Raw genomic sequence first — 57,671 nt, forward strand, 5'->3', positions numbered from 1 at the left:
CTTAACATTAGATACTGCTCAAAAACACATTGACGCCGGTGCTAAAAAAGTAGTAATGAGCGCACCAGCAAAAGACGATACCCCGACTTTTGTTATGGGTGTTAACCATAAATTGCTAAGAGCTGATCAAACTATCGTATCAAATGCATCATGTACTACTAACTGTTTAGCGCCTATTGCTAAGGTGTTAAATGACAAATTTGGTATCGAAGAAGGTTTAATGAGCACTATCCACGCGGTAACTGCTACTCAGAAAACTGTTGACGGCCCATCTGCGAAAGATTGGAGAGGTGGTCGTGGTGCTTACCAGAATATCATCCCTTCATCAACAGGTGCTGCTAAAGCAGTTGGTTTGGTGTTGCCTGAGTTAAAAGGTAAATTAACCGGTATGTCATTCCGCGTTCCGGTTGCTGACGTTTCTGTAGTTGACTTAGTTGTTCGTTTGAAAACTCCTGCTACTTACGAGGATATCAAAAAAGCAATGAAAGATGCTTCTGAAGGTGACCTTAAAGGTATCCTAGGTTATACTGAAGACGAAGTTGTATCTGAAGACTTTAAAGGTGATGCACGCACATCAATATTTGATGCTAAAGCAGGTATCGCATTAAACAACAACTTTGTTAAGGTTGTATCTTGGTATGACAACGAGTGGGGTTATTCAAACAAATTGATTGACCTTGTTCAAGAGATTGGCAAATTATAATAGCCGAACGTTAATATTTGAAAGCCCCCGAGTAATCGGGGGCTTTCCTGTTTATAACCCTCTTTCCGCCGAAGGCGAAGAGAGGGTCGCGCTCGAAGAGTTGCGGGGTGAGTCCACCGGCGCGCCTTCATTGACAGGCGAAGACTCACCCGGTCATCGCTTCGCTTGACCGCCCTCTCTTTCGCAAGCGATGAAGAGGGCTAACACCAGGTTTAAGACGCAATGGAAAATTAGTATCTTAGTCATAACATTAACTGACAACCATGCTTAAGAACATCCTGCTTATCGCTCTGCTGGCTATCGCTATTACCGGCAAGGCCCAAATCAAATACCCAACTCCCGAAGAAAGCGACTACATAGCCAAAGACTTCACCTTTGAAAGCGGCGAGAAGCTACCCGAGTTGCGCGTTCATTGCATTACTGTAGGCAAACAGCATAAAGACGCCATGGGCCAAACCGACAACGCGATACTCATTATGCATGGCACAACCGGCGACTCGAAAGGTCTGATAGGCATAGAGCGATTCTCTAATACCCTGTTTGCACCAGGCGCTGTGTTAGATGCTACCAGGTACTACATCGTCTTTGTGGATGGCATAGGCCACGGCAAGTCAAGCAAGCCTAGTGACGGCTTGCATATGAAGTTCCCCAAGTATACCTATAACGATATGGTGAAGGCGCAATACCTGTTGGTAACACAGCATTTGGGCATCAACCACCTGCGTTTGGTAATGGGCACCTCGATGGGGGCGATGCATACCTGGGTTTGGGGTTATACCTATCCCGACTTTATGGACGCATTGATGCCCCTGGCCAGCAACCCTGTAGAGATTGCAGGGCGCAACCGTATGATGCGCAAGCTGGCCATTGATATGATTGAGAATGACCCGGCCTGGATGGGTGGCGAATACAAAACACAACCCAAAGAAGGCCTGCTAGGTGCCACCGCGTCTTTACTGTTTATGGGCAGCAGCTCACTACAAATGCAGAAAGCAGCGCCAACCCGCGATGAGGAAGACGCCTTACTGGCTAAAACCGAGGACCGCTATTACCATCTGTTAGATGCTAATGATGTGATCTACGCGTTTGATGCGTCGCGCTACTATAACCCGGAGCCACACCTGGAGCAGATCAAAGCGCCATTGTTTGCCATTAATTCGGCCGATGATGTGATCAATCCGCCGGAGTTGGGTTTGATAGATAAAGACATTAAACGGGTTGCTAAAGGCAGGTATATTCTGCTGCCTATAACCGATAAGACATCGGGCCATGGCACGCACTCTAACCCAACCATATGGGGCGATTATTTAAAGGAGTTGATGGTAATATCGGAGAAGAAATAGCGCTGTTTGTGACGCGTGTTTTGTTTCACGTGAGTATGCAACATTGAAACAGATGAAACAGAATTTTTATGTAACTAACAGATATGCAGTTTGTTGTGAAAATTAAGTGAAACAGCATGAAACAGCAATCCTGACTTTTAAGTGTTTTTTTGTTTCACGCTGAAACTTTATTACACCACGTCATCCTGAGCGCAGCGTAGGGATGTCTATACACGCGACCCGGAGATCGTCACGCTCGTACCTCGCTCACGATGACGCGTGGGGAAAGCCCGAAACAACCACATAAAACAAATAAAAAGCAGTTAAAACTTTTTAAAGCACATTCAATACACTTAAGTTTTTTTAATTACTGCGGATAAGCAATTTGATGCAGTTGGTGACAACATTAACAACGACTTTCCACCACGTCATCCTGAGCGTAGTGTAAGGATCTCTATACGACCGGTCCGGAGATTGCCACACTCGTTCGTACCTCGTTCGCAACGACGTGGCAATTGCACGCGTTCGAGCTTTTCTCCTTGCGATTGCCGCGCTTCGCTCGCAATGACAATTTATATAAAACAAGAAAGCCACTGCATCGCGCAGTGGCTTTCTTGTAATTAACTGATCTTATTATTATGTGTGTGTAGTATTATGCTTCCTGGATAGAGTCATTCACGTCATTAGCTGCGCTTTTTACTTTTGATTTAGCACGGTCTACATGATTTTGTGCTTCGTCGGCAATGTCATTGCCTTTTGAGCGGATCTCGTCAGAAATACCGTCACGGTAATTATACAGATCATCGGCAGCGCTGCTAAATCTTGATCTTGCTTTTTCGTAAGCGTTATTGCCGTAATCTTTTATCTGGTCAGACACTGAACGTGCTCCGTCTTTTGCTCTTCCGGCAAGGTCATCAGCATAGCCCGCTATACTGCCCCTGGTTTCTTCTCCGCTGTTAGGCGCAAATAATAATCCTAATATCGCACCTGCTGCAGCGCCTACTAAAACGGCTGCTAAAACTTTTGATTGATCTTTCATGTTTTTATTTTTTATGTAGCTGACGGAGTTAATACAACAACAGTGCCAAGCAACCTATTGACCAAAAAAATAAAGCAGATCAAATAAACCTGTAAAAAATACAATACAAACTGCCCAACAAGCAGCACAATAACAATACCTGCCTTTGCGTCAACGTTATAAATTGTATTTTTACGATATCCAAATCATCAATATGAAAAAAATTATCCTGCTTACAGGTTTTATCATAGCATCGGCTGCTGTTAAATCATTTGCGCAAACCAGTATCCCGGCAAAAGAAGCTGCCAAACACATCAACGAAAAAGTTACGGTATGTGATACTGTTTATGGCGGTAAGTTTTTAGAAAGCGCTAATATCACCCTGATAGACATGGGCGGCAATCATCCCAATGAATTGATTACGCTGTTAATTAAAGGCGATGACCGCAAAAAGTTTAAAGATGCGCCCGAAGTTAGTTTAAAACATAAACTGGTGTGTGTAACCGGACAAGTTATAGACTATAAAGGCAAGCCCGAGATTGTGGTCACTGACCCTGCGCAGATAAAGGTTCAATAGTTTATTTGTAATTGGTCATTAGTGCTTCAATGCGGTAAATTTACTAGTGACTAATGACCAGTGACTGTTTAAATCACGCCACAATAGCCAACTGGTTGCTAATGGTACTTTCAGAATCTTTTACTATTTCGCGAATCTTTGCATCCAGTTCATTGACGGTATGTTCCAGGATATCGAAGTAGTCGAGGTCGGCATTTTTTTGCTCCAATTTAAGCAGGGCCATGATACCCAGTAAAGAAGCAACCGGCCGCCTTAACTCATGCGATTGGATAATGGCTATCCGCGTAAGTGCCGCATTTTGAATATTGATCTGATCTTCCTGGATTTTTCGGTCGGTGATATCGGCAGAGTTTAAGGCTACGCTGACAACTTGGTTGGCGCTATTTTTTATCGGCACAAATTCTAACTCTTTCCAAATAGGTTGTTCTGTATCCGGGCGCATGTGCCATTCAAACTTTAAGGCCTCACCATTAAAAGCTTTGTGGAAATATTTAGCAAAGTCTTCTTTAACATCTTCATCGAAGTACTCTAAAATAGAAACTCCGTTTTGCAGGCTTTTATCGTAAACCTTCTGCACAAACAGGTCAGACGCGCGGTTATAAGCAATAATGTTCCGGTCCTTATCTATCAGGATATGACAATCCTTTGTGCTATCAAAAATGGCATTTAATTTTAGTTCTGATTCAGCAATCAATGCTTTTTGTTTTTCAGTTTCGGCCTGATGCTGTTCTTTAGCGCGTAAAGCATAGTTAAGCTCCAGTAAATTCATTACCTGTTTTGATAAAATCCGTAATGTATTTTGTTGTGTCTCGGTTATATCACGTGGTTTAAAATCAACTATGCAAAGTGCACCTATAGCGTGCCCATCGTTAGTTACTAAGCTGCAACCTGCATAAAAACGGATAAAAGGTTCGGCAATAACCAACGGATTACTGATAAAGCGCTCATCTAAAAGCGTGTCAGTAATAATATTGATGTCGTTTTGTTGAATAGTATAATTGCAAAATGACAGCTCGCGTGCGGTGCAGTCAATATCTACCCCCTTGCTGGCTTTAAACCATTGGGTGTCTTCGTCAAGCAGCGTAATTAAAGCCACCGGTGTTTCGCAGATCTGGGCTGCCAGTGTTACAATATCATTCAGATCCTTTGTGATTGCGGCATTTGGCTGCATAAATCTTTTTACAGCATTAATACGGTAAAGTTCGTTACTCATATTATTCGCGATTAGGGAGTTAGAATGCGTTTGCAACAATGCTATAAATACGTTTGAAGATATTGTTAAGTTTTTAAATTATACCTTATAATAAGTGTTGTTTGTGTAACTTTTATGGTACAAATTTAATCTATTAGTTATTATTTAATCTTTAGTAAATAAGGCGCAAGCATTTGTCGACGACAATTATTTGTATCTTAGAATTAGTTTATCAAACCTATATGAAAAACAAATACCTCATTCTGTTAGGCGCTTTTGCAGTAATGTCTGCATCGTGCACAAGGTTATATTCGCCGGCTATGTATCACCAGGACATAGCTTATATGCCCAAACCCACCTCGTTCGACAAACAAACTGTCGCCACTTATGCATCGGCTGGTTTAAATGCTTACACCAACAGCAGTTTAAATGATGTGGTGGTTAGCGGGCAGGCAAACTTGAGCCAGGGCTTTGTATTTAACAATTTTAATTTCGCCTACGGCGGATTTGCAGAATTTGGCGATTTCCAGAACGGGTCCTCCGATAAAAGCCAGGCCAGTTACTTCGAAGATAAATATTTTGGCGCTGTGGGTGGCCGTGCCTCAATTAATGCTTTTGTGCATAAAGACCGCACCGACTTTAGATTTATTGGCGTTGAAGCCGCCTACAGCCATGAGTTTGGCGACTATGCCCCTTACCGGCAAATGCTGCAAAAATTGGGTGGCTATTATGTCGACCCAAGGGTTGACCTGTTTACCCTGGGCCTAACAACCGAAGTTATATTTCATGGCCGAGACGATGCCAGCATTCAGCACGGTATCCGTGGTTTTTTAGGCACCACATTTGGCCATAATGATTTGGACGATACTTACTATAGAGATGAAGACGCCACCACCCGCATGTTTCGCCATATTTTCCCCAAGGCCAGTTACTTTGTTAATTACAAAGATTACTTTGGTACAATAGAGGTAGGCAGTGCGTTTATGTTAAGGCTGGGGTATAAGTTCTAAAACTTTTTTTGTCATCCTGAGCGATAGCGAAGGATCTTATACGTTTTGTTAGTCGCTTTTATAGGATCCTTCGCTATGCTCAGGATGACAAACTTTATTATTCAGTATAAACACTTTTTACCCGCTCCCTCAAATTATACCCTGACGCCATGACTTCGCCATAAGCTCCCGCAGTACGCACCGCAATCAAATCGCCGCGGAACGATTCTGGCAGCTCGACATCTTTGCGGAAACAGTCGGTGCTTTCGCAGATAGGGCCTACTACGTCATATTTCAGATCGTGTGCGGCTTCGGCACGGGTAACGTTCTCAATTTCGTGATAAGCCTGGTACAGCATGGGGCGAATCAGCTCGGTCATACCGGCATCCAGTACTAAAAAATTCTTTTTCTGTCCGTTTTTAACGTACAGTACTTTTGATATCAGCGAAGCACATTGCGCAACCAGCGCGCGGCCCAGTTCAAAATGTACTTCCTGATCGGCACGTACATTCAGGAAGTCTTTGAATACCTTGAAATAACTTTCAAAATCGCTGATGGTATTGGTGTCCGGATGATGATAATCAACCCCTAAGCCACCACCGGCGTTCAGCACTTTAACGGTAAAGTTATGGTCCTCAAACCAGGTCGCTATTTCGTTTATGCGTACACATAGGCTTTTGTAAACTTCCATGTCGGTTATTTGCGAGCCGATGTGAAAGTGTACACCCAAAAATTGGATGTTTTTGCAGGCGCGTAAAGCGGTAACCACATCATCTAACTGCCAGGTGTTAACGCCAAATTTGTTCTCGTCTAAACCGGTAGTAATAAAATGATGGGTATGTGCATCGACATTTGGGTTAATGCGGATAGCAACTTTGGCAATTTTGCCTTTAGCCAGCGCCAGTTCATTAATGATCTCCAACTCCTGTACAGACTCTACATTAAAGCAGAAAATATCAGCGTCCAAGGCCAAATTAATTTCTTTATCTGATTTACCCACGCCGGCAAATACCACCTGCTTGTTGTTAAAGCCATGGTTGATAGCTGCTTTCACTTCGCCGCCGCTCACGCAATCGGCGCCAAAACCAAATTGCTGGATCATGTCCAGCACCTTTGGATTAAAGTTGGCCTTTAAAGCATAATGCACATGGAAGCCGTACCTGGCCGAAGCATTATGGCAAGCCTGCAAAGTTTGACGAAGCACCTCTAAATTGTAATAGTAGAAGGGTGTTTCGGCGTTTTTAAAACGGGTAATTGTATCTTGGGTAAACATTGTGGTAAAGTCCTATTTATGTTGTCATTGCGAGCGTAGCGTGGCAATCGCGAATATTGCATCCTTGCGATTGCCACGCTACGCTCGCAATGACAATCGCTTTTATTAAAACAGCCTGCTATGCAGGCTTCTCAGCGCCTCAACCTTATCTTCGGTTTTAACCAGTACAGACAAGTTGTGATTGCTGCCTCCGTAAGAAATCATACGCAATGGCAGGTGTTTCAAGGCCTCCAATACGCGTGAGCCAAAGCCATGCTTGTCGGCGGCAAAATCGCCTACTACACAAATAATGGTTTGGTCCCGGTCTATCTCTACATCGCCAAAGGCTCTCAGCTCGCCCAGGATCTCGTCCAGGTGGGTGGTGTCGTCAATAGTTAATGATACAGCCACTTCCGAGGTGGTGATCATATCTATTGATGTTTTATATCGCTCAAAAACCTCGAACACGCGGCGCAAAAAGCCATAAGCCAATAACATACGGCTTGAGTTGATCTTGATAGCCGTAATGCCATCTTTAGCGGCTATAGATTTGATCTGGTTCTTTTCGCTGTCGTTAGTAATTAAAGTACCCCTGGCTTGCGGGTCCATCGTATTTAGCAGACGCACCGGTATTTTATATTTCTGTGCCGGAAACACGCTTTGCGGATGCAAAATTTTTGCACCAAAGTAGGCCAGCTCGGCTGCTTCGTCGAATGATAACTGGGCGATAGGTTTGGTGCCGCTAACAATGCGCGGATCATTATTGTGCATACCGTCAATGTCGGTCCAGATCTGCACTTCTTCGCTGCGGATACCCGCACCAATTAGCGAAGCAGTATAATCGCTACCACCGCGACGCAGGTTGTCTATCTCGCCAAAAGCATTGCGGCAAATATACCCCTGGGTGATGAATAGTTTATTATCAGGCGCTGTATTCAATAGTGGTGTCAGATGGGTAGTTATATGATCTACATCGGGTTCATTATCCTCGTCGGTTTTCATAAACTCTAACGCAGGTAACAGCACCGACGGCACACCGATCTCTTTTAAATAAACGTGGTATAAGGTGGTCGACAGCAGTTCGCCCTGCGCTAATACAATTTTATCCTCTAAAGGCGTAAACAGATCATTAGCAAGATTGCTCAGTAAACTAAAGTGATAGTCAATTACCTCTTTACCTTGCGCTAAAAATTCAGGTTTGGCAAAAAGTTCTTTGATAAAGGTTTCGTACTTATCCTTTAAGGCAGAAATTAAAAGCGCAGCCTTGGGCTTATCACCGGCTAAATAGGCCTGTCCAATTTCAACTAAACTGTTTGTTGTGCCCGATACGGCAGACAGCACAACAATTTGCCTTTCGGAAGCATCAACAATATCCAGGAGCTTTTTCATGCGCCCGGGGCTACCTACTGATGTTCCGCCAAATTTTAAAACTTTCATTTTTATTTATCTTAAACACATTTGCTGCCACTATTTGCATAGTGGTTTAGCGGCGCTAAAAATAGGATTTTAAGGCCTATTAATAGTATACTAATTGATAAAAATGAAATGCTGAAAAGACTGATTTTACTGTTCGTTGTTCTTTTTTGGTCGATTTATCATCGAAAAAATGCTATAATACTGACTTACTCGTCAGATTTTGATAATAGTAGGACCGATTGTTTGGAGCGAAAAAGATTATTGCCTTACTTTACATCAGGTTATTTTAATAGGGGTATTAAATAGCTATAACGAGCCGCTTGTTTCATGCAAGCGGCTTAATTTTTTTATAGCCCCCCGCTATTTGATATATTCTTTAGCTATCAGCTCAAATAACTCCTCGTTATCTGTACTCTCATCAAAACATTCTGTTAATAGCTGCTCAATGTGGTCATAATTAAGACGATGTGCTACCGTTTTTAATAATTGATAAGTAGCCATGTTGATATGTTCCAGGATCTGGATATACATGATCAGGTCCATATCGTTCAAAATGGCTATCTCATGTTTTTCGCTTAAACAAAACTCATCTTTAATAATAGCCTTAATGGGGTTGCAGTTTTTGTCGGACGGTTGTTCGCCAATGATCTCGTAAATTTCCTCCATCCGTTTGATCTGCTTCTTTACATCCTCCCAAAATTCGTTCAAACCATGTTGTAGTGCCTTAAATGAAGCCATGTCAATAAGGTTGAGCATTTTGTCGTCAAGATATTTTTTGGCAAAATATAGCCTGTTAAGGTTATGGACAAACACTTTGTAAGGCAGATGACCATCATTTAATTCGGTTGTATTTTTCATTGTGGTGGTTATAGTCGATGTTAAAAAAACTATACGTCAGTAAAACAATTAAAAAGCGTAATGTTTGCCATAATGAGTTCAGATAAGGTAGCTTTGTCTCAACATTAAGTATATGAAATATAAATTAGGCGATTTTGTAAGGTTTGTTGACGAGAAGATGGAGGGTTTTATCACCCGCATTATCGATGAGCAAATGATAGGTGTAACCGGCGAGGACGATTTTGAAATACCGGTACCGGCCAGCAAAGTTACCCTGGTGCATGGCTATAAACCCGCCGGCACAGAAGCGCAAACCGCAGCCGACGAGCCGCAAGCCCCGCAAGGCGAGTTTAAAACCAAAGGCGTTTACCTCGGCGTTGTGGCCGATGCCAAAGCAAACTCGGTAGTTCATTTTAATTTGATAAACGATACTTCGTTCCAATTGCTGGCGACGCTGACGACAGATAAACAAGTTTTTAAAGGCGAATATGCCGGTATCATCGCGCCAAATTCGGCAGTTAAAATGTATTCGGGCCAGCTGGCCGATCTGCAGTTATGGCCAAAGTTTTTGATCAATGTATTGTATTACACTACTCAAAATATAGAGGCACCTGCGCCCTTAAGTTTTATTGAAAAATTTAAGGCTAAAGATTTTGCAGGCAGTAAGAAAAATATACCGGTATTGAATCAGGCTGGATGGTTGATACAATTGGATGAGCCGGAGTTTGTCATCGATCCGCAGAAATTAAAGGAAAGCTTCTTTAAACCTGCCGAAGAAAAAGTGGTAATTGACAAACCCATGCGCGAGGTTGACCTGCATATAGAAAAACTCCGTGACGACTACCAGTTTTTAAGCAGCGACGAGATCTTGAAGGTCCAGATGACGTACTTCAACAAAGCTTTGGATGCTGCTATTGTGCACCAATTGTCGGATATTGTTTTTATCCACGGAGCGGGCAATGGCATTCTTCGCCATGAAATCCATAAGACGCTGAGCAAACACGTCAAAGTACAAACCTTTATGGATGCGCTGAAAGAAAAATTTGGCTATGGCGCAACGAGGGTTGTGCTGAAGTAAACCTGCCATTCTGCGATAAGGATAGTTAAGGACGGTTGCTTATAATTAATGCGCTACTTTGCATTTACCAATTAACCTGATTAGGTTTTAAATTTTACCGCATGAAAAAAGTAGCCATTACCATCCTGGGCATGTTATGCCTTAATATTTACTGTGCTAAGAGCCAATCGTTACGCGTAAATTGGGGTGATGTAGTATCGACATCAAAGTCAACACCTACACTGCAGGTAGTGGGCAACCCTATGTTACGCCGCGGCGCTGCTATGCACGATGCTTCGTTCAGCGCATTAAGAGATTTGAATGCCGACTATGTGCGGTACGTACCCTGGTTTCCATACCCAAAACTGGCGGTTGCCGAACTGGAACCACCTACTGCAGATAAAACTTTATGGGATTTTAGCCTGATCGACCCCATGACTATTGATTTCCTGGAGAACACCAAAGGGCATTCGGTTATACTAAACTTTAGCACCATACCCCAATGGATGTTTAAAACCGATAACCGGGTTACATATCCTGATGATGCAAACGCGGTAGGCTGGGGCTATGGCGGCGGAACGCAATTGCGCGATACTACGATGAAGGAGCTGACCGGTTATTACACCAGATTAATCAGCTGGTACACCAAAGGCGGCTTTACTGATGAGTTAGGCAAATTTCATAAATCGGGCTATCATTACAATATTCCTTATTGGGAGGTATTAAATGAGCCCGACCTTGAACACCAGATGTCGCCACAAAATTATACTAAAATCTATGATGCTATGGTTACGGCTATCAGGTCGGTGCTGCCAAATGTGAAATTTGTGGGGATGGCGCTGGCTAATGAAAGCCCGCAATGGTTTGAATATTTTTTGGACCCTGCGCACCACAATGCCGGTATCCCGCTGGATATGATATCTTACCATTGCTATGCTAATGCCAACAGCGGACAAAAATTTGATGCTTACGAATATTCTGTTTTTGACAAGGCTGAAAGCTTTATTAACTCGGTTAATTATATAGAAAGTATCCGTAAGCGACTATCGCCAAATACTAAAACAGATGTTGATGAACTTGGCACCTTTGTAAGCGATGCCATGCGCAACCAACCCATTGAACCAGCTTATTGGAACCTGTCGGCAAGTGTGTATGCGTATTTCTTTATCGAGCTGAGTAAAAGAGGTATCGATATTATCGGCGAATCTCAGCTGGTGGGTTTCCCTACGCAGTTTCCGGATGTGAGCATGATCAATTACCTCAACAATAAACCTAACGCGCGCTTTTGGGTTTTGAAACTGATCAAGGATAACATCAAAGCAGGCAGCAAAATAATCAGGACAGATATTGATGGCAACGATGGTGACAACATCCTGGCCCAAAGCTTTGAAGATAAGGGTGTGAAAAACGTACTGATCCTCAACAAAAGAAATAAAAGCATCACTCTAAAATTACCTGCCGAATTTAAAGGTGCAAAAGTAAGCACAATAGACGGCGACTCTGGCGATAACGCGGCGATAACCTCTGCCGTTGATGGCGATAACGTCGGGCTAAAACCCTTTGCAGTTAAACTGATCGAGCTAAAGTAAATATGAACCAGGTAGCGTTTAAAATGAAACTAAAACCGGGTGCTAAGGACGAATACCGGCGCAGGCATGCCCTGATCTGGCCCGAGATTCGCCGGTTACTGGCAGATGGTGGCATCCACGAGTATCATATTTTTTATGACCAGGAAACCGATATCCTCTTTGCCGTACATAATGTCGACCAACAAAGCGCCATTTTTCAAAAAGACGAAAATTTAGAACGTTGGTGGGCCTACATGGCCGATCTGATGGATGTTAACCCGGACAATTCCCCCGTTGCCATCCCGTTAGAGCAAGTCTTTCAGTTGTGAATTTATTAATGCGTTGCCAATTCAGACTTATAGTAGCTCGTTTCGGCAAATTGCTCAAATAACAAGTCAAGTACCTGTTGGGTATTATCTGGGTAGTTTACTTTGATCACTTTTCCGTTTTCCAGCCAGTCCAGAATTTTTTCGTCGTGTTTGGGTTTTAAGCTTTTAATTACCGGAACGCCCATTTCGCGCAGTAACTCTGCGTTCAGCTGTTGCTCGTACTGGTTTTTCATCGGTATCACCATCAATTTCTTTTTCAGGAAAAGTGCCTCGGCCGGGGTTTCAAAACCGCCGCCGCAAAGCACACCAGCACTTTGCGCCATGCTTTTAACAAAAGCCTTATTCTCTATTGGTTGTATGGTGACGTTCTTTTGGGTAAAAGCCTTACGGTTATGTTTCGAGAAAACATCCCAGGTAATATCCTTAAACTCGGCCAGGCGTTTAACCAGGCGCTTGTCATCATAAGCAGGCAAATAAACCGTGTAATGGCCTTTATTGCTGATCTCCTGTTCGCGCACTTGTTGGCGAATGACAGGTGTAAATATATTTTTATCTAAAGCTTTAAAGTGAAAGCCGTACGACGCCGTAACCGGCGCATAGTTTTTCAAAATCAACCTGCCGATGGTGTCAGTTTCTTCAGGTTTTGGTGCTTTGTCATGCAGTACTGCTGCCTGGTGGCTCAGCCCGATACAAGGCTTGTTTTTTAAATAACAGGCCCAGGCAGATACCGGCTCAAAATCATTAATCACCAGGTCGTATTTTTCTATAGGCAGGTTTTTAATCTCTTTAATGAACTTTCTAAAACGTGATTTCAGGAACGATGCCCACAGATCAACCCCACCGGCTTTACCAAAAATAAAACCAAAGCCATGCATCTTATACTTAATCTCGAAAGGTAGGTTCAGGTCGCCCTGGGTACCGCTAACCAATACATCAACATCGCCCATTTTTTTTAACAGCGGCACAATATCCATTGATCGGCTCAGGTGTCCGTTGCCGGTTCCTTGTATGGCGTATAAAATTTTCATGGGCTTATTTATAAATGGTTTTAATTACAAATGGTTTTAAATAAATAAAGAGAGCTTGACGTAGCTCTCTTTACTATTAACTGATCTTATTAGTTCAATGAAAAAAGAACGATTGGTTAGTACATCATCTGAATAATGTTGCAAAAGTAAGGCCGGAATGTTAAGCGTTGATTAACTTAGTGTTAGTTGTGTACCTAATTAACTTTACCTGTATTAACGGTAAAATAACTTACTTTAGCCTGTAATACCGTTAACCCATGCCCGCAGCAAAACCCCACAACCTCGACTGGATAAACAGCTTAAGGCTCATTGCCTTGCTGGCTGTCATCGTGCTGCACGTATCTGCTATTCCGCTGGGGCAATATGGTCACATCCCGCTAAATACCTGGCTCACGGCCGATTTTTACAATGCCATGGTGCGCTTTGCGGTGCCGGTGTTTGTGATGATAACCGGCGCGCTAACCTTGCACCGCGAATATGAGTTGGGCGCCTTCCTCAAAAAGCGATTGAGCAGGGTAGTGGCCCCGTTTATATTCTGGAGCCTGGTTTATGTGTGGTACTCCTGGTATATTGAGGTATTGGTTTTTACCGGTAATACCTGGACGGATATTAAACTCATCCTGCATCAACTAAAATACAGCGCATCGTACCATTTGTGGTATGTGTATATGTTGATCGGATTGTATTTCCTGATCCCGGTTATCAGCATTTTTGTGCGTAACGCGACTAAACGGCAATTAGAATATTTTTTGGCAATGTGGTTCATTGCTATGCTCATTACAGAACCTGGCTTGTCGCGTTTTAACCCGCAGGTTGATATTCATTATTTTAGCGGCTACGCCGGATATTTGGTACTGGGGCATTACCTTACTTTTAACGTTGACTACAGCAGGAAGCTGGTAGTATGGATGTGGATTTTGTTTTTTAGTCTGTTGGCTTTTATCACCGCCGGTACTTACCTGTTATATCAATACACTACACTGGGCACTACTTTGTATGAACCACTTGGGCCAATTATTGTATTGCTGGCCACGAGTGTATTTTTGTTAGGGCGATTTACCAAATTGCAGTTGCCACTAATCCTCCTCAAATTCAAAAACTTCGCCTGCGCGTACAATTACGGCATTTACCTGAGCCACGCCTTAATCCTTTATTTTCTGGACGATCCTTTCGGCATCAACTTTAAATTAGGGGTGCCCGTGCTGGGTATTCCTGTAACGGCTATTATTTGTTTCCTGATATCGCTATTATTGGTATGGCTATTGAGTAAACTGCCCTGGGTTGGCAAATGGCTGGCAGGGTTGTAAACTGTCGCCTGTTATCCAACATCATTGAATACAAAAACAAACAAATGAAACTAAAACTACTCTTCGTCTTTACCTTAATATTGACTACCCGGCTGGCCTTTGCGCAAGAGTGGAGCTTTAAAACAGAAAGCAGCGGCATAAAAGTTTATGTCGACAATAAATCGGGCATGAAGGTTAAGCCCATTAAAGTAGAATGTACATTCGACGCTATGCCCGTGCAATTGGCAGCGGTTTTAATGGATATCAAAAATTATCCGGATTGGGTTTATAAAATGAAATCGGCCACCATTATTAAACAAACATCGCCGACAGACCTGTCTTACTACGCCGAGATTGACATGCCCTGGCCCACTACAGATCGCGACTTTGCCGCGCATATTTACGCGGTTGAGGACCCGGCAACTAAAGTGATCACCGTTAACGCCCCATCAGTAGCCGACCTGGTGCCTGAAAAAAAGGAGCTGGTCCGCGTAAAAAAATCAAACGGTAAATGGGTGCTTACACCTGATGGGAAAGATAAAACCAAAGTAACTTATTACCTCACGCTCGAGCCGGATGGCGGTGCACCGGCCTGGATCATCAATCTGTTTGTATCCTCAGGCCCCATGCAGAGTTTTAAGATGCTGAAGAGCCAGGTGGAGAAGGCGGCATACAAGAATGCAGTGTTGCAGTTTAGGTAGGCACTTTTGTCATTGCGAGCGTAGCGCGGCAATCGCAAGGAGAAAAGCCGAACGCGTGCGATTGCTTTGTCGTTCCTCCGCGCAATGACAAATAATCTTTAGCAACATCTTCATTACGCAATCGATGCCGTAGTTTACACTTGGATATTCCGGGTGGATATGGTTAGCTTAGCAGTAAATAAACCATTGCTTTTATACCATGAAGAAGTTTTATATAGCCTGTCTGGGCTTATTTATTTCGCTTAGTTCTTTTGCACAAACCACTATTACCCAATACTTATCGGGTACTGATAAAGATCATACCGTACAGTGGGATTTTTTTTGTACCGAAGGCCGTAACAGCGGCAAATGGACAAAAATAGCCGTGCCATCGTGCTGGGAACTGCAGGGCTTTGGCGCATACAACTACGGTAGCGACAGAAATAAGGCGCATGAAGAAGGGCAATATAAGCACGAGTTTTCGGTAGGCGCGTGGACCGGCAAACGCGTTTTTATTGTTTTTGAAGGATCAATGACCGATACCAAAGTCATGATTAATGGTAAACAGGCTGGTCCGATCCATCAAGGCAGTTTTTACCGGTTTAAATATGATATCACCGATCTGGTAAAATTCAATGCACAAAATCTGTTAGAGGTTACGGTAGATAAAATGTCTGCAGAAGCTTCTGTAAATGCAGCCGAACGTAATCGCAGCGATTTCTGGGTTTTTGGCGGCATCTATCGTCCGGTTTATTTGGAGGTGGTACCTGATACTTATATTGATAGGGTAGCCATTGATGCTAAAGCTGATGGCTCTTTCCATTTAGATGTTTACGCCAATAATCTACACAACGACGAAACTATCCAGGCGCAAGTACAAACACTAAACAGTGTAAACGTAGGACAGCCTATGACTGTAGCTGCCGATGCATCCGCAGAGCATATGGAGCTGAAGGACAACTTTAATAAACCAGCCCTTTGGAGTTCGGAGTATCCAAACCTTTACCAGGTTATCGTCAGCATAAAAAATAAACAAGGGATAGTGCATACTATCAGGCAAAAATTTGGTTTCCGTACTATCGAGCTGCGCCCGCAGGATGGGTTTTATGTAAACGGCGCCAAGACTATCTTGAAAGGTACCTGTCGTCATAGTTTCTGGCCCGAAACCGGCCGCACGCTAAGTTATGCGGTGCAGGTGATGGATGTGAAGCTGATGAAGGAAATGAATAACAACGCGGTGCGTATGTCGCATTACCCGCCCGATCAGGACTTTCTGAAAGTGTGCGATTCGTTGGGGATTTATGTGTTGGACGAGTTGACCGGCTGGCAATCTAAATACGATACGGTAGTTGGCCGCAAACTGGTAAAAGAAATGGTGGTGCGCGATGTGAACCACCCATCGGTTGTATTTTGGGATAATGGTAACGAGGGCGGATTTAACTTTGGTTTGGATAACGATTATGCGCTGTACGATCCGCAGAAACGCGTAGTGCTGCACCCATGGTCAGACTTTAACAATATGGATGCGCATCATTACCCTGACTATAACTATATCCTCAAAACAGTAGCCAGCGGTAAAGATGTTTTCATGCCGACAGAATTTATGCACGGCTTGTACGATGGTGGGGCCGGAGCAGCGCTGGAAGATTTTTGGAGTAAGATGTTGGAATATCCGCATGCGGCAGGCGGTTTTATCTGGGCCTTTTTGGATGAGGCTGTAATCCGTACCGATAAGAATAATATTTATGATGGCGATGGTAATCATGCTCCCGATGGCATCCTAGGCCCGCACCGCGAAAAGGAAGCCAGCTTTTATACTATAAAAGAGATCTGGTCGCCGGTTTATATTAAACCGCAACCTATTGATAATACTTTTGACGGCAAGATTGCGGTAGAGAACCGCTATGTATTTACCAAACTGAGCCAATGTAAGTTTGTGTGGAAGTTGGTAAAGCTACCATCGGCACAAGCCAAAACCACCCAATCAACCACAACACTAACCGGCGCACCATTGCCGTTAGAACTGGCACCCGGCGAAAAGGGTGTGCTTAATTTACATCTGCCTGCCACCTGGGCCAAAAATGATGCGCTTTATCTGACGGCTTACGGCCCGCATGGCGAAGAGCTGTGTACCTGGAGCTGGGCCATTAAATCGCCGGCAAGTATCCCCAAAGCGCCTGTTATTGCGTCAAAAGCTAACATCATTAAAACTGAAACGGATACCCAAATCATTATTAATGCGGACGGCAAAAAATACTATTTCAACAAAACCACGGGCTGTATTGAAAAAGTGGTAAAAGGTAACACTACGATATCCTTGTCAGACGGGCCGTTACTGGCGGGGGCCAATATGACATTGAAGAGTACCAGCTTTGCAGGTATACAGAAAAAATGCTTTATCAGGTTTAATTATGCTGGCGACGCTACGATGCGTGTGCAATGGTCGTTTGAAAAAGGTAAGCCCGTTAGGCTCGATTATACCTACACCCAAACCGGCGATTTTGATTATATGGGTATCACCTTTAACTATCCCGAAGAGAAAGTTACGGGTATGAAATGGCTGGGTCGCGGCCCATATCGTACCTGGAAAAACCGTATACCGGGCCAGCAGTTTGGCGTTTGGCACAAAGACTACAACAACACCATTACCGGCGAGAACTGGGGATACCCGGAGTTTAAAGGCTATCACAGCGAGGTTAACTGGGCTGTGATTGAAAATAAGGAGTCGCCATTTACGGTTTATACTGATAATAAGAACATTTACTTACAGATGTATCGCCCCGCCCGCGAAATGGACGCGCTGAAGAATAACAACGTGGAGCCGCCATTCCCGGATGGCCAGATTGGTTTCCTGAATGCTATAAGCCCGATAGGCACCAAGTTTCAGGCGGCCAAACAAATGGGCCCGCAAAGCCAGAAAACGCATGCTGACGGGCAACCGGTAAGCAATACGCTTTGGTTTGAGTTTTAGGGGATACCAAAAGGGCTGTCATGCTGAGGCACTCGAAGCATGAGGGCAAGGGCTAATGAACGCGCTGCAGGCCATCGCGCACTCTTCGACAGGCTCGGGGTAATAGCCTTACCCATATTGTCATTTCGACCAACGGGAGAAATCTATACACACGCTGAGTATTGGCGCTTATCGTGTGTATAGATCTCTCACTACGTTCGAGATGACAAACTTAGAATACATCACCCACCCATTTTTTGCTATCGTTTTTGTAATTATATTGCAACATCGCACTCTAAATAAAAAAACTAACAAAATGGCTTTTGAGCAGGATAAGTATATTTTAAAAGTTGAAGGGCTTGCCGTTAATTATGGCGCTGTCGAGGCCGTAAAAAACGTGGGCTTTGACGTATTACAAGGAGAAATTTTTGGTTTGCTTGGCCCAAACGGTGCCGGTAAAACCAGTACGCTAAGCGCTATAGAAGGCCTGGTGAAATTTAAAACCGGCAGCATTGTATTAAACGGATTTGATGTACTGCAGCAACCTTTGCAGGCTAAAGCCTCGATGGGGGTACAGTTGCAGTCAACCAGTTTTCAGGCCGAGTTGAACGTTACCCAGATCTTACAACTATTCTCCGGCATTTATGGCGTACCACTTAGTGTAGATGGCGTTAAAACGGTATTGAAAGAGATCAACCTGGAAGATGCCGGCCAGAAGAAATTCAGCCAGTTATCGGGCGGGCAGCAACAGCGTTTGTCGTTGGTGATTGCTACGATCCACAATCCAAGATTAGTTTTATTGGACGAGCCGACTACCGGTCTCGACCCGCAATCGCGCCGCCAATTGTGGGAGCGTATAGAAGCTATTAAAGCACGCGGACACGCCGTATTGCTAACCACCCACTCTATGGAGGAAGCAGAAGCCGTGTGCGACCGCATTGCCATTATTGATCACGGCCGTGTGATTGCTATTGATACCCCGCAGGGAATGATAGATAAACACCGCGATGACCCGGAAGTAGTTGCCGTGTCGCGACGCGGAAAAATAACTTTAGAAGATGTATTTATCGGTCTTACCGGCAAAGCCGTAAGAGATTAATTAAAAAGAGACATGGAAAATAATAACGTCAGCATACCAAAAACTTCTACAGCACTAGCCGCATTGTTTCGTGCGGATATTGCAACCATGGTTAGTAATCGACGCTCGGTGATTATCACACTGGTAGTACCCATCATGATTTTGATATCATGGAAAGATATCGCTCAAAAATTAGGAGGCGCTTATGCCTTGTCTACCGCTATCGGCATAGGTCTGATGTCCATCGGCTTGATGGGTTATTCGCTTGCCATAGCGCGCGACCGTGATAAAGGGATCTTTCAACGCCTGCGTGTAGCGCCGTTGCCTAGCTGGGCAATTATGGTTAGCCGTATCGCTATTCAGCTGGCAATGATCTCCATTTTGAACCTGGCTATTTTTATCGTAGGATATCAGGTAGATAAAGTAACGCTGACCGGATCGGGTTATGTGGCAGCCTTTTTTGTATCCTTTCTGGGCGGTGCAGTATACCTAAGCATGGGCCAGCTCATTGTGGGCCTGGTAAAAAACCCCGAAACGGTAAATGCTACTGTGCGCCTGGTTTACTTCCTGTTTATCATGATAGGTATGTTTGGCGAACTTGGCCTGCTTGGCAATTATGTAAAAGAGGGTATCCATTGGACACCTTATGGCTCGGTTAAATTAATGATAGCCGCCAGCATGAATCCTGCGACGTGGAATAAAGATGCTACAACCGCATTGTTATTGTCGCTGGGTTACATTGTAGTGTTTGCGGGTATAGGGATTAACAAATTTAGGTGGAGCCCGAAGTGATTTAAAACTGTCATTGCGAGCGCAGCGTGGCAATCGCAAGGAGAAAGGCGGATAACGCGTGCGATTGCTTCGTCGTTCCTCCTCGCAATGACAAATTTGTTTTATTATTTACCAAACGGCACCAAACCATTCAATTGCCTGTACAACGGGTAATCAGGCAATGGCGTAGCCGACTGGTGGAAATTCTTACAATAATAAACCTGCAAATGCTCCTCAACCACGCCACCGCGAATAATGGGGATATCCTGTAGTTTGGTAATGCTGTCAAAGAACGGTGTAGCGTCTTTGTAAATAGTTTCGTCGTAAGCATGTGCTTCGCCAATCATTACGCAGTCTTTACCCAATAAAGTCTTCGGATCAACCAGGAAAGCCAGGTTTCGCGGGTCGCGGTTAAAACAGATAATTTCTTTTTTACCTTTCAGTGCCCAGTCTACTTTGCCGGCCAGCCACCAGCGGGTGCTGCCTGCAAATACGTTATTGTTTTTGATCCAGCCCTCTTTTTCAAAGCGGGTCATGGCGTCGTCGTAGTCTACGCCTTGTATGGTTGGGTCTATTTTGCCGCCACCCAGGCTGGCTACCCATTTAGGCCCGTAGCTTTGCCAAAAACCGGTAACCACGTGCAGGCCGAGTACCGCAATGGTTATCACCGTAAAGCATATAGAGAAATTTAACCAGCGACGGGTTAGGCGTTTGCGACGCTCGTCCAATCCGTTCAAGGCCTTATCTATAGCAAATCCAAGCGGAATAAAAAGCATCATATAGCCAGGAGCCTGCCAGTGGAAGTGATATTGCAGATCGGCCCAAAGTGTTAGTACCGTAAAGAACACGATTGGTAAAACCGACATCCAGAAGTTAAATCCATACTCTGCCTGCACGCGTTTTTTATAGGCGATAAACATTTGGCGAATAGTAGGAAACCATATCCAGGGCAGCAACCACACTGCTTGCCCTGCAATGCTGCGCAAAAACCAATCGATATGTAGTTGAAAAGGCTGATCCCTGGTGCCGGCTCTTGAACCTTGCCACACAAACGATACCCAGTTGTTTTTATAGTTCCACCAAATTACCGGCGTAGCCATAATAATGGTGATGACAATAGCCAGGTAAGGCCCCGGGTGTGCCAGCCAATGGCGTTGTTTTTTGTTGGTGAGGATAAATATAAACACCGCCGCAAATAAAAACAGTACGTGGTATTTACTTAAAGTAGCCAAGCCCATGCAGATACCAATGATGACCCATAATTGGTAAACTTTGGCTCTGTCGGTTTTGGGGTCGAGGGGTTTAGCTTCGCCAATACCCAGTACTTTTACAATGTACCAGGTGCTTAGCAGCCAAAAAAACATCAATGGGGCATCTGGCTGATACCAGCAAGCTACGCCCACGGTAAACAGGGCGCTCAGGTTCATCACAACTACTGCCCAAAATCCCGCGGCAGCGGTAAATAACTTACGGGCCAATATAAATAACAGCCAGCTTGTTCCTGCAAACATCAGCACATCCGGGAAACGCAGGCCAAAATTGGTTAAACCAAAAAGACGGATACTTGCGCCGCCTAACCAAAAGAACAAAGGTGGCTGATCAAAATAACTCCAGTCTAAATGAATAGCGCCACGAAAATAATACGACTCGCCGTTACCTAAACCGGTATACGCTGCAATCCACAACCTGGCAATAAATGTCAGGATGATTAATATCAGGGTATATTTGGCAGCGTTTTGTTCGGTTATTTTTTTCATGGATGAGAACGCGGGTTTTATTTACAGTGTCGCAAATCTCCAAAAAAAATATCAGTTATCAGCATTTGGTTGCCACGTAAGAAAGGCGAGGGGCTTGCGTATTACAATTCCTCACGCTCCGCACGACGAAGCTTTGTGATTTTCAAGATAGTGTTAACCAACACATAAGGGAAGAAAACCGATGCGGTAGCTGATATCAATATCCGCCAGGCGACGTGCGTATAAAAAGCATTTAATAGCATACTTAGTGCATACAATGTCATACAAGCATTTATAAATACCTGCAACCAAAGTTGTCTCAATTGCATCTTTACCGGCGTTTCCATACCGGTAAAGATATAAAATTATTTACCGGCTTCTTCTAATGCAGACATATCCAGTTTGCTCATTTTCAACATGGCCTGCATCACTTTATTAGCTTTCTGCCGGTCGGTGCCGGCCAGCAATTCGCCCAGGTTATAAGGCACCACCTGCCATGACAGGCCAAACTTATCTTTTAGCCATCCGCATTGGCTTTTCTGCCCACCTTCTGACAGGCGCTCCCAGTAATAATCTATTTCTTCCTGTTTGTCGCAGGTGATGAACATGGAGATAGCCTCTGTAAATTTAAACATCGGGCCACCGTTAAGGGCCATAAATTTCTGACCTTCCAGCTCGAAAGTGGCGGTCATGATGGTGCCTTTTGGCCCCGGCCCGGCGTCGCCATATTGAACTTCATATAATAGACGATGGTTTTTGAAAACTGAAGAATAAAATTTAATGGCTTCGTCCAAATTGTCATCGAACCATAAAAATGGGGTGATCTTGCTCATAATCTTTTGTTTTGTTTAAATCAAAGTTAACCCCTACCCGAATTATAAATAGGGTGCAGACGGGACATTTACGGGGTTGATTAAAGACAACAGCTAACCGCTAATTAGGCCTTGCCTCGCCCCCGGGCACAATTACAGATTTTTTTGATGCTTTGATTTTGATGATCTGGTAAATTATACCGGCGAAGAAACAAAGTGTCAATATACCTAGCCCTTTTTGTATCGGCAGATCATTTGGCCCGCTTGCTATGGGGTGCGATATGGGTAACCGGGTTAATGTTTCTACAACCGCGGGGATGCAGGAAAGAAATAAGGACGCCGACATAACGATAGCCTGCAAATAGTCTGCAAACTTTCCAAATATGCGCATTGCTTTAACGTAAGTGCCAAATATCAGTAATACCAAAATTACAACTGCAACGCTATGCGCGCCAGTAAAATGCCCGGTTTTCATAATAGGCAAAGAGGTTAAGCAGGTTATAACGGTCAGCAAAATATATAACCGCCCGCGGCTGTTCGTTGGTATTATTTCCCCATCGGCAAATAAACTATAAGCGGCGGCAAACAAGGCAAGTACACTAATTGCAGTATGGATAATTCCTAATAATGAAAGGTGGTTAGGCATAATTGTGATGTTTAGCGTTAAAGGATGATTAATGTTAAACAAAATTTGCCTTAAATCAAAATAAATAATTGATTATCAGTGGCTTTTAGGTTGGATAATTTTTTTGATGATCCTGTCTTGTATTTTAGCAAAAAAGGTAACCATGCAAATGGCTCCAATGGTAGCAAACAGCATATCTGATTGTGTATCCCATATATCGCCCTGCGTGCCTAAAAACGAGTCGCCGGATTGGCCGGAGGTTATAGAAACAAACCATTCTAAAAACTCATATAACATACTTATAGCCATACACACCGTTACCGTTAACACCGGTAACCAGTTTTTTTTGGCGATGACGTTTCGGCGGATAAACACTTCGCGGGCTATCATTGCCGGTACAAAGCCCTGTACAAAATGCCCCAGTTTGTCATAGTTATTACGCGACTGATGAAAAACATCCTTAACCCAGTTAAATAGAGGTACCTGTGCATAGGTATAATGTCCGCCAATAAACAAAATATAGCAATGAAGCAATATCATTACATAAGTAAGTGTGCTGAATTTGAAGTTTTTGAAAGTGAAGATCAAGGCAAACAGACCAAGTATTGCAGGAAATACTTCCAGTATCCAGGTAAAATAATCGTGAGGTTTAATAGCAGATATCGCCAATCCGGCTATGAACAAGAAAATCAGGATATAATATTTTTTCATATCCTAAATGTAACGTAAAATTTCAAATCAACTAAATATGATACCCTTCCAACTGCTCAGCAATAAGGTTAAGCACATTTTCTGAAACAACACCCGGGTTTTGGCAAACATGCAATATCTTATGATGATCGGGTTCAAAGCTGCCAATAAATTGCCCGTCTTTAAAAACCTCATACTTGCATTTATCATCTTCATGATGCATATAATCGCGGACCTCGAAATGCTGATTTTCATGATCTACAACTACCGAAATTTCAAATTTTTCCATGGTCAAGAAATAGTTTCTAATTAACAAACCATAAAGCGCTATTATTGTTGTACAATTACTGTTACTAAAGCAAGAGAGACTAAAAATTTTCTTCTTTTCGCGAAGAGTATTAAATTGTGTTAAGCAAAACAGAAAGCTTACGCCGTGACCCCACATTATGACAGACGATATCCAGGCCGATATTGCGGCAGTTTCTCAAATCCCACTAATAAATACACTGTTAGATGTGATTTGTGAAACCACAGGAATGCGTTTTGCTGCTGTTGCCCGGGTAACTGATACAAAATGGGTTACCTGCGCCACGAAGGACCTGATAAACTTTGGCCTTAAGCCGGGCGATGAGCTACCATTAACCACTACTATTTGTGACGAAATACGCCAAAGTCATCAAATGGTGGTGATTGATGACGTTGCTTTGGATAAAGATTATAAAGACCATCACACACCGGCTATGTATGGTCTTAAAAGCTATATATCGATACCGATTTTTAGGAGAGGCAATGAGTTTTTTGGTACTTTATGCGCCATAGACCCTGAACCTAAAATGCTGAACAATCCGCGGGTTATTGGCATGTTTACTTTATTTGCCGAGCTGATTGCCTTTCATCTTGATACTGCTGAAAAGCAAAACAAATCTGAAAGTGAGCTTGTCAGGGAGCAAAAAATAGTGCGCCTGCAACAAATTTATAATAAGGACCTTGCCCTGGCCAACGAAAAGTTAGCCGCAACTCAAAAACAACAAGAAGAGTTGCTGAAGCAATTAACATCGGCAAACGCCAAACTGCAGCAGGCTATTGAAACAGGCAATATGGGTACCTGGAGTATCGACCCGGTGAGCTACGAGGTTACCATGTCTGAATACATCAGAGAGCTATTTGGTTTCCCCTCAGAAGGCGCGATTAGTGTGGCGCAAATTTTAGAAACGATAGACCCGGCATACCAGGAGGCTTTGGCCACTATTTTGAGCCATGCCATGTTGCAACGTAAAGACAGCGACATAGAATATCCTATAAAAAATATCCAAACAGGCGAGCGTAACTGGGTACGTGCTACCGGGCGTTTGTTTTTTGATGAAGAGGATAACATAACCGTATACTCGGGTGTGCTGATGGATATCACCAATCGTAAACGTGATGAGGATAAACAAGCCATGCTGGCCGCGATTATTGAATCTTCGGAAGATGCGATTGTGAGCAAAACGTTGGATGGCATAATCACCAGTTGGAATAACTCTGCAGAAAGAATGTTTGGCTTTCGCGAACATGAGGCTGTAGGTAAACATATATCGATCATCATTCCTGATGACCGCCTGGCCGAGGAGACGCAGATCATCAGCAAAGTGCGTAACAGCGAACGCGTGGAGCATTTTGAAACCATGCGCCGGGCTAAAGCGGGCAACGAGGTACCGTTATCGCTAACTGTATCACCGATACGTAATGAAAAAGGGGATGTAATAGGTGCATCAAAAATAGCGAGAGATATTAGCCGGCAAAAAGAAGCTGAAGAACGTTTACAAAGCTATGCCGAGCACATGGAGATTTTAAACACTATTGGCCAAACTATCTCTGCCGATCTGGACACACAAGGCATCCTCCAAAAAGTAACCGATGCTACTACGCAATTAACCGGTGCAGCATTCGGCGCTTTTTTCCATAACCTGGTTAACGACAAAGGCGAGTCATATACGTTGTATACGCTATCCGGTGCCCCTCGTGAAGCTTTTGAAAAATTTGGTATGCCACGAAACACCAAAGTGTTTGCGCCTACATTTAGTGGAGATGCAATTGTGCGGGTGGATGATATTACTAAAGACCCTCGATACGGAAAAAACAAACCACATAAAGGTATGCCCGACGGCCACTTACCTGTTGTGAGTTACCTTGCAGTGCCGGTACGCTCTAAAAACGGCGAGGTAATAGGCGGGTTATTTTTTGGTCATCCCAAAGCCGCTATGTTTAAAAAAGAGCATGAACAGTTAGCAGCAGGGGTAGCTGCACAGGCTGCCGTGGCGTTAGATAATGCCAAACTGTATGGCGAGATCAAAGTTTTAAATGCTAAAAAAGACGAGTTTATTGGTTTAGCCAGCCATGAGTTAAAAACCCCGCTTACCGGCATTAACGGGTATTTGCAGATCATAGAACGCAGTATGCCTGCCGATGACCGCAATAAGAATTTTATCAAAAAAGCACTTGCGCAGGTAGGTAAGCTTACCTCATTGATATCCGATTTGCTGGATGTTTCTAAAATACAAACAGGAAAACTTCCGCTGTCTTATGCCAAATTTGATCTGTCAACTATACTTACAGAGGTGTCTGATATGATGCAGCAAAGTCATATCACCCATCAAATAGAACTTCATTACAATAAAAAGTCTATTCATATCAATGCAGATCAGCAGCGTATTGAGCAGGTGTTAATCAACCTCATTACCAATGCTATTAAATATTCGCCGGGTGCAGGCAAAGTCATTATCAATGCCGAGCTGATAGGCGAGAAGGTTAAGGTGTCTGTGCGCGATTTTGGTATCGGCATAGATAAGGATCAACACGATCGTATTTTCTCCAGGTTTTACAGGGTAGAAAACCTCGCCGCGCATATGTCCGGTCTGGGTATAGGCTTATACATCAGCCATGAAATTATTGAGCGCCATAAAGGTAAAATGTGGGTAGATAGCGAGCTGGGTAAAGGCTCAACCTTTACATTTGAATTGCCGGTAGGGTAAACTCGTTAAGTTAAAGAACTCTGTCATCTCGAACGATAGTGAGAGATCTATACATTTGCATCGGACGGTTTGTTTAATTGCGTGTGTATAGATTTTTTCGCTACGCTCAAGAGAGCAATTCTCCCTTGTTCCTAGGTCGAAATGACATATTTTTTTATTTTAATTACATTGGCTGGAAGTCTGTGTTGTCAGAATAAAAAAATCAAAAAGGGCGAATGATATTATCATTCGCCCTTTTTTACAAAACATTTACAGATAGCTGTAATTACGGTTTTTCTACCGTAACATCTTGTGCCAGGGTGGCGTCGTCCGGCGTGTTTTTTAATTCCATATCCAATTGATAAAGCGCGTCATTTTTAGCATTAGCACCACCTGCCACTTTAATTTTACTTAACAGGTCAAGCGCCAGAGTCTCTTCTTCGGTTTGTTCTTTTACAAACCATTGTATAAAGTTCCAGGTGGCCCAGTCTTTCTCGGCCATGCTCAGATCAACTATGGCGTATATTTTGGTTGTATTTTCTACTTCAGATTGAAAAACTTTCTCAAAGCAATCGTTAACGCTTAGCGGGTCGGGGCCTGGTGCAGGGATACTTGCGATTACCACTTTTGCTCCGCGTTTTAAAATGTATTCCAGAAATTTCATCATGTGGTTACGCTCCTCGTTAGCATGTCTGAACAGAAAGTTCGATATGCCGTCGTAACCTTTATCGGCGGCCCATGAAGCATATGCCAGGTAGATCTGAGCATTATGCGCTTCGTTGGTCATTTGGTCATTAAGAGCTTGGGCAATTTTAGGTGATAATCTGTTGGTTTCCATAAAAATTTAAACCAGTAAGGGGCTTAATAGTTTTAAGACTTTTTATTTTATTCTTAATGTTTATATTCATCCCAAATTTGTTGTGAATTGGTTGACGAAGTGTACTTTTAGATAAGTGACAAAGCTTGTTAACCGCTCATTAACAGATTAAAACAATATTAGAAATACCCCGCTTATATAATAATACCCCCCTAATTACGTATAACCGAAAAGGCGTGCAAACTATGCTACATGCATTTTTTGGTTACCTAACGCCACGTAAGTTACTAACAACAACTTTACATAGCGGCTTATTGATTAGATATACCTTTAACCAATTAAAACCAAAATCACAGAGCGTCAACGGCTCTTGATCTAAACAATTACAATTATCAATTTAAATCTATTAAAAATGAAAAACCAATTTTACTCCCTGCGTAACCTGGTATTGCTCCCTGTACTTGGTATTGCTTTAATTGGCGTAACCAGTTGTAAAAAAAGCACGGCCCCCAACAATGGTGGCACGCAAAAACCTGCTACGGCAACAATTGACAGCACCGGCATAACTACCGGCACAGCCGAAGGTTTAAATTATACCGGCGCCGATGTTGACGATACTTATGCTTCGACTGATTTCCCTACCACAATTACCATAACTTTTAACGCCACCGGCAACGCTACTATCAGCCCGGCTACTACGTCGGGCGTGTCTATTGCTCAAACAGGCGGCAATGTAGTGGTTACCGCAACAGCTACGGGTGTAGCTTATAATTTAACCGGTACATCGGCTACCGGCTCTTTTAAAGTTTATAGCGACAAAAAATACTTGGTTACTTTAAATAATCTTAACCTCATTAACCCGGTAGGCCCTGCAATAAACCTGCAATCTAAAAAAAGAGCATTCCTGGTGGTGGCCGACGGTACAACAAATACGCTTGCCGATGGCGCCGTTTACGCAACCGCGCCTAATGGTGAAGATCAAAAAGGTACCATCTTCACAGAAGGCCAACTGATATTTAGCGGAAATGGTACACTTAATGTCACAGGGAACAACAAACACGCTATTTGCAGCGATGATTACATTCGTGTAAGCACCGGTAAAATCAATGTATTAAACTCGAAAAGCGATGGCATCCATACTAATGACGGCGTTATTGTTGACGGAGGCACTATCGTAATCAATTCTGCCAGCGATGGTATTGAAGCTGAAGAAGGCGAGATCATTATTAATGGTGGCGCGTTAAATATCACTTCAGTAGGTAAAGGCATTGTAACCTCATATGATGATACTGATGGATCTGTTGCCCGTTACATTATCATCAATGGTGGTAACATCATCGTCAAATCAACCACAGACGAAGGTATTTCAAGCAAAGGCAGTTTAACTATTAATAAAGGCACCATCAACTCAAGCGCCAGCGACGACGCATTTAAAGCAGACTCTGCCATTTTTATTAACGGTGGTAAAATGTATGCACTGAGTTCGGCCAATGACGGATTTGACTCGAACGGTGTATTAGATATTAACGGTGGTACTGTAGTAGCCATTGGCGCTCCGGTAACAGAGTCAGGCTTAGATTGCGATACCCGCCAGCTGAAAATCACAGGCGGCCAGGTAATTGCAACCGGAGGCAGCACCAGTGCCCCAAGCACCAGTTCGACCGTAAACTCTGTTATTTTAGGTGCAGGTACTGCACAGTTAATTCATATCGAGTCGGTAAGTGGTGTTGAGGCTTTAACTTTCCAGGCACCGGTTGCTTACGGCACATTAGTTTTTGCCAGTGCTAAACTTAAAACCAATACATCATATAATGTTTATACCGCAGGTAGTATTGCTTCAGGTATTAGTTTTAATGGATTCTTTACTGCAGGTACTTATACTGCCGGTACTAAGTCTGCCGCTACATTTACCACTGGCAGCGTAGTTACCAAAGTTGGCGGCACCATTACTACAAATTAATAGTAAGCGGATTATTATATAAGGCGGATAGTTGAAAAGCTATCCGCTTTTTTTGTGAAAACTTGGCACGCGCCGATCGGGTGAGTCCCCGACGATAAAGCCTTGAAAAAATTATTAATAGCCGTATATTGCTCTCCTAAAATAACTGTCTTATTAAACGCAATGAATAAGTTTCTACTTCTGGCCATACCTATGGCCGTAGCGCTGACTGCCGACGCGCAACAAACTCCCGCTATAACTGCCCAGGACTACGCCCGGGCCGAAAGCCGCTTGGGTTACAATACCTCATCTTTAATTACAGGCACCGGCACGCGACCGGTTTGGTTGCCCGATGATCGGTTTTATTACCATACCGGTGCTTCTGAAGGGAGCCAGTTTATTTTGGTCGATCCCGCTACCGGCAAAAAGGCTCCGGCTTTTGATCACCAGAAACTGGCCGCAGCTTTATCTGCAGCTACCGGAAAGAAATATCTCGCTAATGATTTGCCTTTTGTCAAAATCGCTTTTACAGACAACGGCAAAGGGGTAACCTTTAGCGCAGAAGGCAAACAATGGAAATATGAGGATGATAAAGTTGTTGCTGATGCCAGCCCGGTAAAACCAACACATACAGGCGGACGTCGTGCTGCTTATAATGAGGTGGCTTCGCCGGACGGACAAAAGGTAGCTTTCATCAGGGACTTTAATTTATGGGTACGCGATGTAAAAAGCGGCCAGGAAACGCAGCTAACTACTAACGGCGTTAAAGACGACGGCTATGCCACCGACAACTCAGGCTGGGCAAAAAGCGATATGGCGATACTGGTTTGGTCGCCCGATTCAAAAAAGATAGCTACGTTTCAGCAGGACGAGCGTAAGGTAAACAATATGTACCTGGTAAGCACCAAAGTAGGCGCACCAAAGCTAAGCGAATGGAAGTATCCATTCCCTGGTGATACAGAAATACCGATGCTTACCCGTGTGATCATTGATGTAGATAATCCGAAAGTGATTAAACTGCAATGCGACCCTGATCCGCACCGCTCTACCGTAAGTGATGATATTAAAGGCGGTGATGGCTGGGCTGATGTATATTGGAGCGATGATGCCACCAAACTGGTGTTTGCATCAACCAACCGCGACCATAAAGTTGAAAAAGTACGTATGGCCGATGCTGCTACCGGTGCGGTGCGCGAGATATTTACCGAGACATCTAAAACGCAATTCGAATCTGGCTGGGATGATGTGAACTGGAGGTATCTAAGCAAAACCAACGAGATACTGTGGTTCTCTGAGCGCGATAACTGGGGACATCTATATCTATATGATGCTGCCACCGGTAAATTAAAGAACCAGGTAACCAAAGGCGATTTTGTAGTTACTAACGTAGTGAAGGTTGATGAAAAGACACGCACGGTGTATTTTACTGCTGACGGGTTGGAAGCCGAGAACCCATATTTTAGCCAACTATGCAAAGTAGGTCTGGATGGTAAAGGATTTACAGTACTAACTCCAAACGCTGGTAATCACACCGCCAGCTTATCGCCGCAAGGCAAATATATCGTAGATACTTATTCAAAGCCTGATGTTCCGCCGGTAACTGTTATCCGCGACGCGAAGGGTAAGCAGTTGATTGAATTAGAGAAAGCCGATATTTCTAAATTGGTAGCTACGGGTTGGAAACCCTGTGTTCCATTCTCAGTAAAAGCTGCAGACGGCAAAACCGATATTTATGGGTTAATGTATGTGCCTGCCAAGTTAGACCCCAATAAGAAATATCCTGTTATTGACTATATCTATCCTGGCCCGCAGGGTGGTAGTGTGGGTAATTGGTCGTTTGTGGCTACGCGCGGCGACAATGGCGCGCTTGCCGAGTTAGGCTTTGTGGTTGTTGAAATTGAAGGTACCAGCAATCCATTACGTTCAAAAAGTTTCCATGACATGGCTTATGGCGATATGGCTGCAAATACTTTGGCAGATCAAGTGACCGGCATTAAACAACTGGCTGCTAAATATCCATATATAGATTTGGATAAAGTTGGTATTTGGGGACACTCAGGTGGTGGTTTTGCTACTGCGGGCGCAATGTTTAGATATCCTGATTTCTTTAAAGTGGGTATAGCCGAATCAGGCAATCATGATAACCGCAATTACGAAGATAACTGGGGCGAACGCTACAATGGTTTGTTAGAAAATGCCAATTACGAAGAGCAAGCCAACGAGAATCTGGCAAAAAACCTGAAAGGCAAACTCATGCTGGTTCATGGCTTAATGGACGATAATGTGCCGCCGCAGAATACCCTGCTGGTAGCCGAGGCCTTGGAGAAAGCTAATAAGAGCTTTGATTTAGTAATCTTTCCAAACAGCCCACACGGTTATGGCCAGTACTCATTCTACATGATGCGCCGCCGTTGGGATTATTTTGTAAAGAATTTGCTGGGTGCTGAGCCACCGGTTGATTACCCGCTGGGCGCTTCAAAATAGTAAGACTAAACTGCTATTTAAAGCGGATAACCATTTGGTTATCCGCTTTTTTTGTTTTCTTTCTCAATCTCGTCATTGCGAGCGTAGCAATTTCCGGATAAGCGGCCTCATCAGAGATCGCCACGCTCGTTCCTCGCTCGGGATGACGGGTGTTATTTTAAAAAGTTTTTATTTTAAGATATTTATCGTAATATTGCGATTGATATATGGGCGCTACTAAAACGGAAATATTCTCGAACGAACAAAATGAGCTGGCAATGCTGCTAAAGGCCATAGCGCATCCGGCACGTATTGCCATTTTGCAGCACATTATTGCGGCAAATGCCTGTATCTGCGGCGATTTGGTTGACGAATTAGGCCTGGCACAAGCCACGATATCGCAGCATCTAAAAGAATTAAAAAATGCCGGTATTATACAGGGAACAATTGAAGGCGTAAAAACTTGCTATTGTATCAATCCCGAAACATGGCAATTGATATCGGCGCAGCTAGGTGGCTTTTTAGAAGCTTATAAAGGCAGCCAAAACTGCTGTTAAAAAAATTTGAATTTATTCATCGTAATATTGCAATAGATATGGAAAATACAACATTCATGAACTGGCGAAGCTTTAAAGAAACTTTGCAAACTAATCCAGACCTCACACTTCAATTTCAATACGCGCCTGACAAAATGGTGGAGGCATCATACCACATCACAGAGATTAAACAGTCGCAGATAACCTCGGTAGATTGCGGTGGTAAGCTCGATGCCTGGACAGAAGTTATCGTTCAGTTGTGGGAGCCATCCTCATCAGAGTCGGAGCAGGCAATGAAAGTAACCAAGGCAATGTCTATCATTAATCTTGTTGAAAAAGCGTTGCCGTTAGATCCACTTGCTGTGGTAAAGATTGAGTTTGGTAATTCAGAATTTGATACCCGGCAAATGTATCCGGGCGAGTTGGAGATCGACGGTGAAAATTTGATAGTTATCTTAAATCCGGATCGCACGCAATGCAAGGCAACCGGTAGGGGACAAACATGCGGTACACCAGCGGTAAAAACTAAAGTTGAGTTAAAAAATCTTGCAGTAAATAATAGTTGCTGTACCCCGGCATCAGGTTGTTGTTAAGATGGTTGATAGTTTAATAAGATATAAAAAGCCAATCATTATTACGTCTTCGGTAATGGTTTTACAGCTCATTTTTGGTTGGGATGCTAAGTTTTGCATCATCAACCTGATCTGGTTATTTGTTTAAAATTAACATGAAAAATATACTAGTACTTTGTACCGGCAACAGTTGCCGCAGCCAGATAGCCGAGGGTTATCTAAGACACTTCGCAGGTAATAAAGCCAATGTTTACAGCGCAGGTATTGAAACCCATGGTGTCAACCCCAAAGCTATTCAAGTAATGAAAGAGGACGGTGTAGATATCTCTCAACACACCTCTAATAATATCGACGAATATATAAATGTCGACTTTGATTTTGTTATTACCGTTTGCGATAATGCCAAAGAAAACTGCCCATACTTTCCTTCGAATGCCGTTAAGTTTCATTATAATTTCCCTGATCCGGCAAAAGCTGTTGGATCAGAAGAGGAAGTGATAGTGCAGTTTCGCGATGTACGGGATATGATTAAAGAGTACAGCCGTAATTTTGTAAGTGGCAATCTGAAATAAAATTTCAGCCTCTCCACCACGTCATTGCGAGCGTAGCATGGCAATCTCCGGATAAGCGGCCTCATCAGAGATCGCCACGCTCGTACCTCGCTCGCGATGACGATTTGTTATATTCTTTACAGTTAATTGAAATAAAATCCACCCTATCCACCACGTCATTGCGAGCGTAGCGTGGCAATCTCCGGATAAGCGGCCCTCATCAGAGATCGCCACGCTCGTACCTCGCTCGCGATGACGGCTTCTTATTAGTTATTTCAAAGGGTAAAAGCTTACGCTTTCAAAGCTTGCTCCGCAAAGTCGCGGCATTTTTTAACCTCGGCAACAGCGTCAGATCCTTTAGGGATATCATACTCCTGCTCGATAGTAACCGGGAACTTGTATTTCTTGTCTCTTACCAAATGCAGTATATCTGCCAAAGGCGTATCACCTTGTCCCCACGGTTCGTTTGGTCCGTCATGGAATTTGCGGTCCTTTAAGTGCATGCTCACAATACGGTCGTGATATTTTTCAATAAACGGCACCGGGCTGCTGCTGGTGCCTGATGCGTAGTGACCTGCATCCAGGTTAATGCAGTTGTATTTCGACTGGCTCAAAGCCGTATCCCACAAAGTAGGGGTAGCCTGGGTATGGGCGTGATAGCCCACTTTCATTTTATGCTCGGTTGCCAAATCGCCCAGGCGTTTGGTTTGGGCAGAATCGCCTAACTCCACAGTGCAGTGACTGGCACCTAAGGCTTTACCGGCATTGAATGCGTAAATGATCTCCTCATCGGTATTGTGTGGGTCAAGCGCGCTTGGTTTCCATGCGTAAATGGTCACGCCTGCATCGGCATACATTTTACGGATCTCTTTGAATTTATCCATTGACACGGTAGCGCGCCATTGAGCAACAGCTTTATCGTGGTCCTCGCGCGACTGGCCCTTTTCGTGTTTAGGTATTCCTGCGTACGCTTCCGGAGCATCACCCATTAGTTCGATAGCGTTGATGTTGCAAGCCAGGCAGTATTTCAGCAGATCATCGATAGACGAAGGCATACTTCTGAATGAGTAGGTGATCACGCCTATCTGTACACCGGCAATTACTGAGTTTGGTTTACCATCGGCACCTAAAATACGGCTGGCAAATGATGCTTTAGACAAAAATACCATGCCAGTAGCAGCAAGGGCACCAGTGCCCAGAAAGCGTCGTCTGGATATTTGAGAGTTCTTCATATCAATAATAATTTTTACTTGGTTTTAAACTGGAGATTCAAATTTAGAAATTTAAACTTAGCTGCCTAACCTGTAGTAAAACTGTTACGATTGAACTAATAGATATAAACTTCTGTGTAAAGCCAATGTTGCAGAATTTATTTTGGATGCTTGCGTATAAATGGTAGAATTGCTGACTAATTGTTTCGATGAATATATTGCCACAATTAATTCCAGTTAGCCTAATATAAACTAGTACAATATTTAATGTCAGCTATTCATCAGCATAAAAAAATAATTACTGTAGCTATTGCCGCTATTATACTATTTGCAGTTTCAGGTGTACAAGCGCAGGATAAATCTATACCGGCCATTCCCAACACCGAAAAAACAACCTTTCAAACCGGGGGAACCTGGAAGCCGACCACCGACTTACGTGCCGACGTTGCTATTGTTTATGGCGATGGCGGCAAGCCCGGGCAGTTTGAGCAACGTATAAAATCATTCCGCGACCATGGTTATAAAGTGGCTTTCATGACGGGTATGGCCTGGGGCGGGTACCAGGATTATTTTAACGGTAAGTGGGATGGCAAGCAGCATTTTGACGAAGGCCAGAAAATGATGAACGGCGATACCGTATGGCATGGTAAAAATATGCCTTACGTAGTGCCGACGATGAACTTTTTGAAATACTATAAAGAGCAGGTAATCAAAAAAGTGATAGATGCCGGTGTAGATGCTATTTATCTGGAAGAGCCTGAGTTTTGGGCAAAATCCGGCTACAGCGAAGCCTTTAAACGTGAGTGGAAAGACTATTATGGATTTGAATGGCGTCCGCAGCACGAATCGGCAGAGAATACTTATTTGTCTAATAAATTGAAATATTACCTGTTTTACCGGGCTTTAAAGGAATCGTTTACTTACGCCAAAGAATATGGTAAAAGCAAGGGCATGAATGTGCGCTGTTATGTGCCTACGCATTCTTTGATCAATTATTCTATGTGGCAAATTGTTAGTCCGGAGGCCAGTTTGGCTTCATTGGATTGTGTGGACGGTTACATCGTTCAATCGTGGACAGGTACCGCGCGTGAACCAACTTATTTTAATGGCGTAGCCAAAGAGCGTTCGTTCGAGACCGCTTTCCTGGAATATTGCTGCATGAAATCTATGACGGCGCCAACCGGCCGGAAACTGTTTTTTGAGAACGACCCGGTTGAAGATACCCGCCGCGATTGGAGCGATTATAAAAAGAATTATCAGACCACCTTTACGGCCGAACTTTTCTTCCCCGACATTAACAACTACGAGGTAATGCCATGGCCCGATCGCATTTTTGACGGCAAATACTTTGTGAGCCAAACCAGTAATGAGCGTGCAGGAATGCCAAAGAGCTATTCGACACAAATGATGGTGATGATTAATTCTTTATTGGATATGCCCGTATCCGCTAATAAAACTTCAGGCTCTCAGGGCGTGAGTGTGCTGATGGGTAACTCCATGATGTTTCAGCGCCTGCCAACGCATGATGACGGCAAGGCCTGGGCCGACCCTTATTTTTCTAATTTTTATGAGACATCAGGCATGTTTAACCGCGTGCCAAGCAATAATAAGCTGATGGACCCGCAACTGTCTAACTTCTTCGGCGAGGCGTCGCCTTTTTTAGAGAGGGGAGTGCCGGTTGACATTGTCCACATAGAAAATTTGGGTTTTGAAAAAGCTTTGAAAGATACCAGGGTTTTATTAATGAGTTACTCGAACATGAAACCACCGACCGAACAGGCGCATGAACAACTGGTTAAATGGGTTAAAGGTGGCGGCGTGATTGTCTATTCTGGTCGCGATGATGATCCGTTCCAAACGGTGCAGGAGTGGTGGAACAAAGACGGCGAGAAATATCGTTGCCCGGCTGATAACCTGTTCGAAAAATTAGGCATCGGCACTAGTCCAAAAGCCGGAACTTATAGTGTGGGTAAAGGTAAGGTTTGTATTATTCGACGCGACCCGAAAGAATATGTAATGGAAAGCGATCGCGATGGCGAATTGTTGGAGCATGTAGAGCCGTTATATCAGACAGCTACGGGCCAGAAGATTGAATACAAAAATAGCCTGTACCTGGCCCGTGGTCCGTATGATATTGTATCGGTAATGAATGAGGGAATGAGTGATGAGCCGTATACTATTAAAGGTAAGCTGATTGATCTGTATGATCCTACCCTGCCTGTTATCAGCGAAAAGCAGATCAAACCTGGCGAACAAGGCTATTTTTATAACGTTGACAGAGTCGCCAATAAACAAAAACCACAGGTGCTGGCTACGGCTGCTCGTATTTATGACGAACAGCTAAGCAAAAGCAAATATAGCTTTGTGGCTAAAAGCCCGCTGAATACTATGAATGCCATGCGCGTACTGCTGCCTGGTCAGCCTAAAAAGGTTGTGGTGTCTGACGCGAACGGCAAACCGCTGGCGGATGTTAAACAATCCTGGAATACTACTACCAGGACACTTTTTCTGGGTTTTGATAATGATCCCAACGGCATAAAAATAACCTTAAGCTGGTAATTTTGATCCCGGCGTTTATTTAAAAATATTGAAAACGATATAATCTATACTAAACTAAAAAATATGAATACCCAAAAGCGCAGCTTAATTTTTGCTTTATTACTAACGTTTGTTTCCGGCTTGGTGTCTTCGGCGCAAGCGCAAGACGGCCATTACTATAAAGAAATGAAGTCGCTACAAACGGCTATCGAAACTAATTTCCATGATCCAAAATCAGGCAATTACTTTGTAGAACTTGATCCTGCGAAGCGCGAACATAAAAACGGTTACATTCGGGATTATACTTATCTATGGTCGTACTGCGCCATGTACCAGGCGGCAAACGAGATTGAAAAGCTGGAGCCAAAAGCAAACCTGATGGAGCCAATGCGTAAATTGATGTATGAGTATTACAGCCCCGCGCCACCTGCTCCGGGATTTACCGACTACATTATGAACCTAAAACCCGGTGAGCGTTATTATGACGATAACGAGTGGATCGGCATAGCCTCTTTAGATGCTTACGACCGTACTAAAAAGAAAGTAGATTTTGATTTAGGTAAAGCCATGTACGATTTTATCATGACCGGCCATGATCAGGTGCTGGGCGGCGGCATTTATTGGAAGGAGGGCGATTTAAGCTCAAAGAACACCTGTTCCAATGGCCCTGGTGCTTTGGTGGCTTTGCAATTGTATGAAGCTACCAAAAACAAAGCCTACCTGGACACCGCCATCAAAATTGTTAACTGGACCGACGCCAAACTGAAAAGCCCTGAGAATTTATACTGGGATAATATCCGTACCAAAGATGGAAGCATTGGCAAAGGCATCCTGTCCTACAATACCGGTACCCCGCTGGAAGCTTATATTTATTTGTATGAGATTACCAAAGAGAAAAAATACCTGGACGAGGCTAATACTGTTGCCGATGCATCATTGACGTTCTTTTATGGTAATGGTAAATTTCGTGACGATTATTGGTTCAATGCAGTACTGTTAAGAGCTTATCAGCATCTGCTTAAATATAACAAAGACACTAAGTACATCATTGGCTTTAAAAAAGCTTTAGACTATACCTTGCAGAATCAAAAGAACGACATAGGTTTATTCACCGGCCGCGACGGTGTGCGTAACCTGGTAGACCATGGTGGTTTACTGGAGATACTGGCAAGATATGCCTGGCTGGAGAAGCGTTATGATTTGAAAGGGTAGATTTTATTATGTCATTGCGAGGAGGAACGACGAAGCAATCGCGAACTATGCACTTGTTGTCTTCTGTCCTTGCGATTGCCACGCTACGCTCGCAATGACAATTTATAATTGACGTCCAACTGTACCCGGAATTTTACAAAACACCATCAACAAAACTGCCTACCTTCGGGTTGCTATTATAACCAAATACCAATAAATCTAATTCTTGATACTATGAAAAGAGTTGCGCTGGCTGCCATGATTTTGCTGATTTCGGGTTTTTCTTATGCCCAAAAATCGGCCAAATCAAAACCTTTAACTTCCTATGTTAATCCATTGCTAGGTACCGCCACATTGTGGGACCCGAAGGATCTGGGTTTCGTGCCTACACATCGCAGCTGGGGTGCCGAAGTGTTTCCGGGTTCGTCGGTACCTAATGCTATGGTGCAATTAACGCCGGTGAGCCAGTTTCATAGCGGTTCGGGTTATCAGTATGAAGATACCGTGATTTACGGCTTTGCGCATACCAGTAAAGGTCACTGGAATTTATGTTATATCCCACTAATGCCGGCATCTGGCAGTAACTTTACTGCCGACGATTATAAATCGGCCTTTAGCCATAAAAATGAAACCGCGCATCCGGGCTATTACCAGGTTTACCTGCCGCGTTACGGTGTTAATGCCGAAATGACCTCAACCTTGCGTTGCGCTTTCCATAAATACACCTACAAACCGGGCGCCAATAAAAAACTGATCGCTGATCTGGCCATGTCAAACGAACGCGTGCACGATTGGAAGATCAATAAAGAAAGCGACAATATCATCAGCGGATACCAGGCAGCAGGCGAAAAAATGTATTTCTATGCAGTCGCCAATCATAAAATAATTTCGATAGATACTTTGACATCGGCAACCAATCCAATGGGCAGACCGGCTGGTGCTCGCCAAAAAAACTTATCGCCTCCGGGGCCTAAAAAAACACCGGTGCTCAGTTTTGCTAATGGCGGATCTGATGTATTGGAACTGAAGATCGGCTTCTCATTCGTTAGCGTCGCCAATGCCAAAGCCAATCTGGAGAAAGAAATGCTGAACAAAACCTTTGCACAGGTAAGATCAGAAGCTAACCAAACCTGGGAGAACTTGTTGTCGAAAATTACTGTTACAGGCGGTACAGCTAAACAGAAAGGATTATTCTATTCTACCTTTTACCGTTCCTTTTTATGGCCCGCGCTACGCAGCGATATCAATGGCGATTTTACCGATGCCAACGGAAATGTAGTAAACAAAGGCTTTAACTATTATACCCTGCCATCAATCTGGGATGATTACCGCAATAAAGACGAATTACTGGGCTTGCTATCGCCAAAGGTGATGAACGATGTAATTAAAACCATGATCGACATGGGAAACGCCAAAGGCTTTATGCCGACTTTCTTTCATGGCGACCATGCCTCGGCTATCATCACTGGTGCTTACACGCGTGGGCTGCGCGATTATGACGCAAAAAATGCTTATCAGCTGATGCTAAAAAATGCGACGGTAGAAGGCACCCGCAAATATGTGGATGAATATAACACGAAAGGCTACATAGCAGAGGATGAAGTTGAACACCCCGTGGTAAACACCGTGCGTAAAGCGGCAGTTACCAAGACCCTGGAATATGCCTATGATGATTATGCGACTGCCCAATTAGGAAAAGCCCTTGGCGACAACGCTAATTACGAAATGCTGATGAAGCGCACCAAGAACTACAAAAACGTTTTCAACCCGGCGACCGGTTTTATGGAAGGCCGTTTGGCAGATGGTAGCTGGGTCAGGAATTTCGACCCTAACTATGTGTATTATGAGTATATGTACCGTGAATCAAATGCGTGGGAGTCGACATTCTTTGCGCCACAGGACCCTAATGGATTAATCTCGCTTTTCGGTAGCAAGGCTGCTGCCGAGAAAAAGCTGGACGCCATGTATGCCACCCCTTATGATGGTCACGAAGCCGATAATATGTCGGGCTTTATTGGTAACTATTGCCAGGGTAATCAGCCAGATCATAGCACCACTTATTACTATTACTTTACAGGCAATCAACCCAAAGCGCAGCTATATCTGGATAGCATCATGAACCATTATTATGATATGGGCAAAGATCACCTGGCGTATGCGGGTATGGACGACGCAGGCGAGATGTCTGCTTGGTTTGTGTTTAATGCGATGGGTTTTTACACCTTCTCGCCGGCCGATCCGAGTTATATTGTTACCGTACCGCTGTTTGATAAGGTTACGTTGAAATTAAACGATAAAACAACCACCATTATTAAGAAGGGTCATGGTCGTAAAATTACCGACATCAGTTGGACAGGCAAAAAAGTTAAGGGCTATTTTATCAGTGATGCAGATTTGAAAAAGGGACAAACGTTAACTATATCTACGCAATAAGATATCGGTAACGATTGCGTAGATTTTTAGGCCACGTTGCAGTGCTTTTATAGTGTCAAAGTATTAATATCGCTTTGCATAAACGCAATGCGTAAACCATTATAGCTTAAATATGAAAACATTGTATAAAAACCTGGCGGCGGCTTTTTTGCTGTTTGGTTCTCTGTCTGCATCGGCAGATAACGGCCCTGTTTATAACGTTAAAAAATATGGCGCCAAAGGCGATGGCCAGCATTTGGACACCAAAGCCATTGATAAAGCTATCGATGAAGCCGCAGCAGCCGGTGGCGGTACCGTTTATTTCCCTGCCGGGGAATACCTGTCGGTGACTATCCACTTAAAAAGTAACGTAGGTTTATATATCGACCAGGGCGCCACTATAGAGGCCGCTACACCGGGTGACGATGTTAAATACGATCTGCCTGAAAAAGGAGAGAATGAGGTTTACCAGGATTATGGCCACTGCCATTTCCATAACAGTTTAATTGTAGGCGAGAATCTGCATGATATCTCTATCATGGGCCCGGGCCGGATCTGGGGCAAAGGTTTAGTTAATAATGATAATAAGAAACCACAAGAGGGCCTGGGTAACAAAACTATCAGTCTGAAACTTTGCCGCAACGTTATATTTAAAGATTTTACCATTGCACACGGCGGCTGGTTTTGCTTCCTGCTAACTGCAGTCGACAATATGACTATCGACGGCATAAAAATGGATACCAACCGCGACGGCATCGATTTGATCTCCAGTAAAAACGTACATATCTCTAACTGTACCGTTAATTCGCCCAATGATGATGGTATTGTATTGAAATGTGATTTCTCGCTAAACTACCCACGCGTTTTAGAGAATGTAACCATTACTAACTGCGGCGTGTCAGGCTATAAAGAAGGCACTTTGCTGGATGGTACTTTTGTAAAGGACGGCAGATCGCCAACTGGTCGTATCAAACTAGGTACAGAATCTAACGGTGGTTACAAAAACATCACCATTTCTAATTGTACTTTCGATTACTGCCGTGGCCTATGTTTAGAGACTGTTGATGGAGCCGATTTATCAGATATCACCATTACCAACCTTACTATGCGCGACATTAAGAACGCGCCGATATTTGTTCGCCTGGGCGCAAGGCAACGTGGGCCAGAAGGTTTTCAGTTTAGCCAACTGCATCGTGTTATTATTAGCAATGTGGTAGCTTACAATGTCGAGGCAAAACAGGGTGCTATTATCAGCGGTATCCCCGGCCATGATATTGAGGATCTGACTTTGAGCAACATTCGCATCTATTTTAAAGGAGGTGGTACCAAAGAGCAAATCGACACCAAAGTGCCCGATCTGATTAAAAGCTACCCGGAGCCCGATCAATTTGGCACCACGCCTGCCTACGGCTTCTTTATCCGCAACGTAAAAGATTTAAAAATGAGCGATGTTGAAGTAAGTTATGAGAAAGAAGAAGCACGCCCGGCTTTTGCTTTAGATAACGTAACAGGTGCCGATTTTGAGCATGTGCGCGCAAAAAAAGCTGATGGCGGTTCAACCTTCATGCTCAATACGGTGAAAAATTTTAAGGTATTTAATAGTGACGGGGTAGCTGATGTTAAGTTGGCAGATGTGGAGAAGAAAATGTTGTAGCCCCTCCTAAATCCTCCCCGGTAGGGAGGACTTCAAAGCCTTGCATATAAGTCTCCCCTACCGGGGGAGATTTAGAGGGGGCTGTTGTAAATGTAATTCCGTATCCAATACCCTTGTTTCAAACTCGGTGATAGGATACTTGCTTTCGATAAGTTTGAGTAACATCTCCACAGCAATCTGTCCCATCTCAAATGATTTTTGCTTAACGTAGGACAGGGAAGGGTACAGCAGATCTACCACATCAGAATTGGCAAAGCCTGCTATAGCAATTTCTTTAGGATCAAAATTTAAATTCTTCAACGCCCTCACACAGGATATACTGATGCGGTCGCTGCTTACAAATATGGCGTCGGGTTTATCAGCAGCATTCAGCAAATCTTTCACCGCGTCTTCAACTTCCTGGTAATCGTTACCGCCTTTATTACAGTTACGAATCAATTCAGGTTTAAAGTGGATATGGTTATCGGCCAAAGCCTTCATATAGCCCGCCAGCCGCTCATTGGTAATAGACAGATGGGGAGCATTAGCTAGTAAAGCGATCTTTTTCTTTCCAGCTTTGATCAACGACTCTACAGCATTGTAGGCGCCCTTGAAATTATCAGAAGTTACTTTAAAGGTATCTATCTCGTCAATAATACGGTCAAAGAACACAATCGGCAAGCCGTCATCGTGTAAAGACTTCAGGAAACTAAAATCAGAGGTCTCTGCCGACATGGAGATCAATAAACCATCAACCGAACGTTGCGCCAGGTGATTAACGTTTATTCGCTCGCGCTCGGCCGAGTCATGGGTCTGCGTAATTATAGTGTGATAACCCCGCTCATAGGCAATAGACTCAATACCCGCTATCGCCTGCGAGAAAAAACTGTTAGCCAATTTAGGCACTACAATGCCTATAGAATAGCTTCGCCTATTTTTTAAGCTTAATGCTATAGGGTTTGACCGGTAGTTTACTTTCTCTGCATAAGCCACCACTAGCTTCTTGGTTTCCTCGCTTATTTCATAGCCATCGCGCAGCGCTCTTGACACCGTCGAAGGCGACAGGTGCAACGCTAAGGCAATATCTTTTATGGTGGCGGGCTTATACATTTTTAATTAGCGAAATACAATAATACGGCTAATTAAAGGGAGTGCCATAAAAAAGTGAAATCGGTAACGTTTGCATTGAATTTTAGTTATCAATTGGCAGGATATACGGCGTTATTGGCTTAAACATGCCAAAATTGTGTAATATTTTAATGATAAAATACCATTTTTAATAGCTGAATGTGCTTTCTTTGTTATAACCAATTAAAAACCAACCATACTTAATTATGTCAAAAAATAAATACCTGTTCCCATTAATTTTGGTGACCTCGTTATTTTTTCTCTGGGCGTTTTTGCACAACATTAACGCTATTTTAATTCCGCACCTAAAAACAGTTTGTCAGTTAAGCGATACGCAATCATCATTTGTTGACTCGGCAGTATATCTGGGCTATTTTTTAATAGCTATACCTGCTGGCTTATTTGTGCATAAATACAGCTATAAAAAGGGTATTATTTTAGGACTTTCGCTTTTCGGAACCGGAGCGCTATTATTTATTCCGGCAGCAAACGCGCAAAGTTATACCTTCTTTTTAGTAGCGTTATTTATTATAGCCAGCGGAGCTACGTTCTTAGAAACCATAGCTAACCCTTATGTTTCTGTTTTGGGAGATAAAAAAACGTCGGCACAGCGACTAAACTTTGCGCAATCATTTAATGGCCTGGGCGCATGCGTGGCTCCAATCATAGGCGGGCATGTTATCCTTACAGGCGTTGAGCACACACCGGACGAGCTTAAACATATGTCTGCCGCACAAGTAGCGGCTTATTTGCATTCAGAAGCAAGTACCGTAAAATTACCTTACCTGGTAATTGGTATCGCCGTTTTAATTTTGTTGCTGCTTTTTATATTTACAAACCTGCCTAATGTTGAAGAAGACGATAGCGCGATTGAAAGTCATGCTCCGGGATCAGATTTCTCCATATCGGTATTAAAGCACAAACACTTGTCATGGGCGGTAGTAGCTCAATTTTTCTATGTAGGTGCGCAGGTTGGTGTAGCCAGCTTTTTTATTCGCTACGCAAAATTTGTTGCCGGCGTAGGCGAAAAAGATGCTGCATTTTTTTGGGGCATGATAGCCATGGGGGGCTTTATGGTGGGCCGCTTTGCGGGCACCTTCTTCATGAAATTTATAGACCCGGCAAAATTACTGAGTATCTACGCGGCCATCAGCATATTGTTATTGGCCATAGGTTTAACAACACACGGTACGGTGGCATTATACGCAGTAATGGCGGTGCCGTTCTTTATGTCAATTATGTTCCCTACTATATTTGCTTTGGGCATAAAAGGCTTGGGCGAAGAAACTAAAATCGCTTCGTCATTCCTGGTAATGTCTATTATAGGCGGTGGCGTAGCTCCATTGTTTATGGGTTTGATATCAGACAAAACAAGCAGCATACAAATGGCCTACATTGTACCGTTGATCTGCTTCGCGATTGTATTATATTATGGTGTTAAAGGCCATAAAGTTGTAAAAGCATAATATGGCCAGATATTGTTTAGTATGCGATTTGAAAGACGACGCACAGCTAATTGCCGAGTACGAGAAATATCACGAGTCGATTTGGCCTGAGATTCACGATAGTATCACAAGCTCGGGCATAACCGGGTTGGAGATCTATCGCGTTTTTAATCGCCTGGTCATGATCATGGAAACCGACGCTACGTTCAGCTTTGACAAAAAAGGAGCAATGGACGCCTCAAACCCAAAAGTGCAGGAGTGGGAAGAACTGATGTGGAAATATCAACAGGGGCTGCCTAATGCAAAGCCCGGCGAGAAATGGGTGTTAATGAATAAAATTTTTGATCTATAGAAATACAAATGTTTAGTTTAAAAGAAAAGTCAGCAGTAATTACGGGTGGCGGCAGCGGCATTGGGCGGGCCATTTCGGTTCTGTTTGCCAAAGCAGGCGCAACCGTACATATCATGGAGTTAAACGCCGACGCAGCGGCAGATACCGTTAAGGAAATCACCGGGGCAGGCGGCAAAGCCACAGCCTATAGCTGTAATGTGAGCGACCAGCAGCAGGTGTTGGATATCTATAATAAAATAGGAGAGATAGACATCCTGGTAAATAATGCAGGTATAGCCCATGTGGGAGAGGTAACAACTACCAGCGAGGCAGATTTCGAGAAGATCTTCAACGTGAATGTAAAAGGCGTTTATAACTCATTGTTTGCAGCTATTCCGTTGATGAAAAGCAAAGGCAAGGGCGTTATTCTGAATATGGCCTCGATAGCGGCCACCGTGGGTATTACCAGCCGTTTTGCATACTCTATGAGTAAGGGTGCGGTATATTCCATGACGCTGTCTGTAGCACGCGATTACCTAAATGATAATATTCGCTGCAACAGCATATCGCCGGCAAGGGTGCATACCCCGTTTGTCGATGGTTTCATCGCCAAAAACTATCCGGGTAAAGAGGAGGAAATATTCGACAAACTATCAAAAAGCCAGCCGATAGGCCGCATGGGCAAACCAGAAGAGGTAGCTTCATTGGCACTATACCTATGCAGCGACGAAGCCGGTTTTGTTACCGGTTGCGATTATTTGCTGGATGGCGGATTTGTGAAGTTGAATAATTAGCAGCCATTTCAGCGAGCAGGGCGGCGGGACTCACCCGATCTGCGCTTCGCTGGATCACCCTCTCTTCGCCTTTGGCGTAAAGAGGGTAACTGAAAAAATGGAATAGAATAAATACCAATAATACAACCCTCTTTCCACCGAAGGTGAAGAGAGGGCCGACGAGTGAAACGACGTCGGGGTGAGTCCCCGGTGTGCATTAACAAACTATACTATGAAACTAATAAGATACGGCGCTGCCGGTAAAGAGAAAACCGGCGTAATTATTAACGATACCAAATACGATACCTCTGCTTTCGGCGAGGACTATAACGAGCAGTTTTTTGCGAACGACGGCTTAAACAGATTGAAAAAATTCCTGGCCGAAAACGAAAGTAAACTACCTGAAGTTGCCGATGGCGAACGCCTGGGCAGTCCGGTTGCAAGGCCGTCAAAGATTCTTTGCATCGGCCTGAATTATGCCGACCACGCCCGCGAAACCAATGCACAGGTACCTGCCGAGCCGGTATTGTTCATGAAATCGACCACTGCGTTGGTTGGTCCGAATGATGACGTGGTTATCCCGCGCGATTCGGTAAAGACCGATTGGGAAGTGGAACTGGCTGTGGTGATAGGTAAAAAAGCAAGTTATGTGGAAGAGTCGGAAGCGTTAGATTACGTGGCCGGCTATGCTTTGCACAATGATGTTTCTGAACGCGAGTTCCAAATTGAGCGCGGCGGTACCTGGGATAAAGGTAAAGGTTGCGACACTTTCGCGCCGGTTGGCCCCTTTGTGGCTACACCAGATGAGCTGGGCGATATTGATAACCTGCGCCTTTGGTTAAAGGTAAATGGCCAGACCATGCAGGATGGCAATACCTCCAACTTTATCTTCAATGTGCCATTTGTGATTGCCTATGTGAGCAAGTTTATGACTTTGTTGCCGGGCGATATTATCTCAACCGGTACGCCTGCAGGCGTAGGCCTGGGCTTTAAGCCACCGATTTACTTGAAAGCGGGCGACGTGATGGAACTGGGTATTGATGGCTTGGGCGAATCGAGACAAGTAGTGAAGGCTTATGCAAAGAATTGATTCGCATCAACATTTTTGGAATTACGACCCGGTAGCGCATGCCTGGATCAGCGATGATATGGAGATCATCCGGCAGGATTTTTTGCCGCATGATCTGGAGCCGATATTGCAGGAATATGGTTTTAATGGTTGCGTTTCTGTACAAGTCGACCAGTCTGAAACCGAGAACCATTTCATGCTGGAGCAAGCCATTAATAATGACTTTATAAAAGGCATGGTTGGTTGGGTAGATTTCAAAGCCGAAAATGTTGAAGATCGATTAAGTTATTATAAGCAATTTGATAAAATGAAGGGCTTCAGGCATATCTTACAAGGAGAAGCCGATCGTGCTTATATGTTGAATGCCGATTTTAAACGCGGCATCGGCAAACTAAAGCAGTTTGGCTATACCTATGATATTTTGATCTATACAGATCAGCTGGGGTTTGCCAATGAATTTGCGGCAGCGTTTCCGGATCAGCCCTTTGTGATCGACCATCTGGCGAAGCCGAAAATAAAGGAGCATGAAATTGAGCAATGGGCCAAAGACATCAAGGCCATCGCTCATAATCAAAACGTAAGCTGTAAACTATCGGGTATGGTTACAGAAGCCGACTGGAAAGCCTGGAAACCCGAAGACTTTACACCTTATATGGATGTAGTTTTTGAAGCTTTTGGTGCAGGCAGGGTAATGTATGGCTCCGACTGGCCGGTATGTCGCGTTGCGGCTACTTATGGTGAGATGTTGTCGATACCGGAGGTATATGCGGCTAAACTTTCCACTGATGAACAGGCAAAGTTTTGGGGTGGGAATGCGGTGGAGTTTTATGGGTTATAACTAATTATTCTGTCATTTCGACCAACGGGAGAAATCTTGAACACCACGCATGTAGTCAATGTGCAAAGCGTATAAGATTTCTCGCTATCGCTCGAAATGACAACCGTTATTTTAAAAGAGAAGAACAATTATAAAATCAAAATATGGATCTGCAGTTAAAAAATAAAGTGGTAATAGTAACCGGCGGTGCAAAAGGCATTGGCGAAGGTATTGTGAACGTGCTGGCCGACGAAGGTGCTATACCAGTTATAATAGGCCGTAAAGAAGAAGATAATTTAAAAGTGGTTGACAGCCTGAAGGCACGCGGCGTGGAAAGCTTCCAGGTAGTGGCAGAACTAACCGACCCGGCAGACTGTGAAAAAGCAGTGAACGCCGTGATAGCCAAGTTTGGCCGAATTGAAGGTTTGATCAATAATGCAGGCGTGAATGATGGCGTAGGCTTAGAGCACGGTAACTATGACGATTTTGTGCGCAGTCTGCACCGTAACGTTACGCATTATTATCTGATGGCAAAATTCGCGTTACCTGAATTGAAGAAATCAAAAGGAAACATCGTCAACATCGGCTCTAAAGTGGCAGAGACAGGCCAGGGTAATACCTCTGCCTATGCTGCTGCAAATGGCGGGCGTAATGCACTTACGCGTGAATGGGCAGTTGAATTATTACCATATGGCATCCGTGTAAACGCAGTTATTGTGGCCGAGTGCTGGACGCCACTTTATGAGGCTTTTATTGCTACTATGGAAGACCCTGAAGCCAAATTAAAAGATATCGTCAAAAATATTCCACTTGGTCATCGAATGACAACTGCTGAAGAGATAGCCAATATGGTAGTTTTCTTATTGTCGGAAGTGTCAAGCCATACTACCGGCCAACTGATACATGTTGATGGCGGTTATACGCATTTGGATAGGGTGATTGAATAGCCCATATTGTCATTCTGAGCGACAGCGAAGAATCTTATACGCCTTGCTAGTCGCTATAATAAGATCCTTCGCTGTCGCTCAGGATGACAAAAAATAAATTATATCCTATGATCAGATCAACCATTATTTGCTTCCTGATATTCATCGCAGCAATAACAACCAACGCCCAAAACAAAATAATCAACCCCGGCGCCATTTGGCCTGACGATAGAGGTAACCACGTGCAAGCGCATGGCGGCGGCATTATCAAAATCAAGGATACTTATTACTGGTATGGCGAGGAACGCGCGCAAGGGCTTGATCCTAAATTCCGGTATGTGAGCTGTTATTCGTCAAAAGATCTGACCAACTGGAAGTTTAAAGGCGATGTAGTAAAAATGTCTGATCCCGAGAATTTAGGCGACGGTTGGATCTTAGAGCGCCCCAAAGTTTATTATAATAAGTCTACCAGAAAATATGTGATGTACTTTCACCTGGATACGCGTAACTATCAATACGCGCGGGTGGGTATAGCCGTGAGCGATAAGCCCGATGGTAACTATACGTTCGTTAAAAGCTTCCGTCCGTTGGATCATCAGAGCCGCGATATCGGCCAGTTTATTGATGATGACGGGACTGCCTATTTAATCTTTGAAGATAGGGCGCTGGGCTTTCATATTGTAAAACTGGCCGACGACTACATGAGCGTAGCCAAAGAAATGAGCCTGGTGCACATGCCTTTAGAGGGCGGTGCAGTTGTGCATTATAATGGTTTATATTATGCTATAGGTTCATCTTTAACAGGTTGGGACCCTAATCCAAACAAATACGCTACCGCCACATCGCTGGAAGGCCCCTGGAGCGAGTTTAAAGATATCGCCCCGCCCGAAACTAAAACCTACCACTCACAATCAACCATGATGTTGAAGGTTGTGGGCACCAAAACCACCACCGTAATTTTTATGGCAGACCAATGGAAACCAAACGCCCAATGGGATTCAAGATATTTATGGATGCCTTTAGAAATTGGCGACGGCAAACTTTGGTTAAATGAACCCAAGCCCTGGAGCATTGATGTGAAGACGGGGGAGCATAAGTTTGTAGCGGATACTAATAAATAGAAAAGCGCGGGCTGTCATGCTGAGGCACTCGAAGCATGAGGGCAGAGGCCTGTCATGCGGAAATCCCAACGCTCACCCTTCGAGTGCCTCAGGGTGACACCCAATTTTGATTTGATAATAACCATATCAATCATAGCTTTGTATCAACCAATTAACAAGCCTATGTACAGATTTGCCGTTCTATGCTTTTTCTTATTGATCTTTTTATACTACCCGGCAAATGCCCAGGCTAAGCATAATTCATCAACGGTCGATGTATGCGTCTACGGCGGTACTTCGGCCGGAGTAATAGCAGCTTATACAGCCGCTAAACTGGGAAAGAGCGTAGTTTTGATCGAGCCGGGAAGTCGGTTGGGCGGTTTGTCAAGCGGCGGTTTAGGTTTTACCGATATTGGCAATAAATATGTAGTAACCGGCTTGGCGCGAGATTTTTATCGCCGCGTGGGGCAGCACTACGGCAAGTTTGAACAATGGACCTTTGAGCCAAAAGTTGCCGAAGCCATCTTCCTCGGTTATGTAAAGCGGGGCAATTTTAAGGTGATATATGAAACCCGCTTGCGCAAAGTCAATAAAGCAGGTAGCCATATTACCAATATCGAACTGGAAAATTCCGTCAGTCCATCCGCTCCAACCAAAACTATTAAAGCCAAACAATACATAGATTGCAGTTACGAGGGTGATCTGATGGCTAAAGCGGGTGTAAGGTATACCACCGGCCGCGAAGCCAATTCGGTTTATAATGAAACTGTGGATGGGGTGCAATTGAAGGATCAGCATCAATTCCCAAATGGTATCGATCCCTATAAAATTCCGGGTAAGCCTGAGAGCGGATTGCTTTGGGGTATCAGCAATGAAAGTTTGGCCCCTATGGGTAGCGGCGATAAAAAGATCCAGGCGTATAATTTCAGAATTTGTCTGACTAATGATCCTGCCAACAAAATCGAGATAGCCCGCCCGGCTACTTACGATTCGACACACTACGAGCTGCTGTTAAGATATCTGCAAGCCAAACCCGCCAAAGATTGGAGCGCTTTTCTGAAACCGGATCTGATGCCTAATCATAAAACAGACATCAACAATAACGGTCCGTTTAGTACCGATATGATCGGTATGAATTATGCCTATCCCGACGGCGATTACGCTACCCGTGCAGCCATTATTAAAGCGCATGAGGATTACACTAAAGGGTTTCTGTATTTTATTGGACATGATCCACGCATGCCGGCTAACCTGCGCGCACAGATGTTAAAATGGGGTTACCCTAAAGATGAATATTTAAACTCTAATCATTTTACCCCGCAACTTTATGTCCGCGAGGCGAGACGAATGTTAGGCGCTTATGTGATGACCGAAGCCAACTGCCTGCGCAAAGAAGTAGTCGACGATAAAATAGGCATGGGTGCCTACAACATGGATTCGCATAATGCTGAGCGATTGGTAGTAAACGGCATGGTCAAGAACGAGGGTGATGTACAGCTGCGCGGCATTAATCCGTATCCTATAGCATATCGGTCTATCACCCCAAAAAATAGCGAGTGCGGTAACTTATTGGTGCCGGTTTGTTTATCGGCCAGCCATATGGCCTATGGGTCTATTCGCATGGAACCTGTATTTATGGTGCTGGCTCAATCTGCTGCTGTGGCGGCCTGCCAGGCTATTGATAAAAATGTCGATGTTCAAAAAATAGATATCAAACAACTACAATCAACCCTTGTTGATAATCCATTAGTTGATGGCAGTACGCCGGAGATTTTGGTGGATGATGCCGATGAGGAAAATATAATAAAGATAGGCCAGTGGAAGCGGGAAACCAATGGTGGTTACGGCCCTTCTTACCTGATTGATACTGCAAAAAACACCGCTGCCGAAATCAAGTTCATCCCCCAAATAAAAAAGAGCGGCAATTACCACATTTATATATACTGCCCAAAATTGTCGCATACGGCAAGCATTACTCAGGTGCAGATATTTGACGGGCAGAACATCGCCGCAAAAACAATTAATAAAAGCGATGTTCAGGTGGTGGGGCAAACCTCAGGAGAATGGGTATCAATGGGCGCGCAGCAGTTTGCCACTGGTAAAAATGCCTATGTGTCTATATCCAATAAAAATGCGGATGGGGCCGTAATAGCTGATGCTGTATTGCTGGTGCCGGAAAACTAGCGTTAATGCTCTAAACTGGCAGATTTATTGCGGTTAATAAGCTATGGACGATTTAGAAAGATTTATTGGCGCGCAGGAAGAAACTTATACCGATGCGCTGGCCGAGATCAAACACGGCCGTAAACGCAGCCATTGGATGTGGTTTGTATTTCCGCAAATACAGGGATTGGGTTTTAGCGAAATGTCAAAACGATATGCTATTAAAGGTATAGATGAGGCTGAAGCTTATTTAAATCATCCGGTATTGGGCCAGCGTTTAATAGAGATCTGTATGGCGTTGCTTGCTTTAGATAGTAATGACGCTTATGAGATTTTTGGTGCGCCTGATGATATGAAACTGCGCTCATCTATGACCCTGTTTGCTTCGTTACCGGATGCCTACCCGGTTTTTAAATCTGTACTGGATAAGTTTTTTAATGGTGCTATGGACAATGCGACGCTGCATTTATTAGGAGAGGCTTGAGTTATCAAAATTGTCTTGACGAGGAACAAGAAGAATCTACCCATTTGCTAAGAATGCGCGTGTATAGATCTCTCACTATCGTTCGAGATGACAATAATTTATTGAAAGTTTAAAGGTGTAAATAGTACACGGATTTCATTTATTTTGTTCATTTGCTATCTTGAATTTGATATTTAGGTATTTTTTATTCAGTTATTTGTATCAAATACTCCAAATTATTGTAAATATTTAAGGTTTTGGCGTGCTGTTTTTGTGGTTTGTTAAAATTAATGTTGAAAATTATTCATCTAATCATGTTATTTTTATTGTTTTTTAAAATGATTTGAAATAATTGCCATTTAAAAATGAAATTTTAATAAAAATTGGCTTTTATCTCAAAAGAAAATAAAATTTGGCTTTATATTTTGTTAAATTTATATCGTTAAGCTTGGTTGCTTAATAATATTGATTGATAAATGCCCCGGTTTATTTAATTGAGCAAAATGGAGTTATTCAAAAAGCTTTCTGACGAAAAACTTGTCGCTTTAATAGCGGAGAATAACAATAAGGCATTCCGCGTGCTTTATAACCGTTATTGGGACCGCATGTTGATTAAAGCTTTCTCTTTACTGCAATCACACGAGTTAGCCGAAGAGGTTGTTCAGGACGCTTTTATCAGTTTCTGGAAACGCAGGGAGACCATCGAACTCAAATACAGCTTTCATACTTACATAGCTTCTGTCGTAAAATACGAAGTGATGGCGAAAATGGCTAACCGCAACAAACAGCCTTTGTATATTGAGGATATCACTTTTGCCAACCCGGCCGATCACTCTACGCAGGAATGGCTGGATTTTGAGCAACTGAAAGATCAAATTCAAAATACCATACAAGCCCTGCCCGATAAATGTCAGCTTGTATTTAAGCTCAGTCGCGAAGAAGGACTCACCGCCAGGCAGATCTCAGACACGCTCAACATCTCTCACAAAACTGTCGAGGCACATATCTCTAAAGCGATCAGGATTTTACGGGTAAGCCTGGGTAGTTTGTTTATGTAATCTTACTTATGGCTTATTCGCTTCGTAAGCTCCGCACCGGGTTGGCTACTGCTGTTTTAATGCTTTGATAGCTTACCGTTATTAGTGTGAGTAGCACTGAGCCTAATGCCGTTGCTGCAAATATCCACCATGATAAAGTTGTGTGGTAAGCGTAATGCTGCAACCAGCGATACATTAAATAATAAGCTAATGGCGTAGCTACCAGTATTGCTATAACCACAGGCCGCACAAAGTCGGTTGACATTGTACTCCAAAGCTTAAACACAGATGCGCCAAGTACCTTACGAACACCAATTTCTTTTACCCGTTGTTCTACCGTATAAGAAGCCATACCGAACAAACCGATGCAACTGATCAATATCGCCAGCAAAGCAAAGCTATCGGCCAGTTTACCCACACGCTCTTCGTTACCGAATTTTTTGGCGTAATCGTCATCTGCAAAGCGGTAGGAGAATGGTACTGACGGCGAATAAGTTTTGCAGATAGCTGCAATTTTTGTTAACGCCCGATGTGTGCTGGTAGCAGGATTGATCCGGATGATAACATCCTCTAACGGGCCACGGCCAATGGCGAACAGCATTGGTTTCACCTCTTCATATGGCGATTCCATCACCATATCTTTGATCACGCCTATTACCGTCAGGCTTCTTTTACCCACCTGAATAATTTGCCCAACCGGATTGCTTAGCGACATGGTTTTAACAGCAGTTTGGTTCAATACAATAGCCGAAGAGTCGGTCATGGTTTGAGTAGAGAAATCTCTACCCGCTGTAAATCTCCAACCAACTGCTTTTCCGTAACCCATGGATATATGGATATTGCCAAAGAATGCCGCCATAGCCGGGTCTTTACCCTGCCAGCTGATATCCCCACGATTATTATTCACCGCAGTTACAGGGCTGGAAGATTCGGCCACAGCAGATACCGCGCCCGATTTTAAAAGATCATCGCTAAAGGCGGCAAATTGCCGGTGCAAATCGTCGTTGGTGACTTCTATATTGACTAGTCCGTTGCGGTTATAGCCAACCGGCCTGTTCCTTGCAAACTGGATTTGCTGGTACACTACTATAGTGCCGATGATGAGTAGCATGGAGACGGTAAATTGCCCAACCACTAATATTCGTCGTGGCAATGCAGCGGCCCGACCTGCTTTAAAATTCCCTTTTAAAACTTTTATTGGGTTAAAGGATGAAAGATACAGAGCCGGATAACTACCCGCAATTACGCCTGTAAATAACGCGAAGCCAATCCCTGTAACCCAGAATAAAGGATTGCTCCAAAGTAGTGTTAAATGTTTGCCCGCTATGTCATTAAACCATGGCATTGCCAATACAGCAAGAAGAATAGAAAATACAAAGGCAATAGCCGCTGTTAATAAAGACTCGCAATAAAATTGCTTAATTAACTGTCCACGTAATGATCCAACCGCTTTGCGGATACCTACTTCTTTTGCCCGGCGTTCGCTGCGGGCCGTGCTCAGGTTCATGAAATTGATGCAGGCCAAAATCAGGATAAATACGCCTATCAGCCCAAACAGCCAGACATACTGAATAGCGCCACCGGTATTAATGCCGTCTTTAAAATCAGAATACAAATGCCATTTAGCCATCGGTTGCAAAAAGATGACGGGTTTAAACTTTTTGTCCTCTAACGGCATATTCCGCAGTTTGATATCGGCGATTTTAGCTGATAGCGCGGCCAGGTTTGCCTGATCTGCCAATTGCACAAAAACAAACAATGAATTATCGCCCCAATTAGTTGGCGACCGTTCATTACCCGGCGCATGGATATAGTAATCCCAACTGCCCATATAAGCCATGCCGTGTAAGGTTGTGTTTTCTGGCAGATCCTCATAAACACCCGCAACTTTAAAAACAGCTTTATTGTCTATCTTGATCACTTTGCCCACAGCATTCGTAATTCCGAACATAGCCGCAGCAGCCGTCTGCGAAAGTAAGATCGCGGAAGGATCTTTCAAGCCGCTGGCAGAACCGTTGAGCATTCGGAGCGAAAAAATTGCCGGTGCTTCATCGCCCATAAATCTACCCTCATAGCTGATGTTTTTATCACCTGTACTGAAAACATGTTTCTCCGGCCAGGACGAGAGCGCGATATGCTTAAAATCGGCTCCATAACTTTTGCGCAGCTCCGCCTCAACCGGTAGCGAAACGGCGGTTCCGGTATTGATAGAACCACTAAATGTTTCATGTTGCATTACCTGCGCTACCCGGTCGTAATTATCATGATATTGATCAAAGGTTAGTTCGTCATAGATCCACAAGCCAATTAACATGGCTACTGCCATGCCTATAGCCAGGCCACCTATATTGATCATAGCTGAAACTTTATTTTTAATCAGATTTCGCCAGGCAATTTTAAAATAGTTCTTGATCATGATAATGCTGCTTTCGTGTTTGTGCCAAAAATTAATCTCAAGATTCAATTAAGATACCATTATTTCAACTGATTGTAAACCAATTGTTTGTAGATGTTTTTATTTGGCTAAGCGTACGTTTTTGATACACAGTCTGTTCGGAATCGTGGCGTGAAAAGCAAACTTATCAAATAGTAAAATCACAATAGTTACTAAGAAGTGGTTGTGGAAAATATAAGAAATGTGGCTTTGATTGATAAGAGTTGTATCAAAAAATAAATTTTATTAAAAATATTTTAATATCGACTAAGGGTGTCGCCATGCTTTTACACGCTATGGTATTAAATGCAACAAAAAATGCTAAACCTATCTTTTGAGAAACTACAGGAATTGTCGGACAAATGGTTGAAGGGAACCATTACAGCCGAAGAATTGGAGCTACTGGAGGGGTGGTATAACCGACAACCTGATGTAGATATCAACTGGCAGGCCGGCGATGCGGACGAAGAGCAGCTTAGAGAGCGACTATTATATCATATAACACAGGTGCAAAAAGCCGAAGCACCGGTACGCCCGCTTTATAAGCGGCCAATGGTTTACCAGGTAGCAGCTATACTGGCGCTGGCTTTTGGAGCGACTTTTTACTACATATCGGCAATTAAGAGCAAGCCGGTTGCTGCTGTTGATGCTTTGACAAAAGCAGAGATTAAAGCGCCTAATCCAAACCAGGCTGTGTTAACACTGGCTAATGGCAAAAAAGTGGTGCTGGATAATGCCGGTAATGGATTAATAGCTAAACAAGGTAATACCCAGATCAGCAAAACCCAGGACGGTAAGGTGATTTACAACAGCGGACAGACAGCGGCAGAGGCACCGCCCGAACTTAATACCATAAGTACCCCGGCAGGTGGCAAATATCAAATCACGCTGCCGGATGGCAGCAAGGTTTGGTTAAATGCGCTGACTGCATTAAAATTCCCGGCCGCTTTTAAAGGTAAAGAACGGATAGTTGAGTTGGATGGCGAGGCATACTTTGAAGTGGCAAAAAATAAAGAAATGCCTTTTAAAGTAAAGATGGCTAACAATACATCGATACAGGTTTTGGGCACGCACTTTAACATTATGGCTTATGCTAACGAGAGCAGTATCAATGCTACGCTGCTGGAAGGATCTATCAATGTACAGCGCGGAAGCTTGAGTAAAATGATGGTGCCGGGGCAGGAAGCCAGGATAACAGACCAGATCAACCTGCGCG

Annotated in this window: 49 protein-coding genes (2 of these 49 running past the window's edge); 33 read left to right on the forward strand and 16 right to left on the reverse strand. The window is 43.7% G+C overall.

The genetic code is table 11. From position 1 onward, the window contains the following. On the forward strand, nucleotides 1–703 hold the 3' portion of the coding sequence (gap, locus tag HB679_RS09480) for a type I glyceraldehyde-3-phosphate dehydrogenase (RefSeq protein ID WP_214071720.1). Its footprint begins 293 nt before the window's first position; 703 of the gene's 996 nt are visible here — the last part of the coding sequence; the start codon falls outside the window, past its left edge; its stop codon occupies nucleotides 701–703. A gap of 263 nt (nucleotides 704–966) precedes the next feature. Beyond that, nucleotides 967–2,046, forward strand: coding sequence for an alpha/beta fold hydrolase (locus HB679_RS09485; protein ID WP_214071721.1), 1,080 nt, complete (start codon nucleotides 967–969; stop codon nucleotides 2,044–2,046). Between the two features lie 631 nt (nucleotides 2,047–2,677). Here HB679_RS09485 and HB679_RS09490 read toward each other — a convergent pair. Beyond that, the gene (locus tag HB679_RS09490; protein ID WP_214071722.1) at nucleotides 2,678–3,064 is read right to left on the reverse strand and encodes a YtxH domain-containing protein; all 387 of its coding nucleotides are present in this window, start codon (nucleotides 3,062–3,064) and stop codon (nucleotides 2,678–2,680) included. 193 nt (nucleotides 3,065–3,257) lie between these two features. On the opposite strand from HB679_RS09490, the gene HB679_RS09495 reads away from it, so the two are divergent. Then, nucleotides 3,258–3,620 (forward strand): hypothetical protein, encoded by a 363-nt coding sequence (locus HB679_RS09495; RefSeq protein WP_214071723.1) that lies wholly within the window; start codon nucleotides 3,258–3,260, stop codon nucleotides 3,618–3,620. Between the two features lie 73 nt (nucleotides 3,621–3,693). On the opposite strand, the gene HB679_RS09500 is transcribed toward HB679_RS09495, so the two are convergent. Beyond that, nucleotides 3,694–4,833 carry a GAF domain-containing protein gene (locus HB679_RS09500; protein ID WP_214071724.1) on the reverse strand — a complete coding sequence of 380 codons (1,140 nt, stop codon included), beginning with the start codon at nucleotides 4,831–4,833 and terminating at the stop codon, nucleotides 3,694–3,696. Between the two features lie 221 nt (nucleotides 4,834–5,054). Between HB679_RS09500 and HB679_RS09505 the strand changes: the two genes are divergently transcribed. Then, complete coding sequence (locus HB679_RS09505) at nucleotides 5,055–5,822, forward strand: hypothetical protein (RefSeq protein ID WP_214071725.1); 768 nt, start codon at nucleotides 5,055–5,057, stop codon at nucleotides 5,820–5,822. 97 nt (nucleotides 5,823–5,919) lie between these two features. On the opposite strand, the gene lysA is transcribed toward HB679_RS09505, so the two are convergent. The 3 genes from lysA to HB679_RS09520 form a co-directional block, all read right to left on the reverse strand. Then, nucleotides 5,920–7,074 (reverse strand): diaminopimelate decarboxylase, encoded by a 1,155-nt coding sequence (gene lysA / locus HB679_RS09510; RefSeq protein ID WP_214071726.1) that lies wholly within the window; start codon nucleotides 7,072–7,074, stop codon nucleotides 5,920–5,922. A gap of 105 nt (nucleotides 7,075–7,179) precedes the next feature. Beyond that, on the reverse strand, nucleotides 7,180–8,490 hold the full coding sequence (locus tag HB679_RS09515) for an aspartate kinase (RefSeq protein WP_214071727.1): 1,311 nt from the start codon (nucleotides 8,488–8,490) through the stop codon (nucleotides 7,180–7,182). 339 nt (nucleotides 8,491–8,829) lie between these two features. Beyond that, nucleotides 8,830–9,327, reverse strand: coding sequence for a DUF892 family protein (locus tag HB679_RS09520; RefSeq protein WP_214071728.1), 498 nt, complete (start codon nucleotides 9,325–9,327; stop codon nucleotides 8,830–8,832). Nucleotides 9,328–9,439: 112 nt separating this feature from the next. Here HB679_RS09520 and HB679_RS09525 point away from each other — a divergent pair, with 112 nt between their 5' ends. From HB679_RS09525 to HB679_RS09535, 3 genes are all read left to right on the forward strand, one after another. Then, nucleotides 9,440–10,384: a Smr/MutS family protein gene (locus HB679_RS09525; RefSeq protein WP_214071729.1), complete on the forward strand. Its 945-nt coding sequence runs from the start codon at nucleotides 9,440–9,442 to the stop codon at nucleotides 10,382–10,384. A 101-nt stretch (nucleotides 10,385–10,485) separates the two neighbouring features. After that, entirely contained in the window at nucleotides 10,486–11,952 is a 1,467-nt protein-coding gene (locus tag HB679_RS09530; RefSeq protein WP_214071730.1) for a glycosyl hydrolase family 39, read from the forward strand. Nucleotides 11,953–11,954: 2 nt separating this feature from the next. Then, entirely contained in the window at nucleotides 11,955–12,260 is a 306-nt protein-coding gene (locus HB679_RS09535; RefSeq protein WP_214071731.1) for an L-rhamnose mutarotase, read from the forward strand. 5 nt (nucleotides 12,261–12,265) lie between these two features. Here the strand turns inward: HB679_RS09535 and HB679_RS09540 are convergent, their stop codons facing one another. Beyond that, nucleotides 12,266–13,288: a glycosyltransferase family protein gene (locus tag HB679_RS09540; RefSeq protein WP_214071732.1), complete on the reverse strand. Its 1,023-nt coding sequence runs from the start codon at nucleotides 13,286–13,288 to the stop codon at nucleotides 12,266–12,268. Between the two features lie 257 nt (nucleotides 13,289–13,545). Between HB679_RS09540 and HB679_RS09545 the strand changes: the two genes are divergently transcribed. The 5 genes from HB679_RS09545 to HB679_RS09565 all read left to right on the forward strand — a co-directional run bounded on the left by HB679_RS09545 (nucleotide 13,546) and on the right by HB679_RS09565 (nucleotide 20,074). Further along, a complete protein-coding gene (locus HB679_RS09545) occupies nucleotides 13,546–14,595 on the forward strand; it encodes an acyltransferase family protein (RefSeq protein WP_214071733.1) in 1,050 nt (349 codons plus the stop codon). A 44-nt stretch (nucleotides 14,596–14,639) separates the two neighbouring features. Beyond that, entirely contained in the window at nucleotides 14,640–15,275 is a 636-nt protein-coding gene (locus HB679_RS09550; RefSeq protein ID WP_214071734.1) for an START domain-containing protein, read from the forward strand. Between the two features lie 199 nt (nucleotides 15,276–15,474). Then, nucleotides 15,475–18,225 (forward strand): glycoside hydrolase family 2 TIM barrel-domain containing protein, encoded by a 2,751-nt coding sequence (locus HB679_RS09555; RefSeq protein ID WP_214071735.1) that lies wholly within the window; start codon nucleotides 15,475–15,477, stop codon nucleotides 18,223–18,225. A gap of 295 nt (nucleotides 18,226–18,520) precedes the next feature. After that, on the forward strand, nucleotides 18,521–19,303 hold the full coding sequence (locus tag HB679_RS09560) for an ABC transporter ATP-binding protein (protein WP_214071736.1): 783 nt from the start codon (nucleotides 18,521–18,523) through the stop codon (nucleotides 19,301–19,303). A 12-nt stretch (nucleotides 19,304–19,315) separates the two neighbouring features. Beyond that, a complete protein-coding gene (locus HB679_RS09565; RefSeq protein ID WP_214071737.1) occupies nucleotides 19,316–20,074 on the forward strand; it encodes an ABC transporter permease in 759 nt (252 codons plus the stop codon). Between the two features lie 104 nt (nucleotides 20,075–20,178). Here HB679_RS09565 and HB679_RS09570 read toward each other — a convergent pair whose 3' ends face one another. The 6 genes from HB679_RS09570 to HB679_RS09595 all read right to left on the reverse strand — a co-directional run bounded on the left by HB679_RS09570 (nucleotide 20,179) and on the right by HB679_RS09595 (nucleotide 24,205). Continuing rightward, nucleotides 20,179–21,810: a glycosyltransferase family 39 protein gene (locus HB679_RS09570; protein WP_214071738.1), complete on the reverse strand. Its 1,632-nt coding sequence runs from the start codon at nucleotides 21,808–21,810 to the stop codon at nucleotides 20,179–20,181. Nucleotides 21,811–21,911: 101 nt separating this feature from the next. After that, nucleotides 21,912–22,136 (reverse strand): hypothetical protein, encoded by a 225-nt coding sequence (locus HB679_RS09575; protein ID WP_214071739.1) that lies wholly within the window; start codon nucleotides 22,134–22,136, stop codon nucleotides 21,912–21,914. Between the two features lie 18 nt (nucleotides 22,137–22,154). Beyond that, the gene (locus HB679_RS09580) at nucleotides 22,155–22,622 is read right to left on the reverse strand and encodes a VOC family protein (protein ID WP_214071740.1); all 468 of its coding nucleotides are present in this window, start codon (nucleotides 22,620–22,622) and stop codon (nucleotides 22,155–22,157) included. A gap of 100 nt (nucleotides 22,623–22,722) precedes the next feature. Further along, nucleotides 22,723–23,247 (reverse strand): hypothetical protein, encoded by a 525-nt coding sequence (locus tag HB679_RS09585; RefSeq protein WP_214071741.1) that lies wholly within the window; start codon nucleotides 23,245–23,247, stop codon nucleotides 22,723–22,725. 75 nt (nucleotides 23,248–23,322) lie between these two features. Further along, entirely contained in the window at nucleotides 23,323–23,937 is a 615-nt protein-coding gene (locus HB679_RS09590) for a DUF2238 domain-containing protein (RefSeq protein WP_214071742.1), read from the reverse strand. Between the two features lie 31 nt (nucleotides 23,938–23,968). Next, nucleotides 23,969–24,205 carry a hypothetical protein gene (locus HB679_RS09595; RefSeq protein WP_214071743.1) on the reverse strand — a complete coding sequence of 79 codons (237 nt, stop codon included), beginning with the start codon at nucleotides 24,203–24,205 and terminating at the stop codon, nucleotides 23,969–23,971. 157 nt (nucleotides 24,206–24,362) lie between these two features. Here HB679_RS09595 and HB679_RS09600 point away from each other — a divergent pair, with 157 nt between their 5' ends. After that, nucleotides 24,363–26,927: a PAS domain S-box protein gene (locus HB679_RS09600; protein ID WP_214071744.1), complete on the forward strand. Its 2,565-nt coding sequence runs from the start codon at nucleotides 24,363–24,365 to the stop codon at nucleotides 26,925–26,927. Nucleotides 26,928–27,192: 265 nt separating this feature from the next. On the opposite strand, the gene HB679_RS09605 is transcribed toward HB679_RS09600, so the two are convergent. Then, complete coding sequence (locus HB679_RS09605; protein ID WP_214071745.1) at nucleotides 27,193–27,744, reverse strand: ferritin; 552 nt, start codon at nucleotides 27,742–27,744, stop codon at nucleotides 27,193–27,195. Between the two features lie 391 nt (nucleotides 27,745–28,135). Here HB679_RS09605 and HB679_RS09610 point away from each other — a divergent pair, with 391 nt between their 5' ends. From HB679_RS09610 to HB679_RS09630, 5 genes are all read left to right on the forward strand, one after another. Continuing rightward, nucleotides 28,136–29,683: a carbohydrate-binding domain-containing protein gene (locus HB679_RS09610; protein WP_214071746.1), complete on the forward strand. Its 1,548-nt coding sequence runs from the start codon at nucleotides 28,136–28,138 to the stop codon at nucleotides 29,681–29,683. A gap of 162 nt (nucleotides 29,684–29,845) precedes the next feature. Further along, entirely contained in the window at nucleotides 29,846–32,146 is a 2,301-nt protein-coding gene (locus HB679_RS09615; protein ID WP_255547568.1) for a S9 family peptidase, read from the forward strand. 206 nt (nucleotides 32,147–32,352) lie between these two features. Then, complete coding sequence (locus tag HB679_RS09620; RefSeq protein ID WP_214071747.1) at nucleotides 32,353–32,682, forward strand: metalloregulator ArsR/SmtB family transcription factor; 330 nt, start codon at nucleotides 32,353–32,355, stop codon at nucleotides 32,680–32,682. Nucleotides 32,683–32,720: 38 nt separating this feature from the next. Beyond that, entirely contained in the window at nucleotides 32,721–33,254 is a 534-nt protein-coding gene (locus HB679_RS09625; RefSeq protein ID WP_214071748.1) for a DUF6428 family protein, read from the forward strand. Between the two features lie 134 nt (nucleotides 33,255–33,388). Further along, complete coding sequence (locus HB679_RS09630; RefSeq protein ID WP_214071749.1) at nucleotides 33,389–33,805, forward strand: arsenate reductase ArsC; 417 nt, start codon at nucleotides 33,389–33,391, stop codon at nucleotides 33,803–33,805. A gap of 269 nt (nucleotides 33,806–34,074) precedes the next feature. Here the strand turns inward: HB679_RS09630 and HB679_RS09635 are convergent, their stop codons facing one another. Beyond that, nucleotides 34,075–35,016, reverse strand: coding sequence for a sugar phosphate isomerase/epimerase (locus HB679_RS09635; RefSeq protein WP_214071750.1), 942 nt, complete (start codon nucleotides 35,014–35,016; stop codon nucleotides 34,075–34,077). A 246-nt stretch (nucleotides 35,017–35,262) separates the two neighbouring features. On the opposite strand from HB679_RS09635, the gene HB679_RS09640 reads away from it, so the two are divergent. The 4 genes from HB679_RS09640 to HB679_RS09655 all read left to right on the forward strand — a co-directional run bounded on the left by HB679_RS09640 (nucleotide 35,263) and on the right by HB679_RS09655 (nucleotide 42,790). Continuing rightward, the gene (locus HB679_RS09640; RefSeq protein ID WP_214071751.1) at nucleotides 35,263–37,554 is read left to right on the forward strand and encodes a hypothetical protein; all 2,292 of its coding nucleotides are present in this window, start codon (nucleotides 35,263–35,265) and stop codon (nucleotides 37,552–37,554) included. 63 nt (nucleotides 37,555–37,617) lie between these two features. Continuing rightward, nucleotides 37,618–38,745 carry a glycoside hydrolase family 76 protein gene (locus HB679_RS09645; protein ID WP_214071752.1) on the forward strand — a complete coding sequence of 376 codons (1,128 nt, stop codon included), beginning with the start codon at nucleotides 37,618–37,620 and terminating at the stop codon, nucleotides 38,743–38,745. Nucleotides 38,746–38,958: 213 nt separating this feature from the next. Then, on the forward strand, nucleotides 38,959–41,157 hold the full coding sequence (locus HB679_RS09650; RefSeq protein ID WP_214071753.1) for a GH92 family glycosyl hydrolase: 2,199 nt from the start codon (nucleotides 38,959–38,961) through the stop codon (nucleotides 41,155–41,157). Nucleotides 41,158–41,269: 112 nt separating this feature from the next. Continuing rightward, the gene (locus tag HB679_RS09655; protein ID WP_214071754.1) at nucleotides 41,270–42,790 is read left to right on the forward strand and encodes a glycoside hydrolase family 28 protein; all 1,521 of its coding nucleotides are present in this window, start codon (nucleotides 41,270–41,272) and stop codon (nucleotides 42,788–42,790) included. Nucleotides 42,791–42,847: 57 nt separating this feature from the next. Here HB679_RS09655 and HB679_RS09660 read toward each other — a convergent pair whose 3' ends face one another. Then, a complete protein-coding gene (locus HB679_RS09660; RefSeq protein WP_214071755.1) occupies nucleotides 42,848–43,879 on the reverse strand; it encodes a LacI family DNA-binding transcriptional regulator in 1,032 nt (343 codons plus the stop codon). Nucleotides 43,880–44,103: 224 nt separating this feature from the next. On the opposite strand from HB679_RS09660, the gene fucP reads away from it, so the two are divergent. The 10 genes from fucP (at nucleotide 44,104) to HB679_RS09710 (ending at nucleotide 54,042) form a co-directional block, all read left to right on the forward strand. Next, the gene (gene fucP / locus HB679_RS09665) at nucleotides 44,104–45,363 is read left to right on the forward strand and encodes an L-fucose:H+ symporter permease (RefSeq protein ID WP_214071756.1); all 1,260 of its coding nucleotides are present in this window, start codon (nucleotides 44,104–44,106) and stop codon (nucleotides 45,361–45,363) included. Nucleotide 45,364: 1 nt separating this feature from the next. Beyond that, nucleotides 45,365–45,694 (forward strand): L-rhamnose mutarotase, encoded by a 330-nt coding sequence (locus HB679_RS09670; RefSeq protein ID WP_214071757.1) that lies wholly within the window; start codon nucleotides 45,365–45,367, stop codon nucleotides 45,692–45,694. 8 nt (nucleotides 45,695–45,702) lie between these two features. Continuing rightward, the gene (locus tag HB679_RS09675) at nucleotides 45,703–46,467 is read left to right on the forward strand and encodes a glucose 1-dehydrogenase (protein WP_214071758.1); all 765 of its coding nucleotides are present in this window, start codon (nucleotides 45,703–45,705) and stop codon (nucleotides 46,465–46,467) included. 211 nt (nucleotides 46,468–46,678) lie between these two features. Beyond that, on the forward strand, nucleotides 46,679–47,536 hold the full coding sequence (locus HB679_RS09680) for a fumarylacetoacetate hydrolase family protein (protein WP_214071759.1): 858 nt from the start codon (nucleotides 46,679–46,681) through the stop codon (nucleotides 47,534–47,536). Beyond that, nucleotides 47,523–48,353: an amidohydrolase family protein gene (locus HB679_RS09685; RefSeq protein WP_214071760.1), complete on the forward strand. Its 831-nt coding sequence runs from the start codon at nucleotides 47,523–47,525 to the stop codon at nucleotides 48,351–48,353. Before HB679_RS09680 ends, HB679_RS09685 begins: the two co-directional genes overlap by 14 nt. A gap of 143 nt (nucleotides 48,354–48,496) precedes the next feature. Further along, nucleotides 48,497–49,279 carry an SDR family oxidoreductase gene (locus HB679_RS09690; protein WP_214071761.1) on the forward strand — a complete coding sequence of 261 codons (783 nt, stop codon included), beginning with the start codon at nucleotides 48,497–48,499 and terminating at the stop codon, nucleotides 49,277–49,279. Between the two features lie 107 nt (nucleotides 49,280–49,386). Continuing rightward, a complete protein-coding gene (locus tag HB679_RS09695) occupies nucleotides 49,387–50,379 on the forward strand; it encodes a family 43 glycosylhydrolase (protein WP_214071762.1) in 993 nt (330 codons plus the stop codon). 162 nt (nucleotides 50,380–50,541) lie between these two features. After that, nucleotides 50,542–52,542 (forward strand): FAD-dependent oxidoreductase, encoded by a 2,001-nt coding sequence (locus HB679_RS09700; protein ID WP_214071763.1) that lies wholly within the window; start codon nucleotides 50,542–50,544, stop codon nucleotides 52,540–52,542. Nucleotides 52,543–52,585: 43 nt separating this feature from the next. Next, nucleotides 52,586–53,005: a DUF1810 domain-containing protein gene (locus HB679_RS09705; RefSeq protein WP_214071764.1), complete on the forward strand. Its 420-nt coding sequence runs from the start codon at nucleotides 52,586–52,588 to the stop codon at nucleotides 53,003–53,005. A 482-nt stretch (nucleotides 53,006–53,487) separates the two neighbouring features. After that, nucleotides 53,488–54,042: an RNA polymerase sigma-70 factor gene (locus HB679_RS09710; protein WP_214071765.1), complete on the forward strand. Its 555-nt coding sequence runs from the start codon at nucleotides 53,488–53,490 to the stop codon at nucleotides 54,040–54,042. Nucleotides 54,043–54,055: 13 nt separating this feature from the next. On the opposite strand, the gene HB679_RS09715 is transcribed toward HB679_RS09710, so the two are convergent. Beyond that, entirely contained in the window at nucleotides 54,056–56,437 is a 2,382-nt protein-coding gene (locus HB679_RS09715) for an ABC transporter permease (RefSeq protein WP_214071766.1), read from the reverse strand. Between the two features lie 336 nt (nucleotides 56,438–56,773). Here HB679_RS09715 and HB679_RS09720 point away from each other — a divergent pair, with 336 nt between their 5' ends. After that, on the forward strand, nucleotides 56,774–57,671 hold the 5' portion of the coding sequence (locus HB679_RS09720) for a FecR family protein (RefSeq protein ID WP_214071767.1). 254 nt of this gene lie beyond the right edge of the window; the window shows 898 of its 1,152 coding nt (coding positions 1–898); the start codon lies at nucleotides 56,774–56,776; the stop codon falls past the right edge of the window.

Source organism: Mucilaginibacter sp. dw_454, from assembly GCF_018449775.1.
Lineage (GTDB): Bacteria > Bacteroidota > Bacteroidia > Sphingobacteriales > Sphingobacteriaceae > Mucilaginibacter.

Bases quoted from the DNA above. Each gene is read 5' to 3' on its own strand.
- HB679_RS09485 (WP_214071721.1), top strand. From the start codon at position 967: ATGCTTAAGAACATCCTGCTTATCGCTCTGCTGGCTATCGCTATTACC.
- HB679_RS09490 (WP_214071722.1), bottom strand. From the start codon at position 3,064: ATGAAAGATCAATCAAAAGTTTTAGCAGCCGTTTTAGTAGGCGCTGCA.
- HB679_RS09495 (WP_214071723.1), top strand. From the start codon at position 3,258: ATGAAAAAAATTATCCTGCTTACAGGTTTTATCATAGCATCGGCTGCT.
- HB679_RS09500 (WP_214071724.1), bottom strand. From the start codon at position 4,833: ATGAGTAACGAACTTTACCGTATTAATGCTGTAAAAAGATTTATGCAG.
- HB679_RS09505 (WP_214071725.1), top strand. From the start codon at position 5,055: ATGAAAAACAAATACCTCATTCTGTTAGGCGCTTTTGCAGTAATGTCT.
- lysA (WP_214071726.1), bottom strand. From the start codon at position 7,074: ATGTTTACCCAAGATACAATTACCCGTTTTAAAAACGCCGAAACACCC.
- HB679_RS09515 (WP_214071727.1), bottom strand. From the start codon at position 8,490: ATGAAAGTTTTAAAATTTGGCGGAACATCAGTAGGTAGCCCCGGGCGC.
- HB679_RS09520 (WP_214071728.1), bottom strand. From the start codon at position 9,327: ATGAAAAATACAACCGAATTAAATGATGGTCATCTGCCTTACAAAGTG.
- HB679_RS09525 (WP_214071729.1), top strand. From the start codon at position 9,440: ATGAAATATAAATTAGGCGATTTTGTAAGGTTTGTTGACGAGAAGATG.
- HB679_RS09530 (WP_214071730.1), top strand. From the start codon at position 10,486: ATGAAAAAAGTAGCCATTACCATCCTGGGCATGTTATGCCTTAATATT.
- HB679_RS09535 (WP_214071731.1), top strand. From the start codon at position 11,955: ATGAACCAGGTAGCGTTTAAAATGAAACTAAAACCGGGTGCTAAGGAC.
- HB679_RS09540 (WP_214071732.1), bottom strand. From the start codon at position 13,288: ATGAAAATTTTATACGCCATACAAGGAACCGGCAACGGACACCTGAGC.
- HB679_RS09545 (WP_214071733.1), top strand. From the start codon at position 13,546: ATGCCCGCAGCAAAACCCCACAACCTCGACTGGATAAACAGCTTAAGG.
- HB679_RS09550 (WP_214071734.1), top strand. From the start codon at position 14,640: ATGAAACTAAAACTACTCTTCGTCTTTACCTTAATATTGACTACCCGG.
- HB679_RS09555 (WP_214071735.1), top strand. From the start codon at position 15,475: ATGAAGAAGTTTTATATAGCCTGTCTGGGCTTATTTATTTCGCTTAGT.
- HB679_RS09560 (WP_214071736.1), top strand. From the start codon at position 18,521: ATGGCTTTTGAGCAGGATAAGTATATTTTAAAAGTTGAAGGGCTTGCC.
- HB679_RS09565 (WP_214071737.1), top strand. From the start codon at position 19,316: ATGGAAAATAATAACGTCAGCATACCAAAAACTTCTACAGCACTAGCC.
- HB679_RS09570 (WP_214071738.1), bottom strand. From the start codon at position 21,810: ATGAAAAAAATAACCGAACAAAACGCTGCCAAATATACCCTGATATTA.
- HB679_RS09575 (WP_214071739.1), bottom strand. From the start codon at position 22,136: ATGGAAACGCCGGTAAAGATGCAATTGAGACAACTTTGGTTGCAGGTA.
- HB679_RS09580 (WP_214071740.1), bottom strand. From the start codon at position 22,622: ATGAGCAAGATCACCCCATTTTTATGGTTCGATGACAATTTGGACGAA.
- HB679_RS09585 (WP_214071741.1), bottom strand. From the start codon at position 23,247: ATGCCTAACCACCTTTCATTATTAGGAATTATCCATACTGCAATTAGT.
- HB679_RS09590 (WP_214071742.1), bottom strand. From the start codon at position 23,937: ATGAAAAAATATTATATCCTGATTTTCTTGTTCATAGCCGGATTGGCG.
- HB679_RS09595 (WP_214071743.1), bottom strand. From the start codon at position 24,205: ATGGAAAAATTTGAAATTTCGGTAGTTGTAGATCATGAAAATCAGCAT.
- HB679_RS09600 (WP_214071744.1), top strand. From the start codon at position 24,363: ATGACAGACGATATCCAGGCCGATATTGCGGCAGTTTCTCAAATCCCA.
- HB679_RS09605 (WP_214071745.1), bottom strand. From the start codon at position 27,744: ATGGAAACCAACAGATTATCACCTAAAATTGCCCAAGCTCTTAATGAC.
- HB679_RS09610 (WP_214071746.1), top strand. From the start codon at position 28,136: ATGAAAAACCAATTTTACTCCCTGCGTAACCTGGTATTGCTCCCTGTA.
- HB679_RS09615 (WP_255547568.1), top strand. From the start codon at position 29,846: ATGAATAAGTTTCTACTTCTGGCCATACCTATGGCCGTAGCGCTGACT.
- HB679_RS09620 (WP_214071747.1), top strand. From the start codon at position 32,353: ATGGGCGCTACTAAAACGGAAATATTCTCGAACGAACAAAATGAGCTG.
- HB679_RS09625 (WP_214071748.1), top strand. From the start codon at position 32,721: ATGGAAAATACAACATTCATGAACTGGCGAAGCTTTAAAGAAACTTTG.
- HB679_RS09630 (WP_214071749.1), top strand. From the start codon at position 33,389: ATGAAAAATATACTAGTACTTTGTACCGGCAACAGTTGCCGCAGCCAG.
- HB679_RS09635 (WP_214071750.1), bottom strand. From the start codon at position 35,016: ATGAAGAACTCTCAAATATCCAGACGACGCTTTCTGGGCACTGGTGCC.
- HB679_RS09640 (WP_214071751.1), top strand. From the start codon at position 35,263: ATGTCAGCTATTCATCAGCATAAAAAAATAATTACTGTAGCTATTGCC.
- HB679_RS09645 (WP_214071752.1), top strand. From the start codon at position 37,618: ATGAATACCCAAAAGCGCAGCTTAATTTTTGCTTTATTACTAACGTTT.
- HB679_RS09650 (WP_214071753.1), top strand. From the start codon at position 38,959: ATGAAAAGAGTTGCGCTGGCTGCCATGATTTTGCTGATTTCGGGTTTT.
- HB679_RS09655 (WP_214071754.1), top strand. From the start codon at position 41,270: ATGAAAACATTGTATAAAAACCTGGCGGCGGCTTTTTTGCTGTTTGGT.
- HB679_RS09660 (WP_214071755.1), bottom strand. From the start codon at position 43,879: ATGTATAAGCCCGCCACCATAAAAGATATTGCCTTAGCGTTGCACCTG.
- fucP (WP_214071756.1), top strand. From the start codon at position 44,104: ATGTCAAAAAATAAATACCTGTTCCCATTAATTTTGGTGACCTCGTTA.
- HB679_RS09670 (WP_214071757.1), top strand. From the start codon at position 45,365: ATGGCCAGATATTGTTTAGTATGCGATTTGAAAGACGACGCACAGCTA.
- HB679_RS09675 (WP_214071758.1), top strand. From the start codon at position 45,703: ATGTTTAGTTTAAAAGAAAAGTCAGCAGTAATTACGGGTGGCGGCAGC.
- HB679_RS09680 (WP_214071759.1), top strand. From the start codon at position 46,679: ATGAAACTAATAAGATACGGCGCTGCCGGTAAAGAGAAAACCGGCGTA.
- HB679_RS09685 (WP_214071760.1), top strand. From the start codon at position 47,523: ATGCAAAGAATTGATTCGCATCAACATTTTTGGAATTACGACCCGGTA.
- HB679_RS09690 (WP_214071761.1), top strand. From the start codon at position 48,497: ATGGATCTGCAGTTAAAAAATAAAGTGGTAATAGTAACCGGCGGTGCA.
- HB679_RS09695 (WP_214071762.1), top strand. From the start codon at position 49,387: ATGATCAGATCAACCATTATTTGCTTCCTGATATTCATCGCAGCAATA.
- HB679_RS09700 (WP_214071763.1), top strand. From the start codon at position 50,542: ATGTACAGATTTGCCGTTCTATGCTTTTTCTTATTGATCTTTTTATAC.
- HB679_RS09705 (WP_214071764.1), top strand. From the start codon at position 52,586: ATGGACGATTTAGAAAGATTTATTGGCGCGCAGGAAGAAACTTATACC.
- HB679_RS09710 (WP_214071765.1), top strand. From the start codon at position 53,488: ATGGAGTTATTCAAAAAGCTTTCTGACGAAAAACTTGTCGCTTTAATA.
- HB679_RS09715 (WP_214071766.1), bottom strand. From the start codon at position 56,437: ATGATCAAGAACTATTTTAAAATTGCCTGGCGAAATCTGATTAAAAAT.